Origin of the sequence: Segatella copri, from assembly GCF_026015625.1 — a bacterium.
Lineage (GTDB): Bacteria > Bacteroidota > Bacteroidia > Bacteroidales > Bacteroidaceae > Prevotella > Prevotella copri_H.
In genome coordinates this window covers 3073186-3130856 of record NZ_JAPDVG010000001.1, presented here as the reverse complement: position 1 = coordinate 3130856, position 57671 = coordinate 3073186, and the positions used below count along the sequence as shown (strand labels likewise).

Below are 57671 nucleotides of genomic sequence, written 5' to 3'. Positions count from 1 at the left end.
CTCATCTAGGAGAAGAACCTTCGGATTAATAATCATCGCTCCGATGATACCAATCTTCTGTCGGTTGCCCTGAGAAAAATCGCGGAGATACTTCTTGGTTCCCATGATTTCATCGTGCATAAAGCCCTCAAACTGAGCCAATCGCTCCTGCAAGATTTCATCGTCAATGTGATAAACATCAGCAATGAAATCGAAGTATTCCTCAGGGGTGAGGAAGTCGATGAGGAATCTGCCGTCGATGTAACTGCCGGTATATTCCTTCCAGGTCTCACTCTCGTTCACCTTCTGTCCATTGCTTTCCACGAAACCATCATCAGCCTGAATCAGGTCGAGAATCAGACGGAGCAAGGTGGTCTTGCCCGCACCATTATTACCTACGAGTCCTATCAACTCGCCCTTTGCAACACCCAGATTATCAATATCGAGTACGGTATTGCCATTATATATCTTTTTGAGATTCTGAATCTTAATCATATTACTTTGAACTTTGAATTTTGAACATTGAACTTTATGATTAGTAAAGCTATTGAATTCTTCACTCTTCGTTCTTCACTCTTCACTTAATTCTCCTAGCTTTCCATGAACTTCTCCATGCGCTTATACTTGTTCTTCTCGAAGATGGCAGCTATCTTGGCGATGAACCATTTGTGGATGGCGATGCTGAAGACTGCCAGCGTTACGCAGGTGATAAACCATGCCGTCTCACCGAAGAAATAATAGACAGCACAGACACCAGCCAGCGGGAAAAGAAAGGCGATGGCATAAAGATTAATCTTCAGATTAGCTCCCTGCATGCTGAACATGGAAGTCTGGAATATCTCCAGACGGGAAGAGAAGAGTGCCGTAGGCAGATTAAAGAGATTGATGAATACTGCCAGACAGAAACCGCTGATAAGCACCTGGATTCCGATTCCTGCCTGCAGGAAAAGGAACGGAAGAGTAAGCAACAAAGCGACAGCACTCACCACCATATAATAATAGAAGCAATTCTGCAGCATCTGTTTAACCTTGACAGGCTTGGTCATCAAACCATGGAAGAAGTTTGCCTCAATGCCAAAGGTCCACTGCGACAACACCACCGATGGCAGCAGGATGGCACCCGCCACATAGAGGGTAGTCATAGCCACCTTGTCCCCCATTTCCTGTCCCGCTTCTGCCGGTAGCAAGGCAAAGAGATAGGCATCGAAAAGGAAGATGGCAGTAATCATAATCACCATCGTACGGACACGCTTTGCTCTCAATGTGCCGATATATTGCAGACTGAAGAGGTTGATATGGCTGAAACCACGGAACCTGGAAACCTTCTGCTTCTGCTCGTTATAAATCTTTTCGTGATAGAGATAGATGGTAAGTCCGGCGAATACCGCTCCGGCAAGGAAGAAGATACCCACCCATCCCATCCATACCGGGAAGAAGGAAGCCACAAACATATACCCTATCAGCACGGCAAACATTCCCATCCATCCCAATATCAAGGGCCATTTCAGAATCCACTCCGTAGCCTTGCGGTAACAGGTGATGTAGATGCCGTCAATATAAGAAAACGCCAGGAACAGAAAGAAGCTGGCAATAACCTGACCTGCAGGCAGGAAATAGATAAATACCGGAAGCATAAGCACCGGAAGCACATAGTTCCAGAAGCTCACGAGATTGGTGGTGAGCAGGAACTTGTTCCAGATCTTCTCTGGCACAGGGCGCGACTTCACATAATCATCCATTGCTGTAATATCCCGCTTCATCACCATCTTCATGATGATGTCAGGAATCAGCATACCGACAACGATACCGGCTCCCAACAGGGCAGGCATGTCTTCGCCCCCAAGTTCTCCCCCATTCTCGGTGAAGCTGAGAAAGAAGCTCACGCCCATCACCACATACAGGAAGATGATGTAGCACGCCACGAAGGCATCTCGCTTGTGGAAGTTACGGCGCTGCTGCAACCACCAAAGCCTTAAAAGTAATCTCAACATAAATTATTCTTTTTATGGTTTACGGGCACAAAGGTAAACAAAAATATCCGAAATCTCCTACAAACTGATAGAAATAACTTAAAAATAACATTAGATGAAAAGTAAGAGAAAACGGAAAGAGAAGAAAAGAAAGAATAGGAACATACGCAAAAACGGCATCTCCTCACGAAGATGCCGTTTCTTCCAAACTAACATTAACTTATATATCAACTATTCATCAAAACTATTATAAACCTAAAAGTCAACCTAAACGTATGTCATCTAAAACTTATAATACTCTTATTCAGGCTGAACCGGCAAGATGTTATCATCCTCATCATAGAAGAGAGGAGCCACCTTTACGCTGCGAAGCCAGGTTGTATCATTTGATGGCACACAGTCGTGATGGAACAGATACCACTGTCCCTTGTACTCACAGATACTGTGATGGGTTGTCCAACCTACTACCGGTTCCAGGATGACGCCCTTGTAAGTGAACGGACCATAAGGATTATCACCTACAGCATAGCAGAGATAATGAGTATCACCGGTAGAGTAGCTGAAGTAATACTTGCCCTTATACTTATGCATCCAGCTGGCCTCGAAGAAGCGATGTGGATCATCAGCTGGCAATACCTTACCCTCCTCGTCAACGATGACAACAGGCTTTGGCATTTCTGCAAACTGCTGCACATCATCCGTCATCATGGCTACACGAGATGGCAATGGATTCTCCTTGCCCTCTGGAAGATGCTCATCCTTCAGTGCCTTGTTGTCCTTGTACCACTGAAGCTGACCGCCCCAGATACCACCGAAGTAGCAGTAAATCTTGCCATCATCATCCTTGAACACGCAAGGGTCGATGCTGTATGACTTGCGGATAGGGTCGGCATTCGGAATGAAAGGACCTTCAGGCTTATCAGCCACAGCCACACCGAGATGGAACACACCATTATAATCCTTGGCAGAGAAGATAAGATAGTACTTGCCATCCTTCTCTACTACATCGTTGTCCCACATCTGCTTCTCAGCCCATGGCACATCCTTCACGTCGAGAATCACACCATGATCGGTTACCTCACCTTCCATCACATCGTCCATAGAGAGAACATGATAGTCTTTCATCTGGAAGTGACCGCCATCATCGTCGAAACTTTCGCCGCTATCCCAGTCATGAGATGGGTAAACATACAGGCGACCGTTAAACACATTGGCAGATGGATCTGCCATATAATCCTTTGGGAACAAATATCTTGCTTTCATTGTTGTTTATTATTTTAAGAGATGTACAATATTATCTAAAGAGATTTTACTTAAAGAGATTGACGATTTCCTTCACCACTGGCTTCACATTGTTGTTACGATCGATGAGCAGCGGATAGTTGGTTCTGCCAGGGATAGGCCAGCCATTCAACCAAGAGTGACCATCGTTGACACCCCAGAAGGTAACACGACTGATGACATCCTTGTGACGCTCTACAATCTTAAAGAGATCGAGATAACGCTGGTTGAAGAGTTTCTGCGCCTTCTTGTCAAGTCCCTTCACGTATGGATTGTACTTCTTCTGAAGTTCAAACTTCTGGCTGATTTCCGCTCCGCCGAATCCTTCCGGATTAGGAAGCATGTTCATATCCAGCTCAGTCAGCATCACCTTCACGCCTTCACCAGCAAAAGCCTCAATGCTCTTCTCATACTCAGCATAATCAGGATAATCAAAACCATTGTGGCTCTGCATACCTACTGCATCGATACGGAGACCCTTCGCCTTCAAATCGCGAACCAGTTTGCAGATAGCCTCTCGCTTAGCTGGTTTCGAAGTAGAATAATCATTGTAGTAGAGTTCTACGTTTGGATCAGCCTCATGCGCAAAGCGGAAAGCCAGTTCGATGAACTCCGGACCGATAATCTTATAATATAAAGACTTGCGGTAAGAACCATCATCCTCGAAAGCCTCGTTCACAACGTCCCAACCCTTTACTCTACCTTTATAATGAGTAACCACATTCATAATATGGTTATACATTCTGCCGATAAGCACTTCACGGCTTACCAGATTACCCTTATCATCGGTAAACATCCACTTAGGTGGCTGAGAATGCCAAACCAGACAATGCCCGATCAAGGTCTTGCCGTTCTTCTCTGCCCAGTCGGCGAGTTTATCGCCATCAGTGAAATCAAAGCGATTCACCTCCGGATGATTCTTCTCGCCCTTCATACAGTTTTCGGCAACTACCTGGTTAAACTGTTTCTTCACTACTTCCTCACCTGCAGGGTCTTGTCCATCAGGCAAATCGGTATTAATGGCAGCACCTACCAGGAAGTACTTACCCATAGTTTCCTGGAATGTTGGGATTTGAGCTGCTGAGTTCGCTTTTTGAGCGAAAGCTGTTGAAGCAAGCATCAGCCCCAGTGCCAGAGTTGTGATCTTTTTCATATCTTATATCTATTTTTCTCGTTAATAATTATAGTCTCTAGTTTTCTTCCTTGTGTCGGGCCTCAATCTTCTTGTTGATGTCGTCGATAACCTCATCGGTCAACTCATATTTAGAGATGATGAACATCGCCAAACCCAGCAGGATGGCAGGAATCACACATACCAGCCAGCGGATACCCTCCTGTGCCAGAGGAGTCTGCTGCTCCAAATCATTCATGAAGTAAGCACCGGCAGCATTACCTACCGACATCATGGCGAAGGCTGTAATAAAGAAGAGAGCAACGATACGGAGAGGACGGTTGTGGAAGAATTCTGTCCACAGGTCGCTCACCTTTACATTCTTGGTTTCCTTCTCATCCATTACCACACGTTCCTTGGTTTGGGTAAAGCAGAATACCAGAAGGGCGAAACCTACCAGGGCAAAAATCAGCATGGCAACAAACCAAGCATTACTGTCGGTAGGAAGAGAGTTGCTCTCCTGAGCAGCTGCTGCCTGATAACCAGTCCATGCAAGAACTGCACCAGGAATAACACCACCCAGAGCCATACCTGCCTTATAGAAGATACCGGTCAGGGCATTGACGATGCCGGCAATACGCTTGCCGCTGGTATATTCTGCAAAAGAGATAACCTCCGGAATCAAAGCCCACATATATCCTGTAGCTACGATTACGCCTGTTGATTTGATGAACTGAGCGATATAAACCAGCGTGATATGATCCTTTACAGATCCCATCTTGCTGATGATATAAAGCATCGCCATACCCACGATAGCCACAGTAAGGAAGATATAGAACATATTCTTCTTGCCCACCTTTTTCTTGATGGCAGGAACCAGTGGCATAAAGATGAAGGATGGCAAAGAGCCCAAACCCATGAAGAGCGCCATCTCGATAGGAAGATCCTTGGCTGCAGCGAGCATCGCTACCAGGATTGGAACACCTGCCGATACACAGAGTCCACCCACATTTGCCATAAACATACGTACAGAGGTAAGAATGGTTATTTCGTCTGTATCGCGAGTCAGCGAAGAGTTCAAGGCTCCGTAAGGCACATTGATCAATGTATAGAGCATAGACAAGCCTACGTATGTTACATAGGCATAGATAAGTTTGATGGTTTCTGTCTGTCCTTCCATACCATTCCAAAAACAGAGGATGGCAAGTACGGTGAGTGGCAAACCCGCCAAAACGAGATAAGAGCGATACTTACCCCAACGCGGATTATGCTTATCTACATAAGTTCCCACCAATGGGTCCCAAAGTACATCGACCAAGCGAACCACCAAGAACATGGTGGCAGCAACACCAGGATTAAGTCCATAGATGTCGGTGTAGAAGAACAACAGATACATGCAGATGGTCTGGTAGATGAGGTTTTGCGCCAAGTCTCCAGATCCGAATCCGATGCGTTGTAGCCAATTCAGTTTGTAGAATCCCTTAGATTCCTGTGTTACAGATGTCTGTTCCATATTTAATTCTGTCATTAAGTTTACACCTTATTATATATATAACATAAAAGATGCATATAATATATTTACTTCAATTTCTCTGCGGCAAACTTGCCCATTGCCTCATATCCCTTCGGATTGAGATGCAGCCAGTCGTCAGAATACTCAGCCTTCAGACGCTGAGGGTCTTTCGGATCGCGGGTCAGCTCATCGAAATCGATGACCTCGTCGAAGGCACCACTTTTTCTGATCCATTCGTTCACGGTCTGTCGCATCGCCTCATGCCAGTAAGAATACCAGCCGTTTCCCTTGGTTGGGGTGATGGTTCCGCCATACACCTTGATTCCCTTTGCCTTGGCTTTCGCTATCAGCACCTTGTAGCAGGCAATCAGGGTATCTGTTACATGCTCATAATTTCCGCTGCAGCAACCGATATCGTTGGTTCCCTCGAAGATGATGAGTTTATCTACACCTGTCTGTCCCAGGATATCACGGTCGAAACGTTTCATGGCTGGTTCGCTCAATCCACCTTGCACCACGCAGTTGCCACCGATTCCAAGATTCAATACGCCGTATGGCTTCTCTGCATTCAAGGCATCCGAGAGAAAATCGGTCCAGCGGTTCTGATGGTTAGTAGTACTTCCACGGCCATCGGTAATAGAGTTTCCGAGGATAGCTACCACAGGGGTAGCCTTATCGGTCTTCACATCAATGGCAGAAAGATTGTACCAGTGGTCAGCCTCCTCGCCATCATCAAAACTCTTATCCATCGGTTTAGGAGTACGATGCAAACCGTTTACTATATAAGATGTGGTACGTGAACCACGATGGGATGTTGCATTCACTGGAGTCTGCTTGCCATAGTCGATGGTAATCGTGAGGCGCTGTCCACTCTTCAAGGCATATTTCAAATCATCAGAGAAGATAGCCTTGCCAGGAGCAATGGTTACATTCTTCTTGCCATTAAACTTGAGATACTTCACGGTCTTACCATTCACAAACCAGTTGCTGTCCTTATCGGTATCTGCTATATACACCGATTTGATTTCTACCGGCTCCTTACTCTGCTCGTTGCTGAGCTTCACTCTGAGTTCCTCTCCGCCAAAAGATACATGAACTATCTGTCGACAAGAACGGTTGCTCAAGCTTTCCTTAGGCATATCTCCTTTACCAGTCCATTCCACTGCAGTAGCCCAAGATCCTTTCCATACCTTCTGAGCAAAAGCTACAGAACCTGACGTAGCCAATACGAGCGCCAGCGATAAGATTTTGATTGCTTGTCTATTCATTGTTATTATGATGCTTTTAATGTTTCTATTGTTGTTGACGATGCAAATTTACTAATAAGTAATGAAATAACAGGTATTTAATAGTTACCATTACTTTTCTATTTGTTTCATACCTGCAAAAAGAGCGCAAAAAGATAAAGAAACAAAAAGAAATGAAACATTTTGTTGCATTAGAATTTGTTTCTTTCATTGTTTTTTGTTACTTTTGCAGCCGTAACAACCTATTTTAAACAAGCAACAAACTGAAACTTATGAAATATACGAAACATTGCCTCATGGCATTTATGGCTATCATCATTTCGCTCATGGTATGGGCAGACAGTGGTGAACTTTTCACATCGGGCAAACTGTCAAGTTCGCTCATCAACTGCATGGTGCAGGATAAATACGGATATATCTGGGTGGGAACCGAATATGGACTCAGCAAGTTTGACGGCTACCGCTTTACCAACTATCTGCACAACGAAGAAGACACAACCTCCATTACCGACAACATTATCTCCGACCTGCTGGTAGATAAGAAAGGTAATCTGTGGATAGGTTGTGCCAAGGGACTGATGCGCTATAATTATGAAACGAACGATTTCGCCCGTCTCCAGTTTCCTGATGGCAGAAAGCCACGTATCTATTCTATGGTAGAAAGTCACAATGGCGATATCCTGCTGGGTACAGCAGGATATGGTCTCTATTCTGTAAAAGACAGAAATACCAAGAAAGCAACAGACAACCTTTTCACTATCAGACAGGAAAGGCAATACGCTGAGCGCGATTCTGATGTATTCTTTACCCATATCTACGAAGATAAGCATCATTATCTCTGGCAGAGTAGCCACCTTTCTATCTTCACCCGTTTCATCAAGAAACAAGGCAAGGTGCAGCGCAAAGACTTCAAATCGCCATGCGGAGCACCTGTGGCTTTCATCCAACATCGTCCGCAGGCTATGCTCATCGTCTGCATGTATGGCATCGTCTATTATGATTACCGGACAGGCCGCATCGCTGATGCCGGCTACGACTTTGGCGGTTATCAGAATAATGTAACCATCAACAATGCTACCTTCGACCACGAAGGCAACTTCTATATCAGCACCTCTGAGCATGGTGTTCTCATGATCAGAAAGGGAAGCAACAGGGTAGAACAGTTGGAGAACAGCAACAGCAGTTTCAATCTGGCTACCGCCTTCGTCAACGATATCATCGAAGATAAGGACAACAATCTCTGGATAGGCTGTTACAAGAAAGGTCTGTACCTGATTAACCAGCGCCAGCAGGCTTTCAACAGCTGGAGCTTTTCGGCACAGAACTATATCATCGGCAGCAGCGTTTCATCTATTGCACAAGGCGAGAATGGTGAAACATGGTGTACGGTACAGAACAGTGGCGTATTCTGTTTTGATGCTTCAGGCAAGATTATCGCCCACCCTCAGTCACCTGCCGGTACTTGCATCATCTATAAAGACCGACGTGGCGATTACTGGATCAGCAATGGCAGCGCACTCTACAGCTACAACCCTCATACAGGTACATACCAGCAGAAACTCACCTTTACCAGTGCCGGCATCTACTGTATGACCGACGATGCACAGGGCAACCTTTACATTTCAGTATACAGCAAAGGCCTATATATATATAATGTGGAAAGCGGCAAAGTTACCGTTCTGAATATGCAGCAAAGAGGCGATAAAGGATTTCTCTGCAACGACTGGGTGCGAAGCATGGCGCTCGACCATACAGGACATTTATGGATAGGAACCTCTAATGGAGTTTCCTGCCTCAATACCCGAACTCTCAGTTTCAAGGATTTTGGATGGCTCAACATTCTGAAAGACAGACAGGCGAATGGTATCTGCGAAGGAAAGAACGGCGATATTATCATCGGTACCGAAGAAGGACTCTATCTGTTTGACAGAAAGAGCAACAAGACGAAGAACTTCCCTCATGCAGAAGCGTTGAAAGGCAAGCAGGTCTGCAGCATCATCAAAGACCAGAAGGGTGACTTGTGGGTAAGTACAACCATGGGCATCTGGCAGTACGAACAGAAGAACAGACAGTTTATCGGGCACATCAACGGCAACGGACTTACTACCCGTGAGTACGTGCTGGGCTCTTCCATGCATACCGCCAGCGACCTTATTGCCTTCGGAACCAGTGACGGTATCACAACCTTCTATCCTGACGTTGTCAGAGCCAAGAAGATGGAATTGGGAGATGTACATCTCACCAACTTCATCATCGACGGAAAGCCAATCAACTGTATGGTCAAAGACTTCAGCATTCCTTACTCCCAGAATTCATTCACTCTGGAGTTCTCGCTGCTCAACTACAGGAACACCGATAATATCAGTTTCCAATACCGCATCAACGACGGCAAATGGAACAGCACCAATGAGGGAGCCAATGCCGTAGCATTCAACAAGTTGAAACCGGGCGACTATACGCTGGAGGTGAGAGCTACCAGCAATGGCAGATATTCCAAGAATCCTACCATCATCAACATCAAGGTATGCGACCCTTGGTATGCATCGCCCGAGGCATATCTCCTCTATATTCTGATCATAGCAAGCGTCATCCTGTATGTTATCTATACATACGAGCGCCACCGCAAGGCAGACCTGGAAGAGACCAAGATGCAGTTCCTCATCAATGCTACCCACGATATCCGTTCGCCGCTGACATTAATCATGGGGCCGCTCAACAAGCTGAAAACAAGATTAACAGATGCCGAAAGCAAACAGGATATCGATACCATCGACCGCAATGCCCAGCGCCTCCTGCTTCTGGTAAACCAGATACTTGATGAGCGAAAGATAGACAAGAACCAGATGCATCTCCATTGCCAGGAGACTCCGCTCAAGGATTTCCTGCATGGCATCGTATCGCTCTACCGCTTCAATGCACAGGAGCGCAACATCACCCTTTCGCTCAAAGAAGACGAAAGCCTCAGCAGCGATAAAGGCAAGCTGAAGGTTTGGATAGACCGCATCAACTTCGACAAGGTTATCTCCAACCTGCTCTCCAATGCCATGAAGTATACCTTTGATGGCGGCGAGATTACTGTTATCATAGGCAAAGACGAAAAGAATGCCATCATCAGGGTAGAAGATACAGGCATCGGACTGAAAGAAGAGAAGACCGACCGCCTCTTCGAACGTTTCTATCAGGGAAACAACAGCAGCGGTCTCCATATCGAAGGAACCGGTATCGGGCTCAACCTCTGTAAGGCATTTGTAGAAATGCACGGAGGCAAAATCAAGGCCTACAACCGTACCGACGGCATCAAGGGTTCCTGCTTCGAAGTAAGCATTCCGCTGGGCAACAGCCATCTGCAGCCAGGCGAGATACTGGAAGAAGAAGACAAGAAGGAGCAGGAGATTACCAAAAAGAAAGTACAGGCCAACCGTAACTTCAATATCCTGATAGTTGACGATGACAGCGAGATTGCCCAATACATCAAGACCGAACTGAGCGACTGGTACCGCTTTGAGCATGCCTGCAACGGCAAGGAGGGTTTGAAGATGCTGCTCACCGGCAAGTACGACCTCGTGATAAGCGATGTGATGATGCCGGAGATGGATGGAATCACCATGCTCAAGAACATCAAGAGTAACAGCAACATCAGCGATATCCCAGTCATCCTGCTCACCTCGAAGAGCGAGGTGGAACACCGGTTGGAGGGACTTCGCAGAGGAGCCGATGCTTTCCTGGCAAAGCCTTTCGACATGGAAGAGTTGCACATCCTTATCGACAACCTGGTGGATAATGTGCGACGTATCCGCGGCAAATACAGCGGAGCACAGGGCCAAAAGGCGAAGATTGAGCAGATTCAGGTAAAGGGCAATAACGATGCCCTGATGGAACGCGTGATGAAATATATCAACGCCCACCTTGCCGATCCCGACCTCAATGTAGAGAAACTTACCGAGGAGGTAGGTATCAGCCGTGCACAGCTCCACCGTAAACTGAAGGAGATTGCTGGTGTTTCTGCCGGAGAATTTATCCGTAACCTCCGACTGGAACAGGCGGCACGACTCATCGAAGAGGGGCAGATTAATATCACGCAGGTAGCCTACTCTGTAGGTTTCAACAACCAGACCCACTTCTCTACCGTGTTCAAAAAACACTATGGCATGTCGCCTAGCGAGTATGCTGAAACAAAGAGAAATGAGAAATAAACAACAAATAGAAGAGAATAAGGTATTTTTTCGTATCTTTGCAGCAGAAACAATAATAATACAAACTAACGATCTGGAAAGATATGAAGAAATACCTCATTTTATTATTTACGGTACTTACATCACTCCATGTTTCTGCACAGAGTGATGGTTCACAGTTATGGCTCGGAAAGCAGTATGCTAACTCATGCCAAGTCATCTCACAGTTGCCTGATGATGCAACAGCCAAGATTGCCAAGCAGGAGTTAGAAAACAACTGGCGTGGCAAGAATGTTGAGCTCAAGATAGACAAGAGTCTCAACCTGGGCGAGGGCTATAACATCTACGCCCGTCCTGCACAGCAAGGCGACAACATTCAGTACGAAGCAACTATCACCGCCAGCAATCCTATCGGTTTGCTCTATGGTGCCTACGAGTTAATTCGACTTCAGAACACTGATGCCTACAACACAGGTAGCGGTAATCAGCAGAACTTCAGCAAAGCTATTGATGAGACCGAGAAGCCACAAGTGGGTCTCCGCATCCTCAACCATTGGGATAATCTCGATGGCAGCATCGAACGTGGCTATGCCGGAAAGAGCATCTTCAAATGGGAAGAAATCAAACTCGGCAAAAACGGTAAGGGCGGCAGCATCAGTAAGAGTCTGCACGACCGTCTTATCACCTACGCCCGTGCCAACGCCTCTTTGGGCATCAACGGCAGCGTACTCAACAATGTAAACGCATCGCCAAAGATGATGACGGCTGAATATATTAATAAGGTGAAAGTCATCGCCAACATTCTGCGTCCTTATGGCATCCGGGTATACCTCAGCATCAACTTCGCTTCGCCTATGGCATTGGGCTATACCAAGACTGCCGACCCACTGGATAAGAAGGTTCAGCAGTGGTGGAAGAAGAAGGCAAAGGAGATATATGCTACCATCCCAGACTTTGGCGGTTTCCTCGTAAAAGCCAATTCTGAAGGACAGCCTGGTCCTGGCGATTACCACCGCACACATGCCGATGGAGCCAACATGCTTGCCGACGCCGTCAAACCATACGGAGGCATCATCATGTGGCGAAGCTTTGTATATGGTGCTAACCATAAGGGAGAAGACCGTGTAAAGCAAGCTGTCAGCGAATTCAAAGGTATGGATGGAAAGTTCCGTGACAATGTAATCCTACAGTCAAAGAATGGTCCGCTCGACTTCCAGCCACGTGAACCATACGCTCCAATCTTCGACAACATCAAACAGACTCCTCAGATAGCAGAACTTCAGATTACCCAGGAATATCTTGGTCAGTCTAAGCACCTCACCTATCTCGCTCCTATGTGGAAGGAATTCTTTGGCTTTGTTAATCCAGACAGACTGGTTGGAATCTCAGGTGTAGCCAATATCGGTGATGATGCCAACTGGTGCGGTCATCCTTTCTCTCAGGCTAACTGGTATGCTTTTGGCCGATTGGCATGGAATCCTTCACTTACAGCCGAGGAGATTGCTCACGAATGGCTCGTACAGACCTACGAAAACCAGGACGAGAAATTTACCAAGCCGGTAGAGATGATGATGATGACCTCACGTGAAGCTTGTGTCAACTATATGATGCCTTTGGGTTTGCACCATATCTTCAAGTTCGACCACCACTACGGTCCGGAGCCAGATGGTTTCATCGCAAGTTATCCTTTGGAATGGTGCCCGGTATACTACCATAAGGCTGATGCTCAGGGTGTAGGTTTCGATCGTTCATCCAAGGGCACAGATGCTGTCGGTCAGTATCCGGAACCTTACCGCAGTATGTATGACAACATCACAACTTGCCCTGAGGAATATCTCCTATGGTTCCATCATGTGCCTTGGACTTACAAGATGAAATCAGGCAGCACCCTCTGGCAGGAACTCTGCATGAAGTACAACATGGGTGTAGCAATGGTTGAAGTATATCGCGACTTCTGGCACACCTCAGCCAAACAGTATATGAAGGGTCATGAACAGGAATGGCAACATACCGATTCATTACTCAATGTACAGTTGGAAAACGCCAAGGAATGGCGCAATACCTGTCTCAAGTATTTTCAAACCTTTTCTAAAATGAAGATCTATGAGAAGAACAATGTTTCTTCTACCGTAGACAAGTAATTAAAGAGAAAATTCATGAAAATCTGTCGTAATCTCACTTTTTTATCGAGATTACGACAGATTTCTCGTTTAAAAGTTGTCGTAATCTTGCTTTTTTTCTGAGATTACGACAGAATTCTCGATTTTAACCCCTAAAAGTCCTTAGGAAAATGTGATGATTTAACAGAAAAGTCCTTAGGAAAATGTGATAAATATACTTAAAAGTCCTTAGGAAAATGTGATTTTACTTGCGTAATTCACTGTTTATTAGTATCTTTGCCAAAACATAATTTTTAGCATATGGAAAGACTACTTATATCCCAATTGTTAAAATGGAAAGACAGTCACGGAAGGAAGCCACTCATACTGGAAGGTGCAAGACAAGTCGGTTCGCACCAGTCTCTTGCCATACGAGAGAAACAACAGTTCAAAAACCATCAACATCCCCCTCTATATGCTCTTTGTTCTAGACAAAGAATTAAAGGCAGAAAGTTAGTATTTCAGCGAAAGCGGCAGTTTTTGACAAAACTGCCGCTTTCTCTTGTTTTTCATAAGCAAAAGTGTATAAAAACCGCATATTTATAATAAAATGTCGGGTAAAGTGCAACTTTTCTAGAAAAAAGTTTGGTGATTTCCTAAAAAATGCTTATTTTTGCAGCCGATTAAAAATATTATTAAAATTTAGTGAAGTTTGAGATACTTCCCTATATATAATAAGGTATGGCAACATACCCACCCCCACCAGTTCGGAATAAGAGTTGGAGACAAGAAATGAGTCCCCACGCTCAATAAAAGTTGGGAGGATATGTAGTGAGAAAGAAATATAAAACATTATATATTTATTAATTAATTAAACGAGAGAGATTTATGGAAAAAAGACTCATGACGTTTATTGCCTGCCTCTTCCTTAGTTTAGGAATGGCGTTGGCGCAAACTCAAGTTTCCGGTAAAGTAACCTCTGCAGAGGATGGTGAGCCAATCATTGGTGCATCTGTCAAAGTGGTAGGCACCAATACTGGTACGGTTACCGACATTGATGGTAACTTCTCTTTGGTTCTTCCTAACGGAAAGAACTCTGTAAAAGTGTCTTACATTGGTATGCAAGACAAAACCGTTGTCCTCAAAGCAGGCAACAACAAAATCGTTTTAGCTTCAGATTCAAAAAGCCTTGATGAGGTCGTAGTTACAGCTATGGGTATCACCCGTCAGAGCAAGGCCTTGGGTTACTCGGCTTCTGTTGTCGGTGGTGAGAAACTTTCTGAGTCACGCACAGGCGACATCATGTCTGGTATCGCAGGTAAGGTGGCTGGTGTACAGATTTCAGCTTCTTCTTCTGACCCAGGTGCTTCTAATTCCGTTGTTATTCGTGGTGTCAGCTCTTTGTCTGGCAACAACCAGCCTCTTTATGTTGTAGATGGTGTACCATTGTCAAACAGCTCAACAAGTAGTGAGACTTCTATGGTAGCAAGTGCTAACAGCTTGAATGAAAGCTACGACTTCGGTAATGGAGCCAATGCTGTCAACCCAGACGACGTTGAGAGCATGACCATCTTGAAGGGTGCCGCTGCTACAGCTCTCTATGGTAGCCGTGCTGCCAATGGTGTCATCCTGATTACCACCAAGAGTGGTAAGAAACAAAGCAAGGGAGTTGGTATTGAGTATAACGGCGGTTTGCAACTTGAGTCTGTTCTCCGTTTGCCTCAGATGCAGAACCAGTTCGGTATGGGTTGGTATGGTAACAAGACCGACCTGGAAAACGGTTCTTGGGGTCCTGAGTTTGATGGTTCTTCTTTGCGATATGGTAATATTTACGATAACTCTCAGCAATATAAGACTTATCGTGCCATCAAGGACAACGTGAAGGACTTCTTCGATACAGGTATTCGCTATAACAACAGTGTATCTTTCAATGGTGCAACAGATGTAAGCAACTTCTTCTTGAGTCTGTCACAGATTCACGATGATGGTATCATCCCAACAGACGCAGATAGCTACAACAAGTATACATTCTCAGGTCGTGCTAGTCACAAGATCAAGAACGTAACTTTGAGCATGTCTGCCAACTATGCTTACCAAAAGAATAATTTCGTAAGCACCGGTCAGCAGGCTGGTTCTATGTACAACTGTATCATGCAGACTCCTCGCGACATCAGCATAGCTGAGCTTAAGGATTTGAACAATCCATTCAATACTCCAGGTTATTACTATACTCCATATGGTGTAACCAACCCATACTACCTTTTGAACAACAATAAAAATCAGTATGAGCAGGAGCGTTTCTATGGCAAGTTGCAGTTGGATTGGGACATCATCAAGGACTTGAAGTTCTCTGGTCGTTTCGGTTTGGATACTACAACAGGTCATCACGATGAAGGTCAGCCAAATATGTCTAAACTCTATCAGGGCACTCCAAACTGGGCAGATGCGTTGTCTGCTTTGACAGGTAAGGCAAGCCAGCAGACAGAACGTACTCGTGAAATCGACTTGAATGCAATGTTGAGCTATAGTCATAATTTCATGGATAAACTGGACGTAAATGCAGTAGCTGGTCTTAATGGTAATGAGCGTAGATACAACTATTTCTATGCAGAGGTCACCAACCTGACTATCCCTACATTCTATAATTTGAACAACTCTTCAGAGAAGCCGACAGTAGATCAGTACAAGCAGCTTCGTCGCTTGATGGGTGCATACGGTCAGATTGATCTTGGCTGGGACAACTGGGCATACTTGACAATGACTGCTCGTAACGACTGGTCATCTACCCTACCTAAGGGCAATCGTTCTTTCTTCTATCCAGGTGTTACCGGTAGTGTTATCTTCTCTCAGTTCTTAACACCAGAGATGCAGAAGATTATCACCTTTGGTAAAGTACGCGCAGCTTGGGGTAAGACAGGTAATGATGCAAATGTATACATGACCTCTTCTGTATTTGCACAAGGTGGAGCAAACACATCAGGTTGGGGTACTAGCCAGTTCCCATTCACAAATGGTAACTATAATGCATATTCTGTAGGTAACGTATTGGGTAGCCCTACTTTGAGTCCAGAGATGACAACAGAGTTTGAGCTCGGTTTGAACATGGCATTCCTTCAGAATCGCTTGTCATTCGATGTATCTTACTACAATAGAGTATCAGACAAGCAGATATTCTCTCTGGCTATGGATCCTGCTTCTGGTTATACCGCACAGAACACCAACCTCGGTAAGATTCGTAACCGTGGTGTCGAGGCTTTGATCAGCGGCACACCAATTAAGACAAAGGATTTCAAATGGGATATTTCCCTCAACTGGACATTGAACCGCAGCAAGGTAATTTCTCTTCCAGAAGAACTCGGTGGAGAGTCTGTAATCTATGGCTTGAGTGGCGGCACAGGTCTCTATGCCATCGTTGGCGAGGAGCTTGGTGTGTTCAAGGCTTACACTTCACAGCGTGATGCCGAAGGTCACATTATCGTAGACCCTAAGACCGGTCTTCCTCTTAAGACTACAGAGCAGCAGATTGTTGGTAGCATGAACAGCAAGTATCAGATGGGTATTTCCAATACCTTCTCTTACAAGGGCGTAAGTTTGTCATTCGATTTCGATATTCGTAAGGGCGGTGTGATGTATTCTCGTACCAAGAGCGTCAACTATTTCGTTGGTAACGCTATTCAGACTGCTTACAACAGCCGTCATCCATTCATCGTTCCGAACTCTGTAGTTCAGACAGGCACAGATGCCAACGGCGCTCCTGTATATGGCGAGAACACAACAGCATTGAATGCAACCAACCTTTATAACTACTGGAACAATGGTGCAGACAATTACGATGCCGATTTCTTGGTTGACAAGAGCTATGTAAAACTTCGTTCCGTAGTACTTTCTTGGGATCTTCCTAAGGCTTGGCTTGCCAAGACATTCTTGACAGGTGTGAAGGTTTCTGTCTTTGGAAACAACTTGTTCCTCTGGACACCTTCTAGCAATACTTTCATCGACCCAGAGTCAACCTCTTTCGGTAACGACTTGTCTGGTAACTATGGTGAGTATTCTGCCAACCCAAGTTCTAGAAAGATTGGTTTCAATGTTTCAGTTAAATTCTAATAAGAAAGCTAATTATGAAGAAAATATTAGTATATAGCGCAGCTTGCCTCTTGGCGCTTTCGAGCTGCGACATGGATATCAATGACAACCCAAACTATCCAAACAATGGTGACGTGACACCAACATTGGTTTTCCCTTCTGTGGAAAATGCCTTGGCAGCAGTGCCTGGTGATGCTATGTTCACAAATGCTGGTTTCTTTGCCCAGTATTTCGAACAGCGCCCTGAGGCTAACCAGTATAACGATGAGGCTGAGCTTCATTTCGACGAGTCTTCATCATTGTTCGACCGTTGTTATCGCACCATCTATGCAGGTGCCATGATGGATATCAAAGATGTAGAGAGCAAGACAAATAACAAGGCAGACCTGTTCGCTTGCAAAGTGATGACAGCCTTGGGCATGCAATACATGGTAGATGCATGTAGCGATGCTCCTTATACCGAAATGTGCCAAGGCAACGCCAATCCTACTCCAAAGTGGGACGATGGTAAGACTGTCTATACTTCGGTTTTAGCTGCCATGGATGAGGCTGAGGCTGCTATTCCTGAGGGGACAACAACCCTTTCTGTAACAGACCCTATGTTCAATGGTTCTTTGGATGCATGGAAGCGTTTTGCTAATGGTCTTCGTCTGCGTATGTACATGCGTTTGATAGATGGTGGTGTGGATGTAGATTCTTATACTGCCAAGGCTAAGGCATTGGTGGTAGAGAACTTGTTACCAAATAAAGATTGCACATTCAATGTATATAGTAATGCAGAGGGGCAGTGGAACCCATGGTATGCAGCCATTCGCGGTTTAAAGACCAATAATTTCTGCGCAGCTTACCCTATTGTTTCATATTACAACTTGACCAACGACCCTCGCTTGTCAACTACAATGGAGGCTAATAAAGCCGCAGGAAAGTATGTTGGCCAGATTCCTGGTGCTAAGACTCTCTACAAGGAGTGGACTGGCAAGGACTGGAAGAACAAGGAAGTAAGCGAAATTAAATATGGAGCGATTGCTGCAATGCCTATCTACATCATGCAGCAGTCAGAGGCTGAGTTCTTGAAGGCAGAGGTTGAACTTCGCTTCAACAACAATGCAGCTGCAGCTAAGGTGAATTATGAGAATGCTGTTCGTGCAGATCTCGTTTCTCGCGGAATCGACGACAGTGCTGTGAGTACTTTCTTGTCTGGTGCTAAAGTAAACTTTGACACTCAGGCTACAACTGCTGACAAGCTCAAACTCATCTATATGCAGAAGTGGGCTTCCTTCTTTATGCGCAATCATATGGAGGCATGGTCTGAGCAGCGTCGTACAGACGTTCCTGCACTTTCCACTGCTACTGCCAAGGAAGTATTTGAGGGTTCTACTAAGTACATAGCAGGTGATATGATCAATCCAGGTCTTAACTATTATGGCAACAATAATCTCTGCAAGCGTATGCCTTACCCAGAGAATGCCCGCAAGTACAACAAGAATACACCTGCTGTCAAGACTTTGGCAGACCCAGTATTCTGGGATGTAAAATAATTCACTATACAAAAGAATAGTGAGATTCATTAATTCACAAAAGACAAGAAGAATATGAAAAAGATATTATTTTATACCTTGATGCTCTGCCTCTCATCATTTGCACTGACATCTTGTAATGATGACAATGATGAACTGACAGATGCTAAGGTTACATACTATCCTACTTTGGAAATCCAAGGTGCTAAATTTGTGGAAGTTCCTATTGGTACAACATATACTGAGCTGGGATGTAAGGGTGTTTTGCGTGGTGAAGACTGCACCTCTGGTATTGTAACATCAGGAACTGTTGATGTCAATACTCCTGGTTTATACAATATCAATTATACATATACCAATGAGCAGGGCTATAAGACATCAACACAAAGAACTGTAGCTGTTTGTGACCCAAGTATTACAACTGATATTTCTGGCACTTATAAAACTACAGCAGATACTTATGTAAATCTCGTAGGCATAAAAAACAATTATCCTATTGCAAATAATACAATAAAGATAACAAAAAAAGCTTCAGGTATTTTTTATATAAGCGACTTTATGGGTGGTCTATGGAACCAAACATTTGGTAATGGTACAGCTTGTGATATGAGTGGATATATTCAGTTGTTAGCAGACAATAGTATTGTTATGCTATCTAGTTATTGTTCTGCTTTTGACAATGGAGCTGACGAAATTACCAATGGTAAGTACGACCCTACAACAGGTAAAATTTCATATGAAATGAGTTATGAAAATTCATATTACAACCATGAGTTTTTCATTACTTTGCAAAAATAAATATTTTAGTTAAAGTATAAGATTATGAAGAAATATATTTCAATGTTTATGGTTGCCTTGGTTGCAACTTTTACATTTGTTTCTTGTGATCCTGAGACAGATGAGAAAGCTGGAGGTACAGCTGTTGAGAAAATGGCAGGTCTTTGGGATGTAACAGTAGATGTTGTTAATGAACAAGGCAATGTACTCAGTGAAGATCCATTTAGACTTGGCACAATCAACATTAACACTTATAATACAGCAGCTAATGATGCTGATAAGATGTGGCTTGATGATAATGCATTCTATGGGGTCAAGATGAAGGTGAACGTAACAGACTATAACAATGGTAAGTTTGAAGGAACACCAAACACCTCTTACAATCCTTCAGATGCACGGGCTGGCAACATCGAGTTCCTCAAAGGTCAGGTTTTCTATGGTCAGGGCAAGAACCTTCATGGTATGCCTGTAGACAGCATTTGTTATACTGTCAAATTCACAGATGATGACAAGGGTGCTATTTATCGTATCGCTGGTACTCGCCACTCAGGTTTCACTGAGTAATCAGAAATTATAAATACTATATAATTAAGGTGTATCCTTATTGCTCAATACAATGGGCAAAGGGATACACCTTTTTCTTTTTATCTCTCTCAAACATTTTCCCAAGAAGAAACGATGGCAATAGAATTTATACCTATCGGATTTTGATGGAATGTTTGAGAAACAAAGATCCTCAATACATGACAACATTTCTTATCCCGAACTGAGGTAAATACTGGCTCAGGGGAGATTGTCTTATCCACAGACAATCTCCCCTGAGCCTTTTTCTTTCCATTCCTGATAATCGCTTTTTGATTTATATACTTTCGTTCTTGCGACTATCCTGTAGAACAATCGTAATACAAAATCAGCCGCAAGAATTTTTCTCACGGCTGACTTTGTGTACCACCTTCTTTTGCAGAGATATGGTTATAATGGAAAGATAATATATGTGGTATTTATAATTAGTTCATCCCTGCAGAATGGCACTTTTCCATATTTTAAGCATTAATAATTTAAACTGTTTTTGTCTAACAAGAAGTCTTTCAGCCCAATTGTAAGGATGCCATCTTCATTTCTCTTGGGCTTAATATCATCTTTCACAATGATTATTTTCTTGAAAGAGTCCTTGATTCTCAATAGTGATGCAGATTCCTGCGCCTCTTTTTCTAATGTTGGCATGGCGAAAGCTGACTGGATGTAATATCGCTGACTTCCTTGATTCACCACAAAATCCACCTCCAACTGCTTCCTGATCAACTTGCCACTTTTGTCTGGCTCTCTGACTTCCACCATACCCACATCTACATGATATCCTCTCGTACGCAATTCATTGTATATGATATTCTCCATGATATGTGTCTCTTCTTGCTGGCGAAAGCCTAAGAGAGCGTTTCTGATTCCAAGATCCGAAAAGTAATATTTTGCCAAGGTGTTGATATACTTCTTCCCCTTGATATTGTATCTGATGGACTTTTCCACAAGAAACGCATCTTCTAAAAAACCTAGATACTTGTTTATCGTCTGATGATGAATGACCACATTCTTGACACTCTTGAATGTATTGGCAAGCTTCGTTGGATTGCATGGAGCACCAATGGAAGAGGCGATAATTCGCAGCAATTCATCAAACTCTCCCATGTTTTTTACCTTATGTCGTTCCAACACATCTACGAGATACACACTCTTATACAAGTTATTCAGATAATCTTCTTTTTTCTTATCTGTATCAAGCGTCAAAATAAGAGGAAGCCCTCCGTATGTATAATAATCTTTCCATGCATTGTCTGTTGTCCCTTTATATCCTTCACAGTATTCAGAGAATGACAATGGAAATAAATGTATCTCATCACCTCTACCACGGAACTCTGTCACTACATCCGTCGATAGAAAATGCGAGTTGCTGCCTGTAACATATACATCTGCATTTGATATATGCAGCAAGCTATTCAATACATCCGTAAACTCATCTACCATCTGTACCTCATCAAGCATGATGTAGTAGAGATTTTTGTCTGTTATCTGCTCCTTGATGTATTTCAACAGATTATCTGGATCACGCAGTTCCTTATTGGTACGATCATCGAGGGCAACCTCTATGATATGGTCATCTGAAATCCCTTGCGAATTTAGATACTCATGAAATAACTTGAACAGAAGATATGACTTTCCACATCTTCTGATACCTGTAATAATCTTAATCAAGCCATTCCTTTGGCTTGCGATTAGTTGGTCTAAATATTGTTGTCTTTTGATATCCATAATTATACTATATTATCAAAAAGTGGCAACATTACCACTTTTCGTCACTGCAAAGATACAAAAAATATCTAAGAATGCGCAACTTTATTATCAAAAAGTGGTAAACTTACCGTTTTTCGTCACTGAAAAGATTCAAACGAAGGCTTTCACCATGATTTACAAGCAAAAAGTGGTAGTTTTACCACTTTTCGTCACTTTCCCATTTTCTCGTTCCCCCAAAATGACATAAATGGGCTCAGGAGAGATTGTCTATACACGGACAATCTCCCCTGAACCGAAATACTATAAATGAATTGTGACTTTGTAATCACTGCATGTAGATCAAAAGGCCAAACAATAGATGTCGTCGAAAATTTTCTTTTTATCTCTCTCAAACATTTTCCCAAGAAGAAACGACGGCAATAGTATTTATACAAATCGGTTTTTGATGGAATGTTTGAGAAACAAAGATCCTCTACACATAGGAACATGTTTTCTCATATTTATTGCAACATTTGCCACGCTTATTATAAGTAGCTGATAATAAGAGTATAACGGGTGGCAATAAGGGGCTTTTTTATTATCACCTTATTGTCACCTATTGCCACGTTTTGCAAAAAACAGCGATTTTCGGGCGTTCTAGAGGCGTTATGGGAGCTAAAAGGTTGAAAACATTGAGCAAAAACGCTTATTTTCTATTCAATTTTTAGTGTTTTTCTATGCTTTTTATCGAAAAGCCTCCCACGATGCAGCAAAAATTACGTCCCGATGTAGTGTTTCCTACGTCCCGACGTAGCGACAGACGCGTCCCGACGTAGCTACGTCGGGACGTAATTTTTCGAAAAGATCTTTGGTATATTCCATTTTAATTATTATCTTTGCAGCGCAGTCCCGGTAAGGCCCTCTCCCAGATTATTCGATGCTGGTGATGACCCCGGGGTTTTAATTCTTCTTTTTATCTCACTCATCCTCAAACATTTTCCCAAAATTCCTTGCATCTTTCAGAAGAAAAGCGTATCTTTGCAGAAGATTAGCGGCGCTCGGCAATCTGAAAGTAAACTTTCATTGCACTCGCTGGCATAATCTTTGCAGAAGATTAGCGGCGCTCGGCAATCTGAAAGTAAACTTTCATTGCACTCGCTGGCATAATCTTTGCAAAAGAAATGTTCAACTTTTAAAACAAGGAGGTAGAATATGGATTTATTTGATAGCAAAAGACAAGAAAGATTAGAGGCTGCAAGAAAGGCTTCTACTGCCAGTAAAGAAGCAGCACGTGCCTTTTTAATTAGGGCAGGAATTCTTTTACCTAATGGAGAAGTTGCACCACATTTGAGATAATTATGGATAAGTCTTTATATTCAAGGCGCTCCAACCTAGTAATAGGATTTCATGGCTGCGACAAGTCTGTTGTTGATGCCGTAGTTGCTGGTAAGACCGATCTTCTTTCCAGCACTAATGACTATGACTGGTTAGGAAACGGCATCTATTTTTGGGAAAATAATGAGGAACGAGCTTGGCAATGGGCTAAAGATTTAGCCAAAAGAAAGAACTCACAAATCAAAGAGCCTGCAGTTGTTGGTGCAATTATAGACTTGGGGTATTGTTTTGACTTAACAGATAGCACATATCTTCAGGAATTAAAGGCTGCTTATGAGTCTATGGTTACTGTTTATAAAGAATCAGGGATTGAATTACCGAAGAATACATCTATCGGAAATTCTACAGATTTATTGATTAGAAAATTGGATTGTGCAGTTGTACAAACTGCTTTAACATACAATCAGGATGCCAATGCCCATCCATACGATTCAGTAAAAGGAGTATTTTGGGAAGGACAGGAACTATATCCTAATGCAGGATTCAGAGAAAAGAATCATATTCAGATTTGTGTCTGCAATCCTAATTGCATCAAGGGTTATTTTCTTCCTAGAGGTATCAATCAAGATTATCCAAACCCATAATATAAAAAGGTGTATCCTTCTTGCCCCATACATCGGGCAAGCGAGGATACACCTTTTTTATTTTTATCTCCTTCACCCTCAAACATTTTCCAATAAATCCTTGCTTCTTTCAGAAGAAAAGCGTATCTTTGCAAAAAAAGGATCACCTGCAAATGCGTGTGGGCTCGAATAGATGCCTCTACTTAAAATTTATGGCACATGTGCCACTTTTTTAAAGTGCAAAGATATGCGAAAGTAGAGTTCTAACCAAAAATTTTTAGATTTATTATACTAAAAAGGTGTGCCTACCAGCCGCTCTATCCTTAGATTATAGGGCATTCTTGCTATTGGACAGGTAACAAACCTGACCTCCCAGTTATCCCTTGCTTTACAAGCAAAAAGTGGTAGTTTTACCACTTTTCGTCACTTTCCCATTTTCTCGTTCCCAAAAAATGACATAAATGGGCTCAGGAGAGATTGTCTATACACGGACAATCTCCCCTGAACCGAAATACTATAAATGAATTGTGACTTTGTAATCACTGCATGTAGATCGAAAGGTCAAACAATAGAGGTCGTCGAAAAATTTCTTTTTATCTCTCTCAAACATTTTCGACCAGTATGGTTGAAATAGTTTTATATTTCCTCGCAAGCCACCATTTCCGCTCCGCGGTAGATAACCACCAGCTTGTGGAGCTTTGTAGTCTTTACTGCCTCTCTGACCATATCACTGTCCGCATAGCGAGAGATTTGAGCTGAAGCCTCTTCGAAGAGCTTTTTTACTTGCTCATCTGTGGTTTGGCTCTTGCAATATTTCAACTCGATGATATATGAATCTACCATGTCCTTGTAGATGTCACAGAGCGGAGAGAGGAAGATGTCGGCATAGCCGCCGTCATTGTCCAGCTCAGAGATAGGGCGATAGAACTTGTTCTGGCTTGTCATCGCCAAGGTGAAGCCATGCACGAAAGCCTCTCCCTTCTGCTTGTCTCGCTGGGAGGAGTACTTCTTCAGGCAGTCGGCGATATACTCAAAGTATGGCTTGAATTGTCCATCGTATGCCAGTTTACTCTCCAGTTTACCCTTGCTATATCTATCATATACCAAGTCGTTCTCCTTGTAGGTGTCGAGCAGGTAGGTGTACATCTGGTCACGCACCACCTCATTCGGGATGATGAACTTGGTCTCACCCTTGTATGTTCCGTCTATCGTCACCATGCCGAAATAGAACAGCAGGCTGAGGAAGTTGTCTGGGTCGTTGATTCGTTCGGCAGGGAAGTTCTCGTTGAGCGTGCCTATCACGAATCCCTGGGTTACCAACTGCTGGATGATGCTAGCGTCGTGGGCGAACTCCTTGTCGTGGCGGATGAGCATTCGCAACTTGTCATAGTCGATGCGGATGTTGGTCTCTACCATCTTCTTAGGGATTTGGTAATTGCTTCGGATGTAATTATCTACGAAGTTGAGTACCATTACCGAGTTGTACATGGTGGTCTCACCATATCTATCCTCTGCAAAGCAATAGTTATCATACCAAGGCTTCATCACCTTGATCAGCTCATCGGTGGTATGATTAAACGGCAGAACGCTGCCGTAATAATCCAGCATCTTTCTCACTTCTTCCTCGGTAAATCCCGTCATCTCATTGAAGTCGGGTGAGAGCGAATAGTTGGTTCCGATGTTGAATCCGCTGGTCAGGTCATCCATGGTCACAGGGCTTACTCCCGTGACGAACACTCTGCCCAGAGTATTGCCAGCCGCACCCTTGATGGTGTTGAAGAACTGGCGCAAGTATCCCTCTCCGTGAGTCTGGTTGCGATACCTCATAAGATGCTCCTCATGGGCGAGAATCATGTTGGTGAAGTTGTCGTACTCATCGATGAAGAGATAAATCTTCTTTCCTACCTCCTGGCATTTCTGGCAAAGAAACCTCAGTTGAGACACTGCATCTGTTAACTTTTCTAATCCTTCCTTGGTATTGGCAGGAAGAATATGTGCATAGATGTCACAAAAGAAATTGAACACAAGGCTACAATGGTTGTCCAGTCCATCCTTATAATCATCCAATCCTGCTGCCACCTCGGCAAAATTGAGGTGGATGATGAGATATGTATTATGCTCTGGTGTAGGATTCTGCCCGATGTATAGCTTGCCAAAGATTTCCTCAAACTTGTCTTTCTTATTGATGTCATAGTAATTCTCAAGCATGGAGAGGGTAAGTGTCTTGCCGAAACGGCGAGGGCGAATGAAGAAGAAATACTTGTTGGATTCTTCTATTTGCTCTATGAAAGGAGTCTTGTCCACATAGTAACAATCCTCTTTTATGACATCCTCAAAATTCTGCATACCGTATGGTATGCGCTTGCGATAAATGCGCTTTGGTCTTACTATCATAACTCAGTTTGATTATTCGTTTTTGAATCTGATGGCAAAGATAATACTTTATCTCCTAATCTCCAAAACTTTTCCCGAAAAACTTCTACCATTACAGCTAGAACATTTTCCCAAGGAGAAACGATGGCAATAGCATTTATACCTATCGGATTTTGATGGAATGTTTGAGAAACAAAGATCTTCTACGCATATGAATATGTTTTCTCAATTTTATTGCCACATTTGCCACGCTTATTATAAGTAACTGATAATAAGAGCATAATGGGTGGCAATAAGGGGCTTTTTTATTGCCACCTTATTGCCACCTATTGCCACATTTTGCAAAAAACAGGTAAGCGGCTCCGCATTTATACCTTGCCCTTTATCGTAAAAGTTCTTACCTTTGCACCATAATTTTAAAAGCAACGAAATTATGAGAGCAACAGAACGTTATGAGAGGGCATGGAATGCCTTCCAGATTCATTTGAATCATAATCCAAAAGCCAGTTTGATTCCTTTTTTAAAGGAACGGCATGTAAGCCATCGCTCGATGCATAGATGGATGTCAGAGAAAGGTTATTCTGTTAGGTTAGCCAAACAACAGATTCGTCTGCTTCAGGCCGAAGCCCGTAAGGAATGTTCCGAAGCAACAGCCAAGGACACTGGGATGATGTTCCTTCCCATGGAAATGCCATCCGATTCCGTCTGTCCAGAGAACTATCTTTTCGGCATAACCTTAACCTTTCCCAATGGAACGATAGTTACCATCAAGAAAGGTAGTGCCAAATCAGTCATGCATCTGATGAAACTTTACGAGAAGGAGGACTTGCTATGTTTGGATTAAACGAAAACACCCAGTATTACGTCTGCCAGCGATATGTCCGAATGAACATGGGCATAAATGGCCTGTACCAGATTGTGAGGACGGAGATGGAGCTGCCGCCACTCGGTGGTGCCGTCTTCATCTTCTTCTCAAAGAATCGCCAGCAGGTAAAAATGCTAAAATGGGATGGCGACGGTTTCTTGCTGTATCAGAAGCGACTGGAGCGAGGAACCTTTGAATTACCATTCTTTGATCCCCAAAGCAAACAATGCAAAATGCCTTACAAGACGCTATCTGCCATCATGAGCGGAATTTGCCTGAAAAGTATGAGATATAGAAAACGGCTTAACTTATAGCTTTGCTATGCTGTGTTTAACGTATTGTATATCAGCAAGATAATAAAAATAAATATTTGAAAATACTTGCATATCTCGATATTTTTTCGTACCTTTGCACTATGAAAAAGGACGAAATTATAGTACTTTTAAAGGAACAGCTTCAGCTTGCAAACGAACAGCTTCAGCAAGCTAATGCTACGGTGAGTTCGTTGACTACACAGGTCAACGAACTCATTGAACGTATAAAGTCATTAGAAGAACTGCTCGTCCAGAAAGGAATCGCCATTGACAAAGCGAATCGTCAGAACAAGGCACTCGGCAAGCTCGTTTCAGGCAAGAAGTCCGAACGTCAGGAAAAGAATCCACAAGACTCGATGACCCAGGAGGAATTTGACAAGAGGAAAACAGAGCAGGCCGAAAAGAGAAAGGCACGCAAAAACAACGGTGCCAAGCGTGACATGCATTACGAGATGAAAGAGGTGCATGTTACGATAGATCCAGTCATGGATGCAGGGCTTTTGAAGACGTTGCGTCTCTTCGGAACTCGTACCTGTATACGTTACAGCATGGAACCCATCAAATTCATCAAGACCGTGTATCACATCAACACTTATACTGATGGAAGTATCATGTATCCGGGGAAAACTCCGCCGGCTCTGTTGTTGAATTCTTCCTATTCACCTTCCTTTGCAGCAGGACTCCTGCAGATGCGATACATCTATTCCATGCCGGTAGAGCGAATTACCAAATACTTTGCCGACAATGGGTTTACGTTAAGGAAAGCTACGGCAAACAAGTTGATTGCCAGAAGTGCTGATGTACTGGAAAACTTCTATAAGGCTATCTGCCAAGTAGTGTTGCAGCAGGATTATGTCTCGGCAGACGAGACATACCATAAAGTGCTGTTAGCCAAGACAAAGCCTACAGACAAGGGGTCGAAGAAAGGCTACCTCTGGGCTGTAAGTGCGTCTAAATTGGGACTTGTCTTCTTCGTATATGAGGATGGTTCACGCTCTGAGCAGGTCATACTTAACGTATTCTCAGATTATAAAGGTACCATACAGAGTGATGCATATGCTCCTTACCGGAAACTGGAGTCGGATGCTTATCCTGACATTATGAGAATCGCCTGTCTACAGCATGTCAAGAGAGACTTCATCGACTGCGGCAAGGAAGACAAGGATGCTCAGGAAGTCGTAGATATCCTCAACAGATTTTATCGAGAAGACAAAAAACATAAGGTTGGGGTAAATGGATGGACCGTTGAAGGCCATCTAGCCTATCGGCAGTCATATGCACCGGACATTTTACAGGATTTATTGGAGAAACTGGAGGAAATATCTTCCAGGAAGGATTTGCTGCCCAAGTCTACCTTGGCGCAGGCGGTCGGTTATGCCCTTAATGAATATAATGCCATTTGTGACATCTTCAAAAGAGGTGATACGGCTCTCGATAACAACTATATTGAGAGAATCCAGAGGTACATATCACTATCAAGAAGAAACTCAATGTTCTTTGGTTCGCACGAAGGAGCAAGCCGGGCGGCTATCCTATATTCCATCGCCATCTCATGCAGGCTGAATGGCATTAATCTGTTTGAATACATATGCGACGTAATAGAAAAGACTGCAGAATGGCAACCCAATACCCCATTGAAAAAATATAGAGACTTACTTCCTGACCGATGGAAAAAGCAGTAACAGCATTAGTTTAATCAGCTGTTACTGCTTTTTTTTGAATTATGCAAGGTATAAACGCGGAGACGCTTACAAAAACAGCGATTTTCGGGCGTTTTAGAGGTGTTTTTGGAGCTAAAAGGTTGAAAACATTGAGCAAAAACGCTTATTTTCTATTCATTTTTTAGTGCTTTTCTATGCTCTTTATCGAAAAACCTCCCACGATGCAGCAAAAATTACGTCCCGACGTAGCATTTCCTACGTCCCGATGTAGCAACAGACGCGTCCCGACGTAGCAACAGATACGTCGGGACGTAATTTTTCGAAAAGATCTTTGGCATATTCCATTTTAATTATTATCTTTGCAGCGCTGTCCCGGTAAAGCCCTCTCCCAGATTATTCGATGCTGGTGATGACCCGTTTTTTTTGTTTTTCTTTTTATTTCCCTCATCCTCAAACATTTTTCAATAATTCTTTGCATCTTTCAGAAGAAAAGCGTATCTTTGCAGAAGATTAGCGGCGCTCGGCAATCTGAAAGTAAACTTTCATTGCACTCGCTGGCATAATCTTTGCAGAAGATTAGCGGCGCTCGGCAATCTGTAAGCAAGCTTACATTGCGCTCGTTTGCATAATCTTTGCAGAAGAAATGTTCAACTTTTAAAACAAGGAGGTAGAATATGGATTTATTTGATAGCAAAAGACAAGAAAGATTAGAGGCTGCAAGAAAGGCTTCTACTGCCAGTAAAGAAGCTGCACGTGCCTTTTTAATTAGGGCAGGAATTCTTTTACCTAATGGAGAAGTTGCACCACATTTGAGATAAAGGTATGCAAAAGCAAAACGTTTAAGGTCGCAAATTGAGACCTTAAACGAAAAACATGGTCAACAAGGCGGCTGAGCAAGTATAACAATGCGGCTGAATAAACGTAACGAGACGGCTCATCTGGCACAAGGATACGCCTGAGCTGGGGCAAAGATATAGATTAGGAGGTTCAAGCAGTCGGTATCTGAGGTTCAGAGAGACAGTATCTGAGGTTCAAGCAGACTGCTTCTTGATGATTTCCACTAGGCTCGGCAGCTCTGCTGAGCCTAGTCAGCAGCTCTGCCGACTGCAGTCAGCAGGTCTGCCGAGCCTAATGACAACACCCCATTAACATACAAATATATACTTTTAAAATACAACAAGGTGAAAAGATTTATAATGATACTATGCTTCATCTGCACATACACACTACAGATGGCGGCACAAACATGGATTGGAACTTGGGCTACGGCACCGCAGACTGTGGTGAAAGCGTTTATGCCCTATAATAACAACATGACAAACCGTTCGGTTCGCCAGATAGTAAAGGTAAGCGTGGGAGGCGACGTGATAAGACTGAAACTGAGCAATATCTACTCGATGCAACCCGTAGTGATACGCTCCATCTATATCGCCCACGCCAAAGACTCCTTCAAGATTGATGCCAAATCGGCTCAATACTTCAAGTTCGGCAACAGCTACAAAGCTACTATCCCTGCCGGCAGACAGATAGTGAGCGATGCGCTGAAGTTCAATCTCAAGAACCTGGAGCGCGTAGCCATCACCATCAACTACACCTCGGCTCCCGATGTGCCTACCGTTCACATGGGCTCACGTACCACCTCTTATATCATGAAGGGAGTAACCAATGCCCACTCCAACTTCGAAAAGGCTTTCCGCGAGAACCACTGGTACAACATCAGCGGTATCGATGTGTATACGATGAGCACCAACATGAGTGCCATCGCCATCATGGGCAACTCCATCACCGACGGCAAATGTTCTACGGATAATGCCCAGAACCGATGGCCCGATGTAATGTCGGAGATGCTGCAGCTGAAGCATAAGATAACCAACCAGGGTGTACTGAACCTAGGCATCGGCAACAACCGCGTAACCGTGCCGGGCGGTTTCGGGGCACTCGCCAAGGAACGCTTCGACCGAGACATTCTGATGCAGAGCGGCGTAAAGAAGGTAATTATCTTTGAAGGCATCAACGACATAGGTGCTGCCAAGAGCGGCAACAGCGAAACGGTAGCCCGCCAGATTATAGAGAGCATACAGGGAATGATGAAGAAGGCGAAAGCCCGGAGGATGAAAGTTTATCTGGGCACCATCACGCCTTTCAAGGGTGCCGGCTACTACAGCCACTTCCACGAAGCAGCCCGACTCTATGTAAACGATTGGATTCGAAGTCAGGCAAAGAAAGCAGATGGCATTCTAGACTTCGCCAAGCTGCTTCAAGATCCGAATGATGACAGAAGGATGAAACGGGAATATGCCAGCAGCGACTGGCTCCATCCGAATCCTGCAGGCTACAAGGCGATGGGAATCTATGCCGCTGATATTGTCAAGTAAGAAAAAAGCCGCCCTATTACAGGCGGCTTTTACTATATATAATAAGATGTTTTACTTCAAGACAATCTTGCAATCATCCAGGCTCTCTACGGTAGCGAGCGCCTCATAACGGATTCCCTCCTTGCGCAGGAAGTCACCACCATGCTGGAAAGCCTTCTCGATGATGAAACCCATCGCCTCTATCTTGGCACCTGCCTTCTCGCAAAGGTCCATCACGCCCTTAGACGCATTACCATTGGCAAGGAAGTCATCGATAAAGATAACATGGTCCTCAGGAGTAAGATAACTGTTGCTCACACAAACCGTATAATCGCGGTCCTTTGTAAAAGAGTGAACCACAGAGGTAATCATACCCTCCATAGTCTTAGGCTGCTTTTTCTTGACGAACACAACAGGAAGATTGGTCAGATAACCTACCATGATGGCAGGCGCGATGCCCGAAGCCTCGATAGTAATAATCTTGTTGTACTTAATGTCCTTGAAAAGGCGCACGAATTCCTTAGCTAAGTCCATCATCAGAATAGGGTCCATCTGATGGTTTACAAAGCTGTCTACTTTTAAGATTCCACCAGGAAAGCATCTGCCCTCCTGCATAATTCTTTCTTTCAGTAAATCCATTATGACTTGAACTTTAATATGGTTATTGGGTGCAAAATTACTACTTTTTTCGCAAACAAGGAAGTTTATCGCCCAATAATTTTGTTTTGTCTGCAATTTAGCGTAATTTTGCAGCAGAAATGAATAAGATGTTCAGGGAGCATGATATGATGCCCCCTATAAAACTATAAGAATATGAACCCATATATCAAACAATTCCCCGACCTCATGTCGGGCAAGAAAATCATGTATGTTCACGGTTTCCTCTCTTCTGCACAGAGCGGCACCGTAAAGATGTTGCAGGAACTGATGCCGAATGCCACCCTCGTGGCTAAAGACATCCCGGTACATCCGGAAGAGGGCATAGAGATGCTGCAGAAGATGGCGGAGACTGAGAAGCCTGACCTCATCATCGGTACCTCGATGGGAGGCATGTATACCGAACTGCTGAAAGGATTCGACCGCATCCTCGTAAACCCAGCCTTCAAGATGGGCGATACGATGAGCAGCATGACCGGCAAGCAGGAATTCCAGAACCCGAGAAAGGACGGAGTGAACGAACTGATGGTTAACAAAGGCCTCATCAAGGAATACCGTGACTTTACCGAGCGTTGCTTCCAGGACATTACTCCCGAGGAGCAGCAACGTGTTTACGGTCTCTTCGGCGATGCTGATCCGCTGGTCCATACCTTCGACCTCTTCCATGAGCACTATCCGCTCGCCATCCCATTCCATGGCGAGCACCGACTTATCGACAAGGTAGCATTCCACTATCTCTGTCCGGTTATCCGCTGGATTGACGACAAGCAGAACGGCAAGGAGCGCCCTATCGTATACATCGACTTCGATGCCCTGCACGACAGTTACATGAAGGCAACCAGCTCGATGCACAAGGCTTACGAGATGCTGATAGAGCATTACAACGTATATATCGTAGCCCCAGCGCCAACCAACGACCATGAATACATGGCGAAAGTACAGACCTGGGTGGAGGAATATCTCTCTACCCCAGCCTACAACCACATCATCTTCTGCAACCAGAAGAACCTGCTCTACGGCGATTACTTCATCGACCCTAGCCCATGCGATGGTTTCATGGGTACGACGATAGAATACGGTAGCGATGAATTCAAGACCTTCGAAGAAATCATCACCTTCTTCGAAAGACTGGGAGGACAGTGATTTAGTTAATAGTTAATAGTTTATAGTTAACAGTTTATAGCAAAAAAGGTGCAACTCACTTTCTTACTTGTGAGTTGCACCTTTTTATCTATAAATATCTTTGATTCTTATGCCTTATCCAGATTCTTCGGCAACACGAGGTTCAGGATAACGGCGAGCAGGAAGACTACTGCCACACAGTTATCTGCAAAAACGGTGCGCACAATCTCTGGGAAGATGTTGAACATACCTGTTGCAGATGTGAATCCGAGACCTACGCTGAGCGAAAGACTCACGATGACCATGTTGCGCTGAGAGAAGCCGGTACGCGCCATCATGCCGAAACCGGCAAAGAGGATGCTACCAAACATCATGATGGTACAGCCGCCCAATACAGCCTGAGGAATCGTAGTCAATACATAACCGATAGCTGGGAAGATACCACCGATAATCATGATGATAGCACCCATGGCAATGGTAAAGCGGTTCACTACTCCCGACATCGCTGCCAAACCTACGTTCTGACTGAATGAAGTGATAGGAGTACAACCGAAAAGACCGGAAACCGAACTTACGAAACCATCGCAGCAGACTGCCGCACCCATCTCCTTGGTCTTAGGATCACGCTTCAATGCACTGTTGCAGAGCGCAGAAGTATCACCAATCGTCTCTGTGGCAGAAACCAGATATACAGCTACAACTGAGAGAATAGCACCAATATTAAACTCAGGTGTAAATGGCAAAATCTTTGGCAAAGCTACGATAGAGAGACCAGAAAGTCCACTGAAATCTATCATTCCCATAAACAGAGCCAGGATGTAACCTACCAGCAGTCCTACCAATACAGAGAGAGAACGCAAGAAACCCTTGGCGAAAATCTGACAAAGCAGACAAGCCAGCAAAGTGACAGAACCCACAACCCAGTTGTTCATGCTACCGAAATCAGCAGCACCCTGACCACCCGCAAAAGAGTTGGCACCAACAGGAAGGAGCGAGAAACCGATGGCTGTTACCACGGTAGCGGCTACTACAGGCGGAATGAGCTTGATCCAATACTTGGCGAAAAGTCCGAGTGTTCCTTCTACCAGACCACCAATGATGACAGCGCCTATCAAAGTACCCATACCATGAGCACCGGCAATGGCGATGGCGAGCGAAAGGAAGGTGAAGGAGATACCCATCACGATAGGAAGGCGAGAACCGATACGCCATACCGGATAAAGCTGCACCAAGGTACCGATACCGGCGATGACCATACAGTTCTGGATAAGCACGGCGCTCATCGAACTGTCCAAACCTATCGCACCAGCGAGAATCATGATTGGCGCAATATTGCTGACGAACATCGCCAACACATGCTGAAGACCAAATGGGAGTGCTTTACCAACGGGCACTCTGCCGTCTAATTTGTAGAGATTTTCTATTGACTGTTCCATTGTCGTTATAATAATTAGAGAATTTCCATTGTCCATCAATTCAGTGTCTTTTCTGAATTTGGCGACAAAATTACAAAGAAAATCTGAGAAATCGTTCCTTTTCTCCATTTTTCTCTATCCCGCATGATAGAATACAAGAAGAATCTACAAAAAAAGGAAGGCTGCGGTTCATATTCCGTGCAACCTTCCCTTTTTATCTTATCTCATTAATACTCCGTCTTTTCCGCATTTTCCTCCCACATACGGAAGGCACCGAGCGCCTCATCTCTCATCAGCGCAATCATCGGCTTGTGGCGGTCTTCTATCTTGCGGTCTATCTCCTCGTAGATAAACTCATCATCGAAACCTATCTTTGCCGCATCCTTCCGGTCGTTGGCATAATAGATACGGTCGAGATGTGCCCAATAGATGGCACCCAGGCACATCGGGCAAGGCTCGCAGGAGGTATAAATTTCGCAACCTTCCAGATTGAAGGTCTTCAGTTTGCGGGTAGCCTGTCGGATACAGTTCACTTCGGCATGAGCCGTAGGATCGAGGTCGATGGTTACACTGTTGGAAGCCTCAGCGATGATGATACCGTCCTTGGCAATCACAGCACCAAAAGGTCCGCCCCCCGTCTTCACGCTATTCTTTGAGAGCTCAATGGCTCTATGCATCAATTCTTCCTTTGTCATTGTTTAATATTTTTAGATTAATAATACCCCTTCTTTTCAATTGGGGGCTACAAATATACAAAAAAGAAATGATACGGCAAGCATTTCTTACATTATTTTTTAGTACTTTTGCTGCAAAGATACACTTTTTCGCACGAACGCCCTAAATTTCCTTAAATACGCATTCCTGTTCAACAGTTAATTATCAATAATTATAAATACCTTTATTATAAGAGTAGTTATAATTTTCGTAACTTTGTAGCCTATGAATCAAAACAATATCAGCGCCGCAGAACTCTTCCTTAGGGTAAGAGAACTTTTGATACTCCCCGAACTGGAGCCGAAGACACGCAACAAGATGATGCACGATACGCTCATCCTCTGCTGCCACGAAGGAGTGAAGGAAACGAAACAGGCTTTCGGTAACCTTTTCTCCCAGGTGGATTATCTCTGTAAGGCTCACGGCATCAAGGTGGCAGACAAGATTGCCATCCAGACCATGCGCCGGCACAGTAATTCGCAGGAACCACTCTCAAGCGAAGATTTGAAATATGATGCACGTGCCCTAGCCATCTTCATCTCTGCCGTATTCGGAGTGGATGTTCCCCACGAGCTGAACGTGCTCATTCCCCATACCAACCGCCCTTATCAGAAAGGACTGGAAATCAACAACCGCCGTATCCGATGCATTGTGAAGAACTGGGACAGCGATTTCATCCGCGTGGATATTGACCAGGATGCTGATGAAGAGGAATATCTCATTCAACTGAAAGATGAAGAGAACCATATCGACCATACCTACCTCTGGGATATCCTGAAGGAAGGTATGCAGCTCAACCTGCTCGACTGTCAGGTAAAGCAGCCCGTCATCACCCCCCGACTCATCGTGGTGGAACCCGATTATCTGGTAGATATCAGTAGTATCGCCACCTGCTTCACGGCTTTCGGTCATCATCCTCTGCTCTATCTGCTGAACCAGATGAAACCCCGTGCCAACACCCAGGCTACCCTGCTCGGTAACTTTGCCGGTGCTGCGCTGGATGACATCATCAATACAAACGGCAAATACCAGATGAACGAAACCATAAAGACGAATTTCAGGGAGAAAGCCCTGGAGTTCTGCACCTGTCCCTGGTTTGATGCCAAGAAATTCTATACCGATGCCAACCAGCAGGCATTCAATCTGCAGCAGGTAGTGGATATTCTCTTCCCCCGCACCGCATCGCAGGCACAGATGTCAGCCTTCCGTGGCGAAAGTCTTTACGACAGGAAGAAAGCCATCCTCGAACCTTCGTTCGTCTGCGAAGCACTCGGCATACAGGGACGTGTGGACCTGATGACCACCGACTGCAAACTGCTGGTGGAGCAGAAATCGGGACGCAACATGAATATCGAAACCCATCAGGTAGATCCGGGTTATCACAGTTATCAGCTGGAGCCCCACTATGTACAGCTGCTGCTCTACTATGGCGTATTGCAGCACAACTTCAAGCTGAGCAACGACCGCGTGAATATCCGTCTGCTCTACTCCAAGTATCAGCCGCAAGACGGACTGATGGTGGTAGCTTACTACCAAAAGCTCTTCAAGGAGGCCATCGAATACCGCAACCAGCTCGTTGCCGCCTCCTTCGAGATAGCCAAGGAGGGATTCGAGCATGCACTGAATGAATTTACCCCCGAAGTTTTGAATGTGGCAGGTACCCAGGACTTCTTCTACAACAAGTATCTGAAGCCGCAGATAGAAGCCATCACCAGTCCGCTCCACACCCTCTCTCCATTAGAGGAAGCCTACTTCTGCCGCATGATGACCTTTATCTTGCGGGAGCAGATGATCAGCAAGGTAGGCGCACAGGAAGGCACCAACACATCCAGTTCCGACCTCTGGACCATGCCACTCGCCGAAAAGAAAGATGCCGGCAACATCTATACCGACCTGCACATCATCCGGAAGGAACAGAGCAGCGCAGGAAGCGGATATGATACCATCACCCTCAGCGTGCCCGACCAGGGAAAGGACTTCCTGCCCAACTTCCGCATCGGCGACATGGTATATCTCTATACCTACAAGCTGAAGGAAGAACCCGATGTGAGAAAAGCTATATTATATAAAGGTGTACTGCAGGAGATTCACAGCGATGAGATTGTGGTGCATCTCACCGACGGACAGCAGAATGCCGATATCTTCGAGATGAATCTGCCTTACGCCATAGAACATGGAACGAGCGATGCATCGACAGGCGGAAGCATACGTAACCTGCACCAGTTTATCTGTGCACCCAAGGAGAAACGCGACCTGCTGTTAGGGCAGCGTGCCCCGCAAAGAGACGCCTCGCTGTCATTGACCAGACATTACGATGATGTACTGGACGACATCATTCTCCGTGCCAAGCAGGCACAGGATTACTTCCTGCTCGTGGGACCTCCGGGAACAGGAAAGACCAGTCGTGCCCTGAAGTTTATGGTAGAAGAAGCATTGAACGATGGAACGGGAATGCCGACAGCAGAAAGCATCGCCTCAGGAGGCAAGACGGCTCAGCAGCCTGCATCCTCCATTCTCCTGATGAGTTATACCAACCGAGCCGTAGATGAAATCTGCGAGATGCTGGTAGATTCCGGCATCCCATTCCTTCGCCTCGGCAGCGAGTACTCCTGCGATGAGCGGTTCCGCCCTTATCTGATAGAGAAAGCCATCAGCGACTGTCCGAAGCTCGAAGCCATCAAACAATATATAATAGGTACGCGTGTAATCGTGGGCACCACTTCGATGATGACCTCCAAACCGTTCATCTTCTCGCTGAAGCACTTCAAGCTTGCCATCATCGACGAGTCGAGCCAGATACTGGAGCCTAATCTCATCGGTCTCCTGTCTGCCGTGGATAAGTTCATCCTCATCGGCGACTACAAGCAGTTGCCAGCCGTGGTGCAGCAGAGCGAGCAGGATTCAGGCATTCCTACCATCAACGACAGTCAGAAAGGTGGCGTCATCGACATGAGCATCCTGCAGGACATCTGTCTTACCAACTGCCGCAACTCCCTCTTCGAACGTCTGATTCATTGGGAAGATCACGAAGAGCGCAGCGAATTCATCGGCATTCTGCGCCGCCAGGGCAGAATGCATCCCGAGATTGCAGAGTTTCCTAATCGGATGTTCTACCGTCGGGAGAAACTGGAACCCGTGCCATGTTCACACCAGTTGGAGACGGAGCTGTCATATACTCTCCCATCAGAAGATGCGCTCGACGACCTGCTGAAGGAGCACCGCATGATATTCCTCCCATCCAAATTCTGCAAGGAACCGAATGTATCTGATAAGATCAATGCCAACGAGGCAGCAATCGTGGTAGACCTGCTTCGCCGCATCCACCGCTTCTATGGAGAGCGTTTCGATGCCAAAAAGACGGTAGGCGTCATCGTTCCTTACCGCAACCAGATAGCCATGGTGCGCAAAGGCATCGAAAAGCTCGGTATTCCGGAACTGGAGAAAATCAGTATCGATACCGTAGAGCGGTACCAGGGCAGCCAGCGAGATGTCATCATCTACAGTTTCACCATCCAGAACATCTGGCAGCTCGACTTCCTTGCCGGCAACAGTTTCGTAGAAGACGGCGCCATCATCGACCGCAAGCTGAACGTAGCCATCACCCGTGCCCGAAAGCAGATGATTATGACAGGCAACCCGGAGATATTGCGCAATAATCAGATTTTTAGCGAATTAATGAACTATGTGAAGGAAAAAGGAGGATATTTTTAAAATTTCCCCCAAAAAATTTGGTGATACGGAAATAAAGTCCTATCTTTGCATTCGGATTATACACAAAAGGATAAACAAGAGACATAAATACAGATATAGGATTCCGGTGCTCCACTGGCACTGGAATTCTTTATTTTTTATGCTACTTGCCAACCGATTATTAATAACATTAAAACAACAAGAAAATTATGGCTTACATGTCACAAGAAGGCTACGACAAACTCGTAGCTGAGCTGAAACAGCTCGTATCTGTAGAGCGCCCTAAGGCATCAGCCGCAATTGCTGAAGCCCGCGACAAGGGTGATTTAAGTGAGAATTCTGAGTATGATGCCGCTAAAGAGGCACAGGCTCATCTGGAAGATAAGATCAATCGCCTGAAGCTCACCATTGCCGAGGCCAAGATTATCGATACCAAGCAGCTCAGCACCGACAGCGTGCAGATTATGTCGAAGGTAGAGATGACCAACATGGCTAACAAGGCAAAGATGACTTATACCATCGTGAGCGAGAGCGAGGCAAACTTGAAGGAAGGCAAGATTTCCATCAAGACTCCTATCGCACAGGGATTGCTCAACAAGAAGGTAGGTGAGATTGCAGAAATCAAGATTCCTCGCGGCACCATCAACCTTCGCATCGACAAGATTTCATTTGAATAAAACGGAATAAAAGGAACTATCATATCGGCAGCGATGCCCGTATGACGGTTCCTTTTATGTTATATGTAAGCCTACCCGATATATTCTATAGAAAATGAAAGTAGCCGATGCAACAACATCAAAAAGAAAATAAGATAATATGTATTGTAAATTATAAATTATTAATTATAAATTGATTAGCGATTATGGCAAGCATTTTTTCAAAGATTGCAGCAGGAGAGATTCCTAGCTACAAGTGTGCAGAAAGCGACAAGTTCTATGCTTTCCTCGACATTAGCCCTATCGGCAAAGGTCATACTCTGGTAATTCCCCGCAAGGAGGTTGATTACATCTTCGATATGGAAGACGAAGACCTGGCTGAGTTTGAGGTTTTCGCCAAGAAGGTAGCCAAGGCTATCAAGGCAGCCTTCCCATGCAAGAAAGTGGCACAGGTTGTTTTGGGTCTGGAGGTTCCTCATGCCCATATCCACCTCATCCCAATGAACAGCGAAGCTGATGTAAACTTCCGCAAGGAGCATCTCAAACTCACAGAGGAAGAGTTCAAGGAAATTGCTGATAAGATTTATACAGAATTCAAGAAACTTTAAATGCAAGAAGTTTCAAACAGAAAAAGAGCTGCGAATATGCTTCGCAGCTCTTTTTATATCTTTATTTCATAAGCTCTTGCTTAGACGAACTCATCGCCTTTCTTCATCTGCACCTCGTTTACATATTTACGCACCAGGGCAGAAGAATCTTCTTTCTTGCATATCAACAATACATTGTCATTCTCGGCTACTATGAAACCATCCAGTCCGTTCAATACAGCCAGCTTTCCTTTAGGCAACTTGATTACATTGTTGTGACAATTCTCCATCATCACATCGCTGTCAACAACCACGTTGTCATCGCTGCTCTTCTGCATCGCCTCGTAGATACTGTGCCAGGTACCCAGATCAGCCCAGCCGAAGTCACACTTCATCATATAGACATTGCTAGGTTTGTCAAGCACTCCGAAATCTACTGATATATTAGGATAAGAAGAAAAGCTCTCTTTCATGTATGCATTCTCTGTCTCCACACTAAATTCGGGATACTGTTTATCGTAATCACGGAGTACAGGGGGCAGAATCTTGCAGAAACACTCACGCAGATACTTCACATTAGAAAGGAATAAACCCGTATTCCAATAGAACTCTCCACTCTCTACAAAAATCTTGGCAAACTCTCTTTCCGGTTTCTCTGTAAACGACTGCACCTTGTACAATCCGTTGCCAATAGCTTCACCCATCTGAATATATCCATATCCAGGTTCAGGACGGGTTGGCTTCACACCCATCGTCAGGAAACGGTCATGTTCTGCCACAAAAGCCAGACCTTCCAATACGTTTTCCCGGAAAGCATCTTCATTGAAGATAGCCTGATCCGAAGGAGTGGCGATGATGCAGGCATCAGGATTGAGCATCGAGATGCGATGATTGGCCCATGCCATGCTAGGTGCCGTATTGCGATGAATAGGTTCCGCCAATATCCGTTCTGCAGGAACCTCAGGCAACTGTTCCTTTACCAGTTGAACATATTCTTCATTTGTGTTGATAAATATATGGTCGGCAGGCACGATCTTTGCCATACGGTCAAAGGTTTGCTGAAGCTGGGTGCGCCCCACTCCAAAGAAGTCGACAAACTGCTTCGGATAGTTGCTGCGGCTGCAAGGCCAAAGTCTGCGGCCCTTACCTCCCGCCAATATCACACAATAATTATTTCCGTTACTCTTCATATCTTGAGTCTAATATTTTGTTGGTTTTCAAAATTCATCTGTAAAGTTAGTGATTATCCGTGAAAGTGCCAAAGATTTTCTTGAAATTTAATAAAGTGGACTATAAAAACAACAAAAATTTAATGTTTCTGCATTAAAAATGCATTTTTAGAAAAAAAAGTCACCAAAAAGTTTGTCAGTTCAAAAATTATTAGTACCTTTGCAACCGCAAATAAGCAAGGTGGTATTTGCCCAGATGGCGGAATCGGTAGACGCGCTGGTCTCAAACACCAGTGGAGCAATCCATCCCGGTTCGATCCCGGGTCTGGGTACCAAGATGGAGAGAAGTTTTACTTCTCTCCTTTTTTCGTTTATATACCTTATTATATATGCACTTATAACATCATTATTTATCCGTTTATATCTTATCATATCCCTCACTTCACGAAAACGTTTACAACGATTTATTTAGAATAAGCCTTTCTATTTTTGGCTTTTCAAAAGATAATATTTATCTTTGCAGAAGAAATAGCTTATATATAATAACCCAACAAACCGAAAAAATAGATGAAGAAATTTTTTAGCATGGTATGTGCTTGCTTGTTGGCGCTAAGTGCCCAGGCAACCGATATCAAAAAGTATGATGCTCTATATGAGAATCTGCCATTCCAGATGGAAAAGGTAACCCGTCCGCAATTCCCAGCCAATGAGGTAAACCTCAAGGACTTTGGTGCTATTGGAGATGGCTCTTCTCTCTGTACCACAGCCTTTGCCAAGGCTATCGATGCGCTGACTCAGAAAGGCGGCGGCAAACTCATCGTTCCACAGGGCGTATGGTTCACAGGTCCTATCGTTTTGAAGAGCAATATCAACCTGCATCTCGAAAAAGGTGCAGTCATCCTTTTCTCACCAGATGATGCCCTCTACCCTTTTATAGAAACATCGTTTGAGGGTCTGGATACACGCCGCTGCCAGTCGCCTATCTCTGGTCATCATCTTACCAACGTGGCAATTACCGGTCAGGGTTGCATTGACGGAAACGGAGAATACTGGCGCCCATTGAAGAAGCAGAAGGTTACCGATGCACAGTGGAAGCAGATTACTTCACGTGGCGGTGCATTCAAGAGAGCCGACTACTGGTTCCCATCAGAAGGTGCATTGAAGGCAGACAACAGTGCCAACATGAATGTGCCTAAAACTCCAGCTTCAGAAGAAGAATGGAATGAGATCAAGCGTTTCCTCCGCCCTGTCATGATCAGTCTCGTAAGCTGCAAGAACGTTTGGCTCAATGGTGTTATCTTCCAGAATTCTCCTGCATGGAACATCCATCCGCTGATGTGCGAGAACGTTCTTATAGAAGATGTATTGGTCCGCAACCCTTCTTACGCTCAGAATGGTGATGGTCTTGACCTGGAGAGCTGCAAGAATGCACTTATCGTCAACTCAACTTTCGATGTAGGCGATGATGGTATCTGCATCAAGAGTGGTAAGGATGCTGACGGAAGAAAGCGCGGCATTCCTTGCGAGAATGTCATCGTAAACGGCTGTACCGTATTCAAGGGTCATGGTGGTTTCGTTGTTGGCAGCGAGATGAGCGGTGGCGTAAAGAATATCAAGGTGAGCGACTGCCAGTTCCTCGGCACCGATGTAGGTCTCCGTTTCAAGAGTACCCGCGGTCGTGGTGGTGTAGTAGAGAATATCTACATCGACAACATGTCAATGTTTGATATCCAGACAGATGTCATCACCTTCGACCTTTACTACGGTGGCAAGTCTGCCGTTGAGGTTCTCAACGATGGCGATGAGGCTAAGAGCCAGAAGGTACAGAAGTTCAAGGTAGACGAGACAACACCTTGCTTCCGCAATATCGACATCAACCATGTCATCTGCCGCACAGCCCGTCGTGCAGCTTACTTCAACGGTCTCCCAGAGATGCCGGTAAGCAACATCCACATCAAGGATATGGAGGTAAACAATGCTGAGTATGGTATCGTCATCAACCGTACTGACGGCGTGAAGCTCGAAAACATCAAGGTTAGTGCAAAGAATTACACCTTCGATGCTAAGAACTCGAAGAATGTGACTGTCAACGACAAGACATACAAGAAGATTGACGAAAAGGGTATCACCCTCGATTTCTAATCAAAATTAAAAGCCGCTCAACAGGCAAATCTGTTGAGCGGCTTTTTTATATGGAAATCATAGCACTACAGCTATGATGCCTAGTCTTTAAAATCAAGTGAGAGTTCACCTGTTCCTAAAAGATTGTAACTCATGCGATGATATGGAGTGACTCCAAATTCCCTGATGGCAGCACGATGCTTCTTGGTAGGATAACCCTTGTTGCCTTTCCAGTCGTACTGCGGATATTCTTCTGCCAGCGCATCCATGTAATCATCACGATAGGTCTTGGCAAGGATGCTGGCAGCTGCAATAGACAGATACTTGCCGTCACCCTTTACGATGGTTGTATAAGGCAAATCCTTGTAGGGTTTGAAGCGGTTACCATCCACGATAACTGCCTCCGGACGAACCTTGAGCTGGTCCAGGGCACGGTGCATGGCCAGAAAACTGGCGTTGAGGATATTGATTTTATCGATTTCTTCGGGAGTAACAATGCCCACAGCCCAAGCTACAGCATCACGCTCTATCTGCTCGCGGAGCGCCTTGCGCTTCTTATCTGTGAGCTTCTTACTGTCGTTCAATTCGGCATTCTGATAACCGGGCGGAAGGATAACGGCTGCTGCATATACGCTGCCTGCCAGACATCCTCTGCCAGCCTCATCGCAGCCAGCCTCTACCATATCCTTATAATAATGACTTTCTAACATAATTATGATGAATTTTACGTTTATCTCTTCACTCTTCACCTCTATTTTGTAACCGCCTAATTATAGGGCAGTTACAAAGATAAGGGCATTTTAACTCTTCACCCACTCTTCACCCACTCTTCACCTACTCTTCACCCTCATAGCACCAGGCGGTGAAGAGAGGGTGAAGAGTCAGAGCGCCTCTTTAGCGCGTAAGTATCAGTATAACAATACGTTACGGCAAAAGGGTGAAGAGTGAAGAGTATTTGGGCATTCCAACCTCAACTTTCTGATAACTGCCAAACGCAAACAGCCAACTGTCCGCAGTAGCGCCAGTTGGCTGTTCTTTGCTTGCCAGTAGGTTGTCTTTCGCTCGCCAGTTGGCTAAATAAGGCTTTTACGTGCGCTGTAAACGGCTAAAATGATTTTTCCTTAGAACATCATAGCCACTCGTTTAACGCCCGCTACAAGCGCATCTATTTCTTCCTTTGTATTATATAGGGCAAAGCTGGCACGAACGGTGCCGAGAATGCCGTAGCGGTCCATCAAAGGCTGAGCGCAATGATGACCGGTACGTACAGCGATGCCCAGACGGTCGAGCAAGGTGCCCATATCCATGTGATGAATATCACCAACCAAGAAGCTGACAACGGCATCTTTGCCCTCCTGTTCACCAAAAAGCCTGATTCCATCGATGGTTCGCATCTGCTCCATACAGTAACGGGTCAATTCCTGCTCATGCTTGGCAATGTTATCCATGCCGAGTGCAGAAACATAATCGATGGCTTTTGCCAGACCGTGGGTAGCTACATAATCAGGAGTACCAGCCTCGAACTTGAAAGGTAACTTCTCGAAAGTAGTCTTCTCGAAACTTACACTCTCAATCATTTCGCCACCGCCCTGATAAGGAGGCAACTTGTCGAGCCATTCTTCCTTGCCGTAAAGCACACCGATACCAGTAGGACCATAAATCTTATGTCCGCTGAAAGCGAAGAAATCGCAATCCATATCCTGTACATCCACAGCAAAATGAGGAGTACTCTGAGCGCCATCCACCATGACAGGTACATCGTGCTCATGAGCTATCTTTATCATCTCTTTTACCGGATTCACCGTACCGAGCACGTTGCTCACCTGGGCAATGCTCACGATTTTGGTGCGTTCGGTAAATAAATTGGCGAATTCATCGAGGTTAATCTCACCTTTATCGTTGATTGGGATTACACGGATGGCAATTCCCTTCTTGGCAGCCTGCAACTGCCAAGGCACGATATTGGAGTGATGCTCCATGGTAGAGATAATCACCTCGTCGCCCTCGCTCATAAAGGCATCGCAGAACGATGAAACCACGAGATTCAGACTCTCTGTAGTGCCACGGGTAAAGATGACTTCCTCAACCTTAGGCGCATTGATAAACTTTCGCACGGTTTCGCGGGCTGCCTCATGAAGGTCGGTAGCCTGCTGAGAGAGATAGTGAACACCACGATGCACATTGGCATTTACATTGAGATACTCGTCGCGCATGGCATCGAGCACGCACAATGGCTTCTGCGTGGTTGCCGCATTATCCAGATACACCAATGGCTTATCATAGACCTTTCTCGATAAAATCGGGAAATCTGCTCTTACTTGATTGATATCATACATATTTTTAAGAACTTAACTCCTTTAAAAGGATATTATCTACTTGCAAAGCTTGCAGCCCTCGCACTTATTGAGTTCACCACGGAATCGCTTCTCTACGAGATGATGCAGGCGATCGCGCAATGGCTCCAGCTCCATCTTGTCGATGACTTCGTTGATAAATGCAAACTGAAGGAGCAACTTAGCCTCCTCACGGCTCACACCACGCTGCTGCATATAGAACAATGCGGCATCGTTGAGCTGACCAACAGTACTTCCATGCGCACACTTCACATCATCGGCATAAATCTCCAGCATCGGCTGGGTGAACATACGGGCTGTCTTCGTTGCACAGAGGTTCTGGTTGGTTTCCTGAGAAATAGTCTTCTGGGCACCATGACGAACCAATACTCTACCGGCAAAAGCACCACGTGCCTCACCATCGAGCACATACTTATAAAGTTCGTTGCTGGTACAATGACCTACCTGATGATCGATGAGCGTATTGTTATCAACCACCTGGTTCTTGTCGGCAATCACACAACCATTGCAGAAGCACTCAGCTCCCTCGCCCTTGAATACGAGGTCGAGGCGGTTGCGGGTGATACCGTTATGAAGCGTGATGACGTTATGGTTTACACGGCTGTTAGCCTGCTGCTCGATATACACGTTGCTGACACGACGGTTCTTGTAATGAGTCTCCTCCAGGCAATAGAGGTCGAGACTGGCATTCTCGCCTACGAATGCCTCGATAACCTGGGTTGCGAGGAAGTTCTTGTCATCGGCTGCATGGTCGCAGAAGAGGAACTTAGCCTCAGCACCCTGTTCCATCACGATGAGTACACGGCGGTTTACCATCAAATCAACATCCGAACGGAGAATATTGATGACCTGAATGGTTCGCTCTACCTTTACATTCTTTGGAACATAAATCAGCAAGCCATCCTGTGCCAGGAATGTATTCAATGCCGTGATGCCATCTTCGTCGGTTTTGGCAATCTTAGCGTAGTATTTCCCGATGAATTCAGGGTTTTCTGCAGCAATCTTGTTCAAAGAGTCCACAATTACGCCCTCCGGAAGCTCTACTTTAGGCAATGCTTTGTTATAAAAAGCATCGTTTACAACGAAGTAGAGCGAAGTGCTCAGATTAGGCACATCGCAGCGGAAAGCTTCGTATGGATCTACCGGAATTTCCAGACGATTCAAGTTCAAGCCATAGTCTGGCTCGAAGATGGCGCTCATATCTGTGTACTTGTATCTTTCTACCTTTCGGGAAGGGAAGCCCAGACGATGGAAGTCCTCAAACGCAGCATCGCGCACCGCATTAAGCACCTCAGCACTGTTCTTCTTGATTATTCTCGAAGAAGACTGATACAAGTCTAAATATTGTTTTTCTGAATGCATAGCCATCCTCCCTATTATTTCTCATCTACTTCTGCCTTGATCCAGTCGTAGCCACGAGCCTCAATCTCCTTGGCAAGTTCAGGACCGGCAGTCTTCACGATTCTACCCTTATAGAGTACGTGAACCACACTTGGCTTAATCATATCGAGCAGACGCTCGTAGTGAGTGATGACGATGGCAGAAGTCTTGTCGGTATGCATCTTGTTCACACCGTCAGCCACGATACGCATCGCATCCACGTCGAGACCAGAGTCGGTTTCATCGAGGATAGAAAGCTTTGGCTCCAGCATAGCCATCTGGAAAATCTCGTTGCGCTTCTTCTCACCACCCGAGAAACCTTCGTTTACTGAACGGCGAGCCAACTTGCTGTCCAATTCCACCAACTCGCGCTTCTCACGCATCAGCTTCATGAATTCGCTTGTATTCAATGGTTCCAAACCCTGATACTCACGCTTGGCATTGATAGCCGCACGCATGAAGTTGGTCATGGATACGCCAGGAATCTCCACCGGATACTGGAAAGAGAGGAACAAGCCTTCACGGGCACGGTCCTCTGGCTTCATATCCAGGAGGTTCTTGCCGTTGAAGATAGCCTCACCCTCAGTTACGGTATAGAGAGGGTTACCCGTGAGCACAGCGCTCAAGGTTGACTTACCGGAACCGTTAGGTCCCATGATAGCATGTATCTCACCATCGTTGATAGTCAGGTTGATACCTTTCAATATTTCTTTGCCTGCAATAGTAGCATGCAGATTCTTTACCTCTAACATAATTGTTATAAAATTGTGTCAATTAATAAATCACATACTGATTCTAACAATGTAGGTGGCTTGGTCCACCCCCATTGTTCAAACAAAGGAGGAGGGTCTAACACCACGAAGCTACATTCACCAGAGAGTATAATATCATGTGAGAAAGCTGAAACACTGTTATTTTGCAGCATGATAGAAGCCGTTGAAGATGGAGCAGAAGCATCCAACTTAAAATAGCCATAAAAATGCCCATCAACAGTATATATCGGCCTATACTGAGAAGCAAAACCTCTTACAATCGAATCTTGTTGAGCAGTCAAATTTACAGGTCTTATCTTGGAAAGAATCTGACCAAAAGCATTCAAATGCACTGCCAACAGCAATAACAAGATACACTTTTTCATCACAAGCCTCACTTTCTATTCATTTTTTATCCTACAGTTCCTTCGAGTGAAACACTCAGGAGTTTCTGTGCCTCAACGGCAAACTCCATAGGCAACTTGTTGAGCACATCCTTGGCATAACCGTTTACGATCAAGCCGACAGCCTCCTCGGTAGGAATGCCTCGCTGATTGCAATAGAAGAGCTGGTCTTCTGAAATCTTCGAGGTAGTTGCCTCATGCTCGAACACGGCTGTGTCGTTATGGGCATCCATATATGGGAAGGTATGCGCTCCACAATCGCTGCCCAGCAACAAAGAGTCGCAGGAACTGTAATTGCGTGCATTGTCGGCATTGGATGTGGCACGAACCAGACCACGATAGGAGTTCTGGCTATGACCAGCCGAAATACCCTTCGAGATGATGGTACTCTTGGTGTTCTTACCCATGTGAATCATCTTGGTACCTGTATCGGCCTCCTGATAGTTGTTGGTAACAGCTACACTATAGAACTCAGCTACAGAGTTGTCGCCACGCAAGATGCAGGAAGGATACTTCCAGGTAATCGCAGAACCCGTCTCTACCTGAGTCCAGCTCAACTTAGAGTTCACACCACGCAAGTCGCCTCGCTTGGTTACCAGGTTCAGCACACCACCCTTACCATGCTCATCACCAGGATACCAGTTCTGAACGGTAGAGTATTTCACCTCAGCATTATCCTTGACGATAATCTCTACGATAGCCGCATGGAGCTGGTTCTCATCACGCATTGGCGCTGTACATCCCTCCAGGTAAGAAACGTAAGCATCATCATCAGCGATAATCAATGTACGCTCAAACTGACCGGTGTTACGGGCATTGATGCGGAAGTAACTGCTCAACTCCATCGGACAGCGGACGCCCTTAGGAATATAAACGAATGAGCCATCACTGAATACGCAACTGTTCAAGGCTGCATAAAAGTTATCACGATAAGGAACTACGGTTCCCAGATACTCTCTTACCAGATCAGGATGCTCCTTCACAGCCTCACCAATACTGCAGAAGATGACGCCCTTCTCACGGAGTTTCTCCTTGAAAGTAGTCTTTACCGACACAGAGTCCATGATGGCATCTACGGCGGTACCGCTCAAAGCCAGACGTTCCTCCAGAGGAATACCGAGTTTGTCGAATGTTTTCTCCAACTCAGGATCAATCTCCTTGTTTTTTGGCTTCTTTGCCAAAGGGTCGGCATAGTATGAAATCTCCTGGTAGTCAATAGGTGGCACGTGAACGTGTCCCCACTTTGGCTCCTTGAGCGTCTTCCAGTAATTGTAGGCTTTCAGACGAAATTCGAGCATCCAGTCTGGCTCTCCCTTCTTCTGCGAGATCAGGCGCACAACATCCTCGTTGAGACCCTTTTCTATGATTTCAGTATGTACATCAGTGGTAAAGCCGAATTCATACTTCTGCTCAGCCACCTGCTTGACAAACTGATTCTTTTCTTGTTCTTTCTCTGCCATTTTATTTAGAATAACCTTTCGTTATTTTAACCCTAAATAGGGATAAGCCGCTGAGGACTCATCCCTACCTTATTATATATAATATATGCTATATTACAATTTCTGCTCTACCTCGATCTCAGTGAAGGTCTCGATAACGTCGCCCTCCTGGATATCGTTGTAGTTGACGAGGCTCAAACCGCATTCCATACCGGTAACCACCTCCTTAACATCGTCCTTGTAACGCTTCAAGGCACCGATTTCAGCAGTACGTATCACGATACCGTCACGGATGACGCGAGCCTTATCCTTAGCGTGTACCTTACCCTCGGTAACGAGACCACCGGCAATAGTACCCACCTTAGAAATCTTGAAGGTCTGCTTAACCTCAACCTGACCGGTAACGATTTCCTTCTTCACCTTGTCGAGCATACCAACCATCGCACTCTTGATATCGTCGATAGCATCGTAGATGATAGAGTATGTGTTGATTTCAACACCCTCACGGTCGGCAGCCTTACGAGCATCGGCAGATGGACGAACCTGGAAACCAACGATGACTGCATCTGAAGCAGATGCCAGCATCACGTCGTTCTCTGAAATCTGACCCACAGCCTTGTTCACCACGTTCACCTGAACCTTCTCGGTAGAAAGCTTGATGAATGAGTCGCTCAAAGCCTCAACAGAACCATCGGTATCACCCTTCACGATGACGTTCAACTCATGGAACTCACCACGTGCGATACGGTGAGAGATATCACCCAGGGTCAAGCGCTTCTGAGTACGCAAGCCCTGCTCACGCTGCAGCTGCTCACGCTTGTTGGCGATTTCGCGAGCCTCCTGCTCTGTTTCGATTACGTGGAACTGGTCACCTGCAGTAGGCGCACCATTCAAACCGAGGATGATAGCTGGCTCTGCAGGAGCTGCTGACTTGATGTTGGCATTACGCTCATTGAACATCGCCTTAACACGACCCCAAGAAGTACCTGCGAGTACGATGTCGCCTACCTTCAAGGTACCGTTGGCAACCAATACGGTAGAAACATATCCACGACCCTTGTCGAGAGAAGACTCGATGATGGTACCTGTAGCACGACGGTTAGGGTTAGCCTTCAAGTCGAGCATGTCAGCCTCGAGGAGCACCTTGTCGAGCAAATCGTGAACACCGATACCCTTCTTAGCACTGATTTCCTGGCACTGATACTTACCACCCCACTCCTCTACGAGCAGGTTCATGTTAGCCAAGTCCTCACGGATACGGTCTGGGTTAGCACCTGGCTTATCAATCTTGTTGATTGCGAATACCATAGGCACACCAGCAGCCTGCGCATGAGCGATAGCCTCCTTGGTAGTTGGCATCACAGAGTCATCGGCTGCGATGATGATGATGGCGATATCGGTAGCCTGGGCACCACGGGCACGCATGGCGGTAAACGCCTCGTGACCTGGAGTATCCAGGAAGGTTACCTTGCGACCGCTTTTCAGGGTCACACTGTATGCACCGATATGCTGGGTAATACCACCCGCCTCACCGGCAATCACATTGGTATTGCGGATATAGTCGAGCAAAGAGGTCTTACCATGGTCTACGTGACCCATGACGGTTACGATTGGAGCACGTGGAACCAAGTCGTTCTCATCATCCACTTCCTCGCTCACGGCCTCCTGAACCTCGGCACTCACGTATTCGGTCTTGAAACCGAACTCCTCAGCTACCATGTTGATGGTCTCTGCATCCAGGCGCTGGTTGATAGATACCATGATACCTACGCCCATCAGGGTAGAGATAACCTGAGTAACGCTGATATCCATCATCGTAGCTAACTCGCTAACGGTAACGAACTCAGTAAGTTTCAGGGTCTTGCTTTCCTTCTGCTCCTGACGAGCCTGATCCTGCAACTTCTCCTGAACAGCCTCACGCTTCTCCTTACGGTACTTAGCACCCTTCTTGTTCTGACTCTTGCTGGTCAAACGTGCAAGAGTCTCCTTAACCTGGCGTGCTACAGCCTCGTCATCAACCTCGATCTGGCGCTGGTTGCCGCGGTTGTTGTTATTGCCGCGATTATTATTGTTATTATTTCTGTTGCGGTTTTTGTTCTTCTTGTTATTACCGCCGTTGTTGCCATTACCTCCGCCATTATTCTTAGCTTCGGCATTGATGTCAACACGTTCTTTGTTGATACGAACACGCTTTTTGCGCTCATTGTGCTGTTGAGCCATTTTCTCCTCACGTTCCTTGCGGCGCTCCTCCTTGGTTTTCTTCTTAGGACGAGTGCTCTGGTTGAGAGAAGACAAATCTATCTTGCCCAACACCTTAGGCTCATTAGCAGTAAACTTCTTCTCACTCTTGAGAGTAAACACGCTGTTGTCTGCTGCGCCAGCAGAATGCTGTGCAGTTTCATTCTTAGCATGATGATGCTCTTTCTTTCCCTGAGGAGCATTCTGCTTATTCATCTGAGCGTTTGACTGCTGTGATTTCTGATGATTTTCCTGTTTCATTTGCTGTTTATGCTGAGAAGCCTGTTGTGGCTTCTGTTCCTTCTTTTGCTCAGCCTTAGGAGCGTCTTTCTTCTGCTCAGGACTGACGGCAGCAGTCTCAGGCTTTTCCGCAACAGACTCTGCAGCAGGCTTCTTACCGATATTGTCCAAGTCAATCTTTCCCAGCGGCTTATACTGCTGCTGTCCATTAGACTCCAACAAGCTTTCAGCGCGATTGTCCTTCTGCTCTGGCGCACGCTTCTTATCTTTTGCTTTTTTGGTAAAGAGTTTCTCAGCCTGATCACGAACCTCTCTGTCCTGACTGAAGGCATCATTCAATGCCTTGTATTGCTGGTCGGTGAGTTTGAAGCTCGGTTCTGCCTTGACATCTCCCAGGTCTTTTCTTTTCTCTAGGAATTCAACTGCCGTCTGAAGTCCTATATTTAATTCACGTAGTGCTTTATTTAATCTGATGCTCATAAATTATTTATTCTCCTATTTTTAAAGTTAGATTCCCTGCAAGCACTCGCTGGCAAGGGAATTATTGTTCGAATTCGGCGCGCAACACGCTGAGTACATGATCAACGGTCTCCTCTTCGAGGTCGGCCTTCTCAATCAGCAAGTTGCGAGGTGCATTGAGTACCTGCTTGGCAGTATCAAGACCGATGCCCTTGATAGCATCGATAACCCACTGGTCAATCTCATCAGAGAACTCATCCAAGTAGATATCCTCATCGGCCTCATTCTCGTCTACCTCACGGAATACGTCGATGGTATATTCTGTAAGCATAGAAGCCAGTTTGATGTTCATACCGCCACGGCCGATAGCCAAACTAACTTCCTCAGGCTGCAAGTAAACCTCTGCTTTCTTGTTCTCATCATCAACATTGATTGAAGAAACCTTGGCTGGAGCCAACGCACGCTGAATGAAGAGTTTGGTATTGCTTGAGTAGTTGATGACATCGAGATTCTCGTTGCAAAGTTCGCGAACGATACCGTGAACGCGGCTACCCTTAACACCTACACATGCGCCAACCGGGTCGATACGCTCATCGAATGTTTCAACAGCAATCTTAGCACGCTCTCCCGGAAGACGTGCGATACGGCGGATTGCAATCAGACCGTCTGCAATCTCAGGAACCTCAGCCTCCAACAGGCGCTGCAGGAAGATTGGAGCAGTACGGCTCAAGATAATCTTTGGATTATTGTTCTCGTTGTCTACACGAAGGATGACCGCACGAACAGTCTCACCCTTGCGGTAAGTATCACCAGGAATCTGCTCAGTCTTAGGCAACATGAGCTCGTTGTTCTCATCATCTACAATCAGAACCTCGCGCTTCCAAACCTGATAAACCTCACCAGAGATAACCTGACCTACGCGATCCTTGTATTTGTTGTAGAGTGAATCATGCTCCAACTCAAGAATCTTGGAAGCCAAAGTCTGACGAAGAGTCAAGATGGCACGACGACCAAACTTATTGAAGTCAACCGTCTCACTTACATCCTCACCAACCTCGTAATCCGGCTCAATCTTACGAGCCTCAGAAAGTGTAATTTCCTTATTTTCATCTTCAACTTCGCCATCAGCAACAACTATACGGTTGCGATAAATTTCGAAGTCACCCTTGTCAGGGTTCACGATGACATCAAAGTTTTCGTCACTACCAAAAATCTTGGCAAGTACATTACGGAAGCTCTCCTCCAATACACTTACCAATGTAGTACGGTCGATATTCTTTGTTTCTTTAAACTCGCGGAATGTATCAATCATACTCGCTGTCAATTCTTGCTCTTTTTTAGCCATAACTTAATTGAAACTAATTATGTATTTTGTATATTTTACTTTATCCATCTGGTAAACGTGATCAACCTCCTGCTTAACCGGACGTTTTTTACCTTCAACCTTTACCTTTTCTTCAACGCCAACTGTGAAGTCATTTCCTTCTACAGCTTTCAAGATACCCTTCACCTTCTTGCCGTCGGCATCAAGCACCTCTACCTCCTTGCCAATGAAATTGATATACTGCTGCGGAACTTTGAACGGTTGACCCAAGCCTGCAGAGCCAACTTCGAGCTCATAGTCTTCCTCGTCACGGTTCAAATGATCCTCAATATACTTACTCAAGGCAACACAATCCTCAATCCATACTCCATCGGCATGGTCAATCTCAACAACGATTCTATCGTCGGGACTGATTTCAATGCTTACCAAGAAATATTCCTTATCTTGGAGCCATTCTTCAACTAATTTTTTTACGACGTTTTTATCAATCATATATACCTTATTAAAATAAAATGAGGAACTCTTGTGAGCCCCTCATTCCACTGAACGTTGCAAAATTACAAATATTTTTGTGATTAGCCAAAAAAAATGCAACTTTTTATTCGCAACGTGCACATTTTTAATCGATTGTGCACGTTTTTGTACTTATTTCTTCACAGGATGCAGTATTTTTTCGTATTCTGATGGAGAATTCAGCAATTTTACTGCTTCCTTAATCTGCTTGTCATAACGCATGGAATTCTGGATGGCACCGCGCTGGAAATAATAGGCAGAAACGATGTCATTTTCCAACAGATGCTTGATGTAATCCTTGTTATAATCCAGATCCTTTGCCACATTATGGCTCAGCTTTTTCTTCAAAGCCTCAAACTCTGCCTTGGCATCATCATAGTAGCCTTCAAACTTAGCGAGTTTTTCCAAGTCCTTGAGATACTTTTCTGTTTCACGGTCGTACTGGAAGTTAGCCTTCAATACGCGTGTCTTGAATTCATCATAGTCGGCATCGGTCAGCGAGAATTCCTTCGCAGGAGCAATAGCAGGATGCTTGGCGATATAATCAACCTCATAATTAAGCATCACCTCATTACTGTCGCGGGCACCAGCCAGATAGAAGGCGATGTTTGGCAAAGAATCAGGCTTTACTTCTACATCCGGCTTCACGCCACCTCCATCTCTCACTTCTCTGCCACCTGCGGTATAGAACACCTTGGTAAGAGAGTCGGGAACATGCTCCACATAACCACCCTTATCGTGCTTATAGTTGAGTGCCTGAACGCATCGACCGCTAGGAATGAAATATTTAGCAGTAGTAAGTTTCACCTGTCCGTTATAAGGCAAATCCATGGTAGTCTGCACCAATCCCTTTCCATACGTGCGCGTACCTAATATTACAGCACGGTCATAATCCTGCAGACTGCCGCTCATGATTTCACTGGCACTGGCTGAATTCTCGTTCACCAACACCACCATCGGCATAACGGAATCTATCGGTTCAACCGTGGTCTTATAAACATGATTAGAACGCTGCAACTTTCCCTTCATCTCCAAGACTGTCTTACCTTTAGGCAAGAACATATTGATGATGCTGACCGCTTCGGTAACAGAACCACCACCATTATTACGCAGATCGAAGACAAGGCTCTTGGCTCCTTGCTTTCTCAAATCGATGAAAGCACGACGCACTTCCTTGGCTGACTGCTCGGTAAAGGAATTGAAGTTGATGTAACCGATGTTACCCTCCAACATGCCATAATAAGGCAAGAACGGCAACTGGATGGTACGGCGTGTTACCTTCACCTTCATCGTCTTGCCTGTACTTGGACGCTTAACTTTCAGCATGAAAGAAGAACCCGGGTCACCACGAAGATGATCGCTGACGTAGCTCACCTCCTTATTGGTCATATCCTCATCATCAATACTCAGGATGATGTCACCCTTCTTCAGTCCCACTTCTGCAGCAGGCATATTCTCGTAAGGCTCGCTGATACAGACGCGCTGCAACTGGAAATTGTAGCGTATCACCGCACCTACACCCGCATACTTGCCGGTGAGCAGGTTCTTGAGTTCCTTCATCTTCTGCTCAGGATAATAGGTAGTATAAGGGTCGAGACTACGCAACATGGCATTGATACCATTTCCGACCACAACTTCAGCATCGAGCGTATCAACATACATCAAATCGAGATTTTTGTAGATGGCATTGAATATTTCCATATTCTTTGCGGCTTTGAAGTCATGATCTTTGTCAACCTGGGCAAAAGTAGGAACTGCCAGGAGCACCATAAGCAAGGAGAACAGTATTCTTTTCATTGTTACCTTATTTAATTGTATATGATTCAACTTATTGGTTATTTTCTCCCCCTCTTCACGGCATTCGCCCTCGGGAGAAGATTTCGACCACAAAAGTACTCATTTCTTTGCGAAAAACGCCATAAAATAGGCAAAAAGTGGCACAAAGATAAGAAAAAATACACTTTTTTAGGGAAAAAGCGAAAAAAGTCAGCAAAAAATTTGGCAGAATGAAGAAAAGTTAGTACTTTTGCACACGCAAATAAGGAACGTCATGTTCTTTACAGAAAAAACGCTTCAATAGCTCAGTTGGTTAGAGCACCTGACTGTTAATCAGGGGGTCGTTGGTTCAAGCCCATCTTGAAGCGCAAGAGAGTTTCAGGTTAGCCTCGTAACTCATCTTCTTTCATAGCAAATTGCTTCAATAGCTCAGTTGGTTAGAGCACCTGACTGTTAATCAGGGGGTCGTTGGTTCAAGCCCATCTTGAAGCGCAGAAAAGAGTCACAAGTTTTACTTGTGACTCTTTTTGTTTATCCACATTTTATCCCACTTTGCATTCTCCATTCCCATTTACAAATACTATATCCGGCAATAACCAGAGAAAGCAATATCAAAAAAAAGGCACATTCCTATGCGGAATGTGCCTTTATATATAATAATGTGTCTAATACGCAGATTATTCTACATCATTGTTGTGATCCAAAGAGTCGTTGAACTCCTTAGGAGCCTGCTCATCATTACGATGCTCGTAACGACGTGGCTGACGAGCTGGACGCTCACCACGACCTTCATGACGATCATCACGACGACCGCGACGCTCACCGCGCTCAGGACGTGGACGACGCTCACGCTCTACATAACCCTCTGGCTTCTCCATCAATACACGATGAGAAAGTTTGTACTTGCCAGTCTTAGGATCAATCTCCATCAACTTCACCTTGATCTTGTCGCCTTCCTTGATGCCAGCCTCTTCAACTGTCTCAAGACGCTTCCAATCAATCTCAGAGATGTGGAGTAAACCATCCTTACCAGGGAGAATCTCTACGAAGCAACCATAAGGCATGATAGAGCGAACAGTACCCTCGTAAACCTCACCAACCTCAGGAACAGCTACGATAGCC

General features: G+C 45.0%; 41 protein-coding genes and 3 tRNA genes (2 of these 44 only partly in view). 21 read left to right on the top strand and 23 right to left on the bottom strand.

The features are described 5' to 3' along the window. From ONT19_RS13020 to ONT19_RS12995, 6 genes are all read right to left on the bottom strand, one after another. Positions 1-474 carry the 5' portion of an ABC transporter ATP-binding protein gene (locus ONT19_RS13020; protein WP_218458789.1) on the bottom strand. 234 nt of this gene lie to the left of the window's left edge, so only the first 474 of its 708 coding nucleotides appear in the window; it begins with the start codon at positions 472-474; its stop codon lies beyond the left edge, outside the window. 95 nt (positions 475-569) lie between these two features. Then, positions 570-1970: a DUF5687 family protein gene (locus ONT19_RS13015; RefSeq protein WP_264952138.1), complete on the bottom strand. Its 1401-nt coding sequence runs from the start codon at positions 1968-1970 to the stop codon at positions 570-572. 279 nt (positions 1971-2249) lie between these two features. Next, positions 2250-3212, bottom strand: coding sequence for a glycoside hydrolase family 43 protein (locus tag ONT19_RS13010; RefSeq protein WP_264952137.1), 963 nt, complete (start codon positions 3210-3212; stop codon positions 2250-2252). A 46-nt stretch (positions 3213-3258) separates the two neighbouring features. Further along, on the bottom strand, positions 3259-4383 hold the full coding sequence (locus tag ONT19_RS13005) for an endo-1,4-beta-xylanase (RefSeq protein ID WP_264911014.1): 1125 nt from the start codon (positions 4381-4383) through the stop codon (positions 3259-3261). Between the two features lie 37 nt (positions 4384-4420). Next, entirely contained in the window at positions 4421-5854 is a 1434-nt protein-coding gene (locus ONT19_RS13000; RefSeq protein WP_264963872.1) for an MFS transporter, read from the bottom strand. 65 nt (positions 5855-5919) lie between these two features. Beyond that, positions 5920-7122, bottom strand: a complete 1203-nt coding sequence (locus ONT19_RS12995; protein WP_264952135.1) for an SGNH/GDSL hydrolase family protein — start codon at positions 7120-7122, stop codon at positions 5920-5922. A 251-nt stretch (positions 7123-7373) separates the two neighbouring features. On the opposite strand from ONT19_RS12995, the gene ONT19_RS12990 reads away from it, so the two are divergent. The 6 genes from ONT19_RS12990 to ONT19_RS12965 all read left to right on the top strand — a co-directional run bounded on the left by ONT19_RS12990 (position 7374) and on the right by ONT19_RS12965 (position 20313). Continuing rightward, positions 7374-11294: a hybrid sensor histidine kinase/response regulator transcription factor gene (locus ONT19_RS12990; protein ID WP_264952134.1), complete on the top strand. Its 3921-nt coding sequence runs from the start codon at positions 7374-7376 to the stop codon at positions 11292-11294. 83 nt (positions 11295-11377) lie between these two features. After that, a complete protein-coding gene (locus ONT19_RS12985; protein ID WP_264952133.1) occupies positions 11378-13414 on the top strand; it encodes an alpha-glucuronidase in 2037 nt (678 codons plus the stop codon). A gap of 846 nt (positions 13415-14260) precedes the next feature. After that, the gene (locus ONT19_RS12980; protein ID WP_118416839.1) at positions 14261-17476 is read left to right on the top strand and encodes a SusC/RagA family TonB-linked outer membrane protein; all 3216 of its coding nucleotides are present in this window, start codon (positions 14261-14263) and stop codon (positions 17474-17476) included. 14 nt (positions 17477-17490) lie between these two features. Further along, complete coding sequence (locus ONT19_RS12975) at positions 17491-18993, top strand: SusD/RagB family nutrient-binding outer membrane lipoprotein (RefSeq protein ID WP_264952132.1); 1503 nt, start codon at positions 17491-17493, stop codon at positions 18991-18993. A 54-nt stretch (positions 18994-19047) separates the two neighbouring features. Then, positions 19048-19770 (top strand): BT_2262 family domain-containing protein, encoded by a 723-nt coding sequence (locus tag ONT19_RS12970; protein WP_118416841.1) that lies wholly within the window; start codon positions 19048-19050, stop codon positions 19768-19770. A gap of 24 nt (positions 19771-19794) precedes the next feature. Then, complete coding sequence (locus ONT19_RS12965; protein ID WP_118416842.1) at positions 19795-20313, top strand: lipid-binding protein; 519 nt, start codon at positions 19795-19797, stop codon at positions 20311-20313. A 486-nt stretch (positions 20314-20799) separates the two neighbouring features. On the opposite strand, the gene ONT19_RS12960 is transcribed toward ONT19_RS12965, so the two are convergent. Continuing rightward, entirely contained in the window at positions 20800-22053 is a 1254-nt protein-coding gene (locus ONT19_RS12960; RefSeq protein ID WP_118139259.1) for an ATP-binding protein, read from the bottom strand. 1173 nt (positions 22054-23226) lie between these two features. Between ONT19_RS12960 and ONT19_RS12955 the strand changes: the two genes are divergently transcribed. Both ONT19_RS12955 and ONT19_RS12950 read left to right on the top strand, forming a co-directional pair. Further along, positions 23227-23370, top strand: coding sequence for a hypothetical protein (locus tag ONT19_RS12955; protein WP_006847677.1), 144 nt, complete (start codon positions 23227-23229; stop codon positions 23368-23370). 2 nt (positions 23371-23372) lie between these two features. Further along, positions 23373-23993 carry a hypothetical protein gene (locus tag ONT19_RS12950; protein ID WP_119237196.1) on the top strand — a complete coding sequence of 207 codons (621 nt, stop codon included), beginning with the start codon at positions 23373-23375 and terminating at the stop codon, positions 23991-23993. A gap of 615 nt (positions 23994-24608) precedes the next feature. On the opposite strand, the gene ONT19_RS12945 is transcribed toward ONT19_RS12950, so the two are convergent. Further along, the gene (locus ONT19_RS12945) at positions 24609-26366 is read right to left on the bottom strand and encodes an ATP-binding protein (protein ID WP_264952131.1); all 1758 of its coding nucleotides are present in this window, start codon (positions 26364-26366) and stop codon (positions 24609-24611) included. 412 nt (positions 26367-26778) lie between these two features. Between ONT19_RS12945 and ONT19_RS12940 the strand changes: the two genes are divergently transcribed. The 5 genes from ONT19_RS12940 to ONT19_RS12920 all read left to right on the top strand — a co-directional run bounded on the left by ONT19_RS12940 (position 26779) and on the right by ONT19_RS12920 (position 31560). Further along, on the top strand, positions 26779-27189 hold the full coding sequence (locus ONT19_RS12940) for a hypothetical protein (protein ID WP_153087481.1): 411 nt from the start codon (positions 26779-26781) through the stop codon (positions 27187-27189). After that, the gene (gene tnpB / locus ONT19_RS12935; RefSeq protein ID WP_117588063.1) at positions 27177-27524 is read left to right on the top strand and encodes an IS66 family insertion sequence element accessory protein TnpB; all 348 of its coding nucleotides are present in this window, start codon (positions 27177-27179) and stop codon (positions 27522-27524) included. The genes ONT19_RS12940 and tnpB overlap by 13 nt, the downstream gene beginning before the upstream one ends. A gap of 101 nt (positions 27525-27625) precedes the next feature. Continuing rightward, positions 27626-29206 carry an IS66 family transposase gene (tnpC, locus tag ONT19_RS12930; protein WP_264952130.1) on the top strand — a complete coding sequence of 527 codons (1581 nt, stop codon included), beginning with the start codon at positions 27626-27628 and terminating at the stop codon, positions 29204-29206. 653 nt (positions 29207-29859) lie between these two features. Further along, entirely contained in the window at positions 29860-30003 is a 144-nt protein-coding gene (locus ONT19_RS12925) for a hypothetical protein (RefSeq protein ID WP_006847677.1), read from the top strand. Positions 30004-30366: 363 nt separating this feature from the next. Then, the gene (locus ONT19_RS12920; protein ID WP_437183495.1) at positions 30367-31560 is read left to right on the top strand and encodes an SGNH/GDSL hydrolase family protein; all 1194 of its coding nucleotides are present in this window, start codon (positions 30367-30369) and stop codon (positions 31558-31560) included. A gap of 51 nt (positions 31561-31611) precedes the next feature. Here the strand turns inward: ONT19_RS12920 and xpt are convergent, their stop codons facing one another. Continuing rightward, positions 31612-32178 carry a xanthine phosphoribosyltransferase gene (xpt, locus tag ONT19_RS12915; protein WP_022120760.1) on the bottom strand — a complete coding sequence of 189 codons (567 nt, stop codon included), beginning with the start codon at positions 32176-32178 and terminating at the stop codon, positions 31612-31614. 174 nt (positions 32179-32352) lie between these two features. Between xpt and ONT19_RS12910 the strand changes: the two genes are divergently transcribed. Next, positions 32353-33339, top strand: coding sequence for a YqiA/YcfP family alpha/beta fold hydrolase (locus tag ONT19_RS12910; protein ID WP_264952129.1), 987 nt, complete (start codon positions 32353-32355; stop codon positions 33337-33339). A 107-nt stretch (positions 33340-33446) separates the two neighbouring features. Here the strand turns inward: ONT19_RS12910 and ONT19_RS12905 are convergent, their stop codons facing one another. Together ONT19_RS12905 and ONT19_RS12900 are read right to left on the bottom strand one after the other, a co-directional pair. After that, positions 33447-34754: a nucleobase:cation symporter-2 family protein gene (locus tag ONT19_RS12905; protein WP_254368518.1), complete on the bottom strand. Its 1308-nt coding sequence runs from the start codon at positions 34752-34754 to the stop codon at positions 33447-33449. 206 nt (positions 34755-34960) lie between these two features. Beyond that, complete coding sequence (locus ONT19_RS12900; protein ID WP_006847694.1) at positions 34961-35428, bottom strand: nucleoside deaminase; 468 nt, start codon at positions 35426-35428, stop codon at positions 34961-34963. 244 nt (positions 35429-35672) lie between these two features. Here ONT19_RS12900 and ONT19_RS12895 point away from each other — a divergent pair, with 244 nt between their 5' ends. From ONT19_RS12895 to ONT19_RS12885, 3 genes are all read left to right on the top strand, one after another. After that, complete coding sequence (locus ONT19_RS12895; protein ID WP_264952128.1) at positions 35673-39158, top strand: DEAD/DEAH box helicase; 3486 nt, start codon at positions 35673-35675, stop codon at positions 39156-39158. 188 nt (positions 39159-39346) lie between these two features. Beyond that, a complete protein-coding gene (gene greA / locus ONT19_RS12890; RefSeq protein ID WP_022120765.1) occupies positions 39347-39814 on the top strand; it encodes a transcription elongation factor GreA in 468 nt (155 codons plus the stop codon). 185 nt (positions 39815-39999) lie between these two features. Further along, positions 40000-40401 (top strand): HIT family protein, encoded by a 402-nt coding sequence (locus ONT19_RS12885; protein WP_022120766.1) that lies wholly within the window; start codon positions 40000-40002, stop codon positions 40399-40401. An 80-nt stretch (positions 40402-40481) separates the two neighbouring features. Here ONT19_RS12885 and ONT19_RS12880 read toward each other — a convergent pair whose 3' ends face one another. Beyond that, positions 40482-41570, bottom strand: a complete 1089-nt coding sequence (locus tag ONT19_RS12880; protein WP_118151110.1) for a mannose-1-phosphate guanylyltransferase — start codon at positions 41568-41570, stop codon at positions 40482-40484. Between the two features lie 229 nt (positions 41571-41799). Here ONT19_RS12880 and ONT19_RS12875 point away from each other — a divergent pair. Together ONT19_RS12875 and ONT19_RS12870 are read left to right on the top strand one after the other, a co-directional pair. Beyond that, positions 41800-41884 (top strand) — tRNA-Leu (locus tag ONT19_RS12875). Positions 41885-42116: 232 nt separating this feature from the next. Next, positions 42117-43691 (top strand): glycoside hydrolase family 28 protein, encoded by a 1575-nt coding sequence (locus ONT19_RS12870; RefSeq protein WP_264952127.1) that lies wholly within the window; start codon positions 42117-42119, stop codon positions 43689-43691. A gap of 80 nt (positions 43692-43771) precedes the next feature. On the opposite strand, the gene ONT19_RS12865 is transcribed toward ONT19_RS12870, so the two are convergent. The 10 genes from ONT19_RS12865 to ONT19_RS12820 form a co-directional block, all read right to left on the bottom strand. Next, entirely contained in the window at positions 43772-44380 is a 609-nt protein-coding gene (locus tag ONT19_RS12865) for a ribonuclease HII (protein ID WP_118081081.1), read from the bottom strand. 411 nt (positions 44381-44791) lie between these two features. Then, positions 44792-46006 (bottom strand): aminotransferase class V-fold PLP-dependent enzyme, encoded by a 1215-nt coding sequence (locus ONT19_RS12860; protein ID WP_117695266.1) that lies wholly within the window; start codon positions 46004-46006, stop codon positions 44792-44794. A gap of 36 nt (positions 46007-46042) precedes the next feature. Next, positions 46043-47386: a Fe-S cluster assembly protein SufD gene (gene sufD, locus ONT19_RS12855; protein ID WP_119237218.1), complete on the bottom strand. Its 1344-nt coding sequence runs from the start codon at positions 47384-47386 to the stop codon at positions 46043-46045. A gap of 14 nt (positions 47387-47400) precedes the next feature. Beyond that, positions 47401-48156 (bottom strand): Fe-S cluster assembly ATPase SufC, encoded by a 756-nt coding sequence (gene sufC, locus ONT19_RS12850; RefSeq protein ID WP_022120772.1) that lies wholly within the window; start codon positions 48154-48156, stop codon positions 47401-47403. Positions 48157-48161: 5 nt separating this feature from the next. Then, positions 48162-48542, bottom strand: coding sequence for a hypothetical protein (locus ONT19_RS12845; protein WP_118081077.1), 381 nt, complete (start codon positions 48540-48542; stop codon positions 48162-48164). Positions 48543-48568: 26 nt separating this feature from the next. Continuing rightward, a complete protein-coding gene (gene sufB / locus ONT19_RS12840; protein ID WP_118139249.1) occupies positions 48569-50020 on the bottom strand; it encodes a Fe-S cluster assembly protein SufB in 1452 nt (483 codons plus the stop codon). Positions 50021-50113: 93 nt separating this feature from the next. Next, complete coding sequence (gene infB, locus ONT19_RS12835) at positions 50114-52957, bottom strand: translation initiation factor IF-2 (RefSeq protein ID WP_022120774.1); 2844 nt, start codon at positions 52955-52957, stop codon at positions 50114-50116. A gap of 61 nt (positions 52958-53018) precedes the next feature. Beyond that, the gene (nusA, locus tag ONT19_RS12830; protein WP_022120775.1) at positions 53019-54281 is read right to left on the bottom strand and encodes a transcription termination factor NusA; all 1263 of its coding nucleotides are present in this window, start codon (positions 54279-54281) and stop codon (positions 53019-53021) included. Positions 54282-54284: 3 nt separating this feature from the next. Then, the gene (rimP, locus tag ONT19_RS12825) at positions 54285-54752 is read right to left on the bottom strand and encodes a ribosome assembly cofactor RimP (RefSeq protein WP_006849190.1); all 468 of its coding nucleotides are present in this window, start codon (positions 54750-54752) and stop codon (positions 54285-54287) included. A gap of 153 nt (positions 54753-54905) precedes the next feature. Next, positions 54906-56570, bottom strand: coding sequence for a S41 family peptidase (locus ONT19_RS12820; protein WP_153093589.1), 1665 nt, complete (start codon positions 56568-56570; stop codon positions 54906-54908). A 273-nt stretch (positions 56571-56843) separates the two neighbouring features. Between ONT19_RS12820 and ONT19_RS12815 the strand changes: the two genes are divergently transcribed. Both ONT19_RS12815 and ONT19_RS12810 read left to right on the top strand, forming a co-directional pair. Next, a tRNA-Asn gene (locus ONT19_RS12815) sits at positions 56844-56917 on the top strand. A 50-nt stretch (positions 56918-56967) separates the two neighbouring features. Next, positions 56968-57041, top strand: a tRNA-Asn gene (locus ONT19_RS12810). 185 nt (positions 57042-57226) lie between these two features. On the opposite strand, the gene pnp is transcribed toward ONT19_RS12810, so the two are convergent. Next, positions 57227-57671, bottom strand: the final stretch of a protein-coding gene (pnp, locus tag ONT19_RS12805) for a polyribonucleotide nucleotidyltransferase (protein WP_022120777.1). The gene runs 1874 nt beyond the window's last position; 445 of the gene's 2319 nt are visible here — the last part of the coding sequence; the start codon falls outside the window, past its right edge; its stop codon occupies positions 57227-57229.

Excerpts from the sequence above, each read along its gene's own strand:
- ONT19_RS12905 (WP_254368518.1), bottom strand. The coding sequence starts at position 34,754 with ATGGAACAGTCAATAGAAAATCTCTACAAATTAGACGGCAGAGTGCCC.
- ONT19_RS12910 (WP_264952129.1), top strand. The coding sequence starts at position 32,353 with ATGAACCCATATATCAAACAATTCCCCGACCTCATGTCGGGCAAGAAA.
- ONT19_RS12895 (WP_264952128.1), top strand. The coding sequence starts at position 35,673 with ATGAATCAAAACAATATCAGCGCCGCAGAACTCTTCCTTAGGGTAAGA.
- ONT19_RS12975 (WP_264952132.1), top strand. The coding sequence starts at position 17,491 with ATGAAGAAAATATTAGTATATAGCGCAGCTTGCCTCTTGGCGCTTTCG.
- ONT19_RS12860 (WP_117695266.1), bottom strand. The coding sequence starts at position 46,006 with ATGTATGATATCAATCAAGTAAGAGCAGATTTCCCGATTTTATCGAGA.
- ONT19_RS12820 (WP_153093589.1), bottom strand. The coding sequence starts at position 56,570 with ATGAAAAGAATACTGTTCTCCTTGCTTATGGTGCTCCTGGCAGTTCCT.
- ONT19_RS12865 (WP_118081081.1), bottom strand. The coding sequence starts at position 44,380 with ATGTTAGAAAGTCATTATTATAAGGATATGGTAGAGGCTGGCTGCGAT.
- ONT19_RS12980 (WP_118416839.1), top strand. The coding sequence starts at position 14,261 with ATGGAAAAAAGACTCATGACGTTTATTGCCTGCCTCTTCCTTAGTTTA.
- ONT19_RS12870 (WP_264952127.1), top strand. The coding sequence starts at position 42,117 with ATGAAGAAATTTTTTAGCATGGTATGTGCTTGCTTGTTGGCGCTAAGT.
- ONT19_RS12965 (WP_118416842.1), top strand. The coding sequence starts at position 19,795 with ATGAAGAAATATATTTCAATGTTTATGGTTGCCTTGGTTGCAACTTTT.
- ONT19_RS12940 (WP_153087481.1), top strand. The coding sequence starts at position 26,779 with ATGAGAGCAACAGAACGTTATGAGAGGGCATGGAATGCCTTCCAGATT.
- sufD (WP_119237218.1), bottom strand. The coding sequence starts at position 47,386 with ATGCATTCAGAAAAACAATATTTAGACTTGTATCAGTCTTCTTCGAGA.
- ONT19_RS12900 (WP_006847694.1), bottom strand. The coding sequence starts at position 35,428 with ATGACAAAGGAAGAATTGATGCATAGAGCCATTGAGCTCTCAAAGAAT.
- ONT19_RS12845 (WP_118081077.1), bottom strand. The coding sequence starts at position 48,542 with ATGAAAAAGTGTATCTTGTTATTGCTGTTGGCAGTGCATTTGAATGCT.
- rimP (WP_006849190.1), bottom strand. The coding sequence starts at position 54,752 with ATGATTGATAAAAACGTCGTAAAAAAATTAGTTGAAGAATGGCTCCAA.
- ONT19_RS12950 (WP_119237196.1), top strand. The coding sequence starts at position 23,373 with ATGGATAAGTCTTTATATTCAAGGCGCTCCAACCTAGTAATAGGATTT.
- ONT19_RS12970 (WP_118416841.1), top strand. The coding sequence starts at position 19,048 with ATGAAAAAGATATTATTTTATACCTTGATGCTCTGCCTCTCATCATTT.
- ONT19_RS12995 (WP_264952135.1), bottom strand. The coding sequence starts at position 7,122 with ATGAATAGACAAGCAATCAAAATCTTATCGCTGGCGCTCGTATTGGCT.
- ONT19_RS12925 (WP_006847677.1), top strand. The coding sequence starts at position 29,860 with ATGGATTTATTTGATAGCAAAAGACAAGAAAGATTAGAGGCTGCAAGA.
- ONT19_RS12960 (WP_118139259.1), bottom strand. The coding sequence starts at position 22,053 with ATGGATATCAAAAGACAACAATATTTAGACCAACTAATCGCAAGCCAA.
- ONT19_RS12945 (WP_264952131.1), bottom strand. The coding sequence starts at position 26,366 with ATGATAGTAAGACCAAAGCGCATTTATCGCAAGCGCATACCATACGGT.
- infB (WP_022120774.1), bottom strand. The coding sequence starts at position 52,957 with ATGAGCATCAGATTAAATAAAGCACTACGTGAATTAAATATAGGACTT.
- ONT19_RS12955 (WP_006847677.1), top strand. The coding sequence starts at position 23,227 with ATGGATTTATTTGATAGCAAAAGACAAGAAAGATTAGAGGCTGCAAGA.
- ONT19_RS12985 (WP_264952133.1), top strand. The coding sequence starts at position 11,378 with ATGAAGAAATACCTCATTTTATTATTTACGGTACTTACATCACTCCAT.
- sufB (WP_118139249.1), bottom strand. The coding sequence starts at position 50,020 with ATGGCAGAGAAAGAACAAGAAAAGAATCAGTTTGTCAAGCAGGTGGCT.
- ONT19_RS12990 (WP_264952134.1), top strand. The coding sequence starts at position 7,374 with ATGAAATATACGAAACATTGCCTCATGGCATTTATGGCTATCATCATT.
- ONT19_RS12885 (WP_022120766.1), top strand. The coding sequence starts at position 40,000 with ATGGCAAGCATTTTTTCAAAGATTGCAGCAGGAGAGATTCCTAGCTAC.
- ONT19_RS13000 (WP_264963872.1), bottom strand. The coding sequence starts at position 5,854 with ATGGAACAGACATCTGTAACACAGGAATCTAAGGGATTCTACAAACTG.
- xpt (WP_022120760.1), bottom strand. The coding sequence starts at position 32,178 with ATGGATTTACTGAAAGAAAGAATTATGCAGGAGGGCAGATGCTTTCCT.
- sufC (WP_022120772.1), bottom strand. The coding sequence starts at position 48,156 with ATGTTAGAGGTAAAGAATCTGCATGCTACTATTGCAGGCAAAGAAATA.
- ONT19_RS13015 (WP_264952138.1), bottom strand. The coding sequence starts at position 1,970 with ATGTTGAGATTACTTTTAAGGCTTTGGTGGTTGCAGCAGCGCCGTAAC.
- ONT19_RS12880 (WP_118151110.1), bottom strand. The coding sequence starts at position 41,570 with ATGAAGAGTAACGGAAATAATTATTGTGTGATATTGGCGGGAGGTAAG.
- nusA (WP_022120775.1), bottom strand. The coding sequence starts at position 54,281 with ATGGCTAAAAAAGAGCAAGAATTGACAGCGAGTATGATTGATACATTC.
- tnpB (WP_117588063.1), top strand. The coding sequence starts at position 27,177 with ATGTTTGGATTAAACGAAAACACCCAGTATTACGTCTGCCAGCGATAT.
- ONT19_RS13010 (WP_264952137.1), bottom strand. The coding sequence starts at position 3,212 with ATGAAAGCAAGATATTTGTTCCCAAAGGATTATATGGCAGATCCATCT.
- greA (WP_022120765.1), top strand. The coding sequence starts at position 39,347 with ATGGCTTACATGTCACAAGAAGGCTACGACAAACTCGTAGCTGAGCTG.
- ONT19_RS13005 (WP_264911014.1), bottom strand. The coding sequence starts at position 4,383 with ATGAAAAAGATCACAACTCTGGCACTGGGGCTGATGCTTGCTTCAACA.
- tnpC (WP_264952130.1), top strand. The coding sequence starts at position 27,626 with ATGAAAAAGGACGAAATTATAGTACTTTTAAAGGAACAGCTTCAGCTT.